At 69.3% G+C, this 55,299-nt stretch carries 52 protein-coding genes, 3 tRNA genes and 1 pseudogene; 25 read left to right on the forward strand and 31 right to left on the reverse strand.

Translation table 11 applies throughout. The annotated features are described in order from the left end of the window. A pseudogene (locus Q7F20_RS01445) lies at window positions 1-202 on the reverse strand (hypothetical protein); the annotation flags it as partial. Between the two features lie 325 nt (window positions 203-527). Between Q7F20_RS01445 and Q7F20_RS01450 the strand changes: the two are divergent. From Q7F20_RS01450 to Q7F20_RS01465, 4 genes are all read left to right on the forward strand, one after another. Then, window positions 528-1,940: an APC family permease gene (locus Q7F20_RS01450; protein ID WP_305738337.1), complete on the forward strand. Its 1,413-nt coding sequence runs from the start codon at window positions 528-530 to the stop codon at window positions 1,938-1,940. Window positions 1,941-1,974: 34 nt separating this feature from the next. After that, window positions 1,975-3,360, forward strand: a complete 1,386-nt coding sequence (locus tag Q7F20_RS01455; RefSeq protein ID WP_305738338.1) for an NAD-dependent succinate-semialdehyde dehydrogenase — start codon at window positions 1,975-1,977, stop codon at window positions 3,358-3,360. Between the two features lie 110 nt (window positions 3,361-3,470). Further along, window positions 3,471-3,701: a type II toxin-antitoxin system VapB family antitoxin gene (locus tag Q7F20_RS01460; RefSeq protein ID WP_305738339.1), complete on the forward strand. Its 231-nt coding sequence runs from the start codon at window positions 3,471-3,473 to the stop codon at window positions 3,699-3,701. Beyond that, window positions 3,698-4,102, forward strand: coding sequence for a PIN domain-containing protein (locus Q7F20_RS01465; RefSeq protein WP_305738340.1), 405 nt, complete (start codon window positions 3,698-3,700; stop codon window positions 4,100-4,102). The genes Q7F20_RS01460 and Q7F20_RS01465 overlap by 4 nt, the downstream gene beginning before the upstream one ends. Before the next feature lie 86 nt (window positions 4,103-4,188). On the opposite strand, the gene glgX is transcribed toward Q7F20_RS01465, so the two are convergent. The 3 genes from glgX to Q7F20_RS01480 form a co-directional block, all read right to left on the reverse strand. Further along, complete coding sequence (gene glgX, locus Q7F20_RS01470; protein WP_305738341.1) at window positions 4,189-6,207, reverse strand: glycogen debranching protein GlgX; 2,019 nt, start codon at window positions 6,205-6,207, stop codon at window positions 4,189-4,191. Window positions 6,208-6,275: 68 nt separating this feature from the next. After that, window positions 6,276-7,016: a potassium channel family protein gene (locus Q7F20_RS01475; protein ID WP_305738342.1), complete on the reverse strand. Its 741-nt coding sequence runs from the start codon at window positions 7,014-7,016 to the stop codon at window positions 6,276-6,278. A gap of 69 nt (window positions 7,017-7,085) precedes the next feature. After that, window positions 7,086-7,820: an SDR family NAD(P)-dependent oxidoreductase gene (locus Q7F20_RS01480; protein ID WP_305738343.1), complete on the reverse strand. Its 735-nt coding sequence runs from the start codon at window positions 7,818-7,820 to the stop codon at window positions 7,086-7,088. 76 nt (window positions 7,821-7,896) lie between these two features. Between Q7F20_RS01480 and Q7F20_RS01485 the strand changes: the two genes are divergently transcribed. Beyond that, window positions 7,897-8,475, forward strand: coding sequence for a TetR/AcrR family transcriptional regulator (locus Q7F20_RS01485; RefSeq protein ID WP_305738344.1), 579 nt, complete (start codon window positions 7,897-7,899; stop codon window positions 8,473-8,475). Window positions 8,476-8,505: 30 nt separating this feature from the next. Here the strand turns inward: Q7F20_RS01485 and Q7F20_RS01490 are convergent, their stop codons facing one another. From Q7F20_RS01490 to gabT, 6 genes are all read right to left on the reverse strand, one after another. Further along, on the reverse strand, window positions 8,506-9,360 hold the full coding sequence (locus Q7F20_RS01490; RefSeq protein ID WP_305738345.1) for a hypothetical protein: 855 nt from the start codon (window positions 9,358-9,360) through the stop codon (window positions 8,506-8,508). Window positions 9,361-9,411: 51 nt separating this feature from the next. After that, window positions 9,412-9,564: a hypothetical protein gene (locus Q7F20_RS01495; RefSeq protein WP_305738346.1), complete on the reverse strand. Its 153-nt coding sequence runs from the start codon at window positions 9,562-9,564 to the stop codon at window positions 9,412-9,414. Window positions 9,565-9,616: 52 nt separating this feature from the next. After that, window positions 9,617-10,111 carry a GNAT family N-acetyltransferase gene (locus Q7F20_RS01500; RefSeq protein ID WP_305738347.1) on the reverse strand — a complete coding sequence of 165 codons (495 nt, stop codon included), beginning with the start codon at window positions 10,109-10,111 and terminating at the stop codon, window positions 9,617-9,619. A gap of 91 nt (window positions 10,112-10,202) precedes the next feature. Further along, window positions 10,203-11,573, reverse strand: a complete 1,371-nt coding sequence (locus tag Q7F20_RS01505) for an NAD(P)/FAD-dependent oxidoreductase (RefSeq protein ID WP_305738348.1) — start codon at window positions 11,571-11,573, stop codon at window positions 10,203-10,205. After that, window positions 11,570-13,102 (reverse strand): NAD-dependent succinate-semialdehyde dehydrogenase, encoded by a 1,533-nt coding sequence (locus Q7F20_RS01510; protein ID WP_305738349.1) that lies wholly within the window; start codon window positions 13,100-13,102, stop codon window positions 11,570-11,572. The genes Q7F20_RS01505 and Q7F20_RS01510 overlap by 4 nt, the downstream gene beginning before the upstream one ends. Continuing rightward, window positions 13,099-14,463: a 4-aminobutyrate--2-oxoglutarate transaminase gene (gene gabT / locus Q7F20_RS01515; RefSeq protein ID WP_305738350.1), complete on the reverse strand. Its 1,365-nt coding sequence runs from the start codon at window positions 14,461-14,463 to the stop codon at window positions 13,099-13,101. Before gabT ends, Q7F20_RS01510 begins: the two co-directional genes overlap by 4 nt. 92 nt (window positions 14,464-14,555) lie before the next feature. Between gabT and Q7F20_RS01520 the strand changes: the two genes are divergently transcribed. Continuing rightward, complete coding sequence (locus Q7F20_RS01520; RefSeq protein ID WP_305738351.1) at window positions 14,556-16,088, forward strand: PucR family transcriptional regulator; 1,533 nt, start codon at window positions 14,556-14,558, stop codon at window positions 16,086-16,088. A gap of 20 nt (window positions 16,089-16,108) precedes the next feature. Further along, complete coding sequence (locus tag Q7F20_RS01525; RefSeq protein WP_305738352.1) at window positions 16,109-16,750, forward strand: TetR family transcriptional regulator C-terminal domain-containing protein; 642 nt, start codon at window positions 16,109-16,111, stop codon at window positions 16,748-16,750. On the opposite strand, the gene Q7F20_RS01530 is transcribed toward Q7F20_RS01525, so the two are convergent. Beyond that, the gene (locus tag Q7F20_RS01530) at window positions 16,716-17,384 is read right to left on the reverse strand and encodes an NUDIX domain-containing protein (RefSeq protein WP_305738353.1); all 669 of its coding nucleotides are present in this window, start codon (window positions 17,382-17,384) and stop codon (window positions 16,716-16,718) included. The two genes, Q7F20_RS01525 and Q7F20_RS01530, sit on opposite strands and share 35 nt — an antisense overlap. Window positions 17,385-17,471: 87 nt before the next feature. On the opposite strand from Q7F20_RS01530, the gene Q7F20_RS01535 reads away from it, so the two are divergent. Beyond that, window positions 17,472-17,912 carry a hypothetical protein gene (locus Q7F20_RS01535; protein WP_305738354.1) on the forward strand — a complete coding sequence of 147 codons (441 nt, stop codon included), beginning with the start codon at window positions 17,472-17,474 and terminating at the stop codon, window positions 17,910-17,912. Window positions 17,913-17,970: 58 nt separating this feature from the next. Here the strand turns inward: Q7F20_RS01535 and Q7F20_RS01540 are convergent. Further along, window positions 17,971-18,057 (reverse strand) — tRNA-Leu (locus Q7F20_RS01540). An 87-nt stretch (window positions 18,058-18,144) separates the two neighbouring features. Here Q7F20_RS01540 and Q7F20_RS01545 point away from each other — a divergent pair. The 7 genes from Q7F20_RS01545 to pknB all read left to right on the forward strand — a co-directional run bounded on the left by Q7F20_RS01545 (window position 18,145) and on the right by pknB (window position 27,300). Further along, window positions 18,145-18,825 carry a DUF3662 and FHA domain-containing protein gene (locus Q7F20_RS01545; RefSeq protein ID WP_305738355.1) on the forward strand — a complete coding sequence of 227 codons (681 nt, stop codon included), beginning with the start codon at window positions 18,145-18,147 and terminating at the stop codon, window positions 18,823-18,825. Further along, window positions 18,822-19,373 carry an FHA domain-containing protein gene (locus tag Q7F20_RS01550; RefSeq protein WP_305738356.1) on the forward strand — a complete coding sequence of 184 codons (552 nt, stop codon included), beginning with the start codon at window positions 18,822-18,824 and terminating at the stop codon, window positions 19,371-19,373. Before Q7F20_RS01545 ends, Q7F20_RS01550 begins: the two co-directional genes overlap by 4 nt. 6 nt (window positions 19,374-19,379) lie before the next feature. Further along, window positions 19,380-20,738, forward strand: coding sequence for a Stp1/IreP family PP2C-type Ser/Thr phosphatase (locus Q7F20_RS01555; protein ID WP_305738357.1), 1,359 nt, complete (start codon window positions 19,380-19,382; stop codon window positions 20,736-20,738). Continuing rightward, window positions 20,735-22,171, forward strand: a complete 1,437-nt coding sequence (locus Q7F20_RS01560; RefSeq protein ID WP_305738358.1) for an FtsW/RodA/SpoVE family cell cycle protein — start codon at window positions 20,735-20,737, stop codon at window positions 22,169-22,171. The genes Q7F20_RS01555 and Q7F20_RS01560 overlap by 4 nt, the downstream gene beginning before the upstream one ends. Beyond that, window positions 22,168-23,625: a penicillin-binding protein 2 gene (locus Q7F20_RS01565; protein ID WP_305738359.1), complete on the forward strand. Its 1,458-nt coding sequence runs from the start codon at window positions 22,168-22,170 to the stop codon at window positions 23,623-23,625. The genes Q7F20_RS01560 and Q7F20_RS01565 overlap by 4 nt, the downstream gene beginning before the upstream one ends. Beyond that, complete coding sequence (locus tag Q7F20_RS01570; protein WP_305738360.1) at window positions 23,622-25,367, forward strand: protein kinase; 1,746 nt, start codon at window positions 23,622-23,624, stop codon at window positions 25,365-25,367. Before Q7F20_RS01565 ends, Q7F20_RS01570 begins: the two co-directional genes overlap by 4 nt. 121 nt (window positions 25,368-25,488) lie before the next feature. Continuing rightward, entirely contained in the window at window positions 25,489-27,300 is a 1,812-nt protein-coding gene (pknB, locus tag Q7F20_RS01575) for a Stk1 family PASTA domain-containing Ser/Thr kinase (protein WP_305738361.1), read from the forward strand. Window positions 27,301-27,473: 173 nt separating this feature from the next. Here pknB and Q7F20_RS01580 read toward each other — a convergent pair whose 3' ends face one another. Next, the gene (locus tag Q7F20_RS01580) at window positions 27,474-28,118 is read right to left on the reverse strand and encodes an aminodeoxychorismate/anthranilate synthase component II (RefSeq protein WP_305738362.1); all 645 of its coding nucleotides are present in this window, start codon (window positions 28,116-28,118) and stop codon (window positions 27,474-27,476) included. A gap of 82 nt (window positions 28,119-28,200) precedes the next feature. On the opposite strand from Q7F20_RS01580, the gene Q7F20_RS01585 reads away from it, so the two are divergent. Continuing rightward, window positions 28,201-28,455: a cell division protein CrgA gene (locus Q7F20_RS01585; RefSeq protein ID WP_070417459.1), complete on the forward strand. Its 255-nt coding sequence runs from the start codon at window positions 28,201-28,203 to the stop codon at window positions 28,453-28,455. Between the two features lie 346 nt (window positions 28,456-28,801). Here the strand turns inward: Q7F20_RS01585 and Q7F20_RS01590 are convergent, their stop codons facing one another. Both Q7F20_RS01590 and Q7F20_RS01595 read right to left on the reverse strand, forming a co-directional pair. Continuing rightward, window positions 28,802-29,656 (reverse strand): rhomboid family intramembrane serine protease, encoded by an 855-nt coding sequence (locus tag Q7F20_RS01590; RefSeq protein ID WP_305738363.1) that lies wholly within the window; start codon window positions 29,654-29,656, stop codon window positions 28,802-28,804. A gap of 8 nt (window positions 29,657-29,664) precedes the next feature. Then, window positions 29,665-30,204 carry a peptidylprolyl isomerase gene (locus Q7F20_RS01595; protein WP_305738364.1) on the reverse strand — a complete coding sequence of 180 codons (540 nt, stop codon included), beginning with the start codon at window positions 30,202-30,204 and terminating at the stop codon, window positions 29,665-29,667. Window positions 30,205-30,320: 116 nt separating this feature from the next. On the opposite strand from Q7F20_RS01595, the gene Q7F20_RS01600 reads away from it, so the two are divergent. Beyond that, on the forward strand, window positions 30,321-30,893 hold the full coding sequence (locus Q7F20_RS01600) for a DNA helicase (protein WP_305738365.1): 573 nt from the start codon (window positions 30,321-30,323) through the stop codon (window positions 30,891-30,893). Between the two features lie 343 nt (window positions 30,894-31,236). Here the strand turns inward: Q7F20_RS01600 and Q7F20_RS01605 are convergent. From Q7F20_RS01605 to dnaA, 10 genes are all read right to left on the reverse strand, one after another. Beyond that, window positions 31,237-31,309: transfer RNA gene (locus tag Q7F20_RS01605), tRNA-Ala, on the reverse strand. 32 nt (window positions 31,310-31,341) lie between these two features. Continuing rightward, window positions 31,342-31,418 (reverse strand) — tRNA-Ile (locus Q7F20_RS01610). A gap of 76 nt (window positions 31,419-31,494) precedes the next feature. Next, window positions 31,495-31,902 carry a DUF3566 domain-containing protein gene (locus Q7F20_RS01615; RefSeq protein WP_070417462.1) on the reverse strand — a complete coding sequence of 136 codons (408 nt, stop codon included), beginning with the start codon at window positions 31,900-31,902 and terminating at the stop codon, window positions 31,495-31,497. Next, window positions 31,895-34,531 carry a DNA gyrase subunit A gene (gene gyrA / locus Q7F20_RS01620; protein ID WP_305738366.1) on the reverse strand — a complete coding sequence of 879 codons (2,637 nt, stop codon included), beginning with the start codon at window positions 34,529-34,531 and terminating at the stop codon, window positions 31,895-31,897. The genes Q7F20_RS01615 and gyrA overlap by 8 nt, the downstream gene beginning before the upstream one ends. 117 nt (window positions 34,532-34,648) lie before the next feature. Then, on the reverse strand, window positions 34,649-36,652 hold the full coding sequence (gene gyrB, locus Q7F20_RS01625; protein WP_305738367.1) for a DNA topoisomerase (ATP-hydrolyzing) subunit B: 2,004 nt from the start codon (window positions 36,650-36,652) through the stop codon (window positions 34,649-34,651). Between the two features lie 132 nt (window positions 36,653-36,784). Then, a complete protein-coding gene (locus Q7F20_RS01630) occupies window positions 36,785-37,285 on the reverse strand; it encodes a DUF721 domain-containing protein (protein ID WP_305738368.1) in 501 nt (166 codons plus the stop codon). Next, window positions 37,285-38,520 (reverse strand): DNA replication/repair protein RecF, encoded by a 1,236-nt coding sequence (gene recF / locus Q7F20_RS01635; RefSeq protein ID WP_305738369.1) that lies wholly within the window; start codon window positions 38,518-38,520, stop codon window positions 37,285-37,287. Before recF ends, Q7F20_RS01630 begins: the two co-directional genes overlap by 1 nt. 33 nt (window positions 38,521-38,553) lie before the next feature. Beyond that, window positions 38,554-39,441: a phosphogluconate dehydrogenase (NAD(+)-dependent, decarboxylating) gene (gene gnd, locus Q7F20_RS01640; protein ID WP_305738370.1), complete on the reverse strand. Its 888-nt coding sequence runs from the start codon at window positions 39,439-39,441 to the stop codon at window positions 38,554-38,556. Between the two features lie 72 nt (window positions 39,442-39,513). Next, a complete protein-coding gene (dnaN, locus tag Q7F20_RS01645; protein ID WP_305738371.1) occupies window positions 39,514-40,659 on the reverse strand; it encodes a DNA polymerase III subunit beta in 1,146 nt (381 codons plus the stop codon). Window positions 40,660-41,132: 473 nt separating this feature from the next. Further along, window positions 41,133-42,599: a chromosomal replication initiator protein DnaA gene (gene dnaA, locus Q7F20_RS01650; RefSeq protein ID WP_370871599.1), complete on the reverse strand. Its 1,467-nt coding sequence runs from the start codon at window positions 42,597-42,599 to the stop codon at window positions 41,133-41,135. A gap of 500 nt (window positions 42,600-43,099) precedes the next feature. Between dnaA and rpmH the strand changes: the two genes are divergently transcribed. The 8 genes from rpmH to Q7F20_RS01690 all read left to right on the forward strand — a co-directional run bounded on the left by rpmH (window position 43,100) and on the right by Q7F20_RS01690 (window position 48,096). Continuing rightward, window positions 43,100-43,237: a 50S ribosomal protein L34 gene (gene rpmH, locus Q7F20_RS01655; protein WP_058724833.1), complete on the forward strand. Its 138-nt coding sequence runs from the start codon at window positions 43,100-43,102 to the stop codon at window positions 43,235-43,237. Window positions 43,238-43,276: 39 nt separating this feature from the next. Further along, window positions 43,277-43,639, forward strand: a complete 363-nt coding sequence (rnpA, locus tag Q7F20_RS01660) for a ribonuclease P protein component (RefSeq protein WP_305738372.1) — start codon at window positions 43,277-43,279, stop codon at window positions 43,637-43,639. Further along, a complete protein-coding gene (yidD, locus tag Q7F20_RS01665) occupies window positions 43,636-44,010 on the forward strand; it encodes a membrane protein insertion efficiency factor YidD (RefSeq protein ID WP_305738373.1) in 375 nt (124 codons plus the stop codon). The genes rnpA and yidD overlap by 4 nt, the downstream gene beginning before the upstream one ends. Window positions 44,011-44,018: 8 nt before the next feature. Further along, a complete protein-coding gene (gene yidC / locus Q7F20_RS01670) occupies window positions 44,019-44,993 on the forward strand; it encodes a membrane protein insertase YidC (protein ID WP_305738374.1) in 975 nt (324 codons plus the stop codon). Further along, window positions 44,994-45,503: a protein jag gene (locus Q7F20_RS01675; RefSeq protein ID WP_370871600.1), complete on the forward strand. Its 510-nt coding sequence runs from the start codon at window positions 44,994-44,996 to the stop codon at window positions 45,501-45,503. It abuts the gene before it with no gap. Then, window positions 45,500-46,141, forward strand: a complete 642-nt coding sequence (gene rsmG / locus Q7F20_RS01680; protein ID WP_305738375.1) for a 16S rRNA (guanine(527)-N(7))-methyltransferase RsmG — start codon at window positions 45,500-45,502, stop codon at window positions 46,139-46,141. Before Q7F20_RS01675 ends, rsmG begins: the two co-directional genes overlap by 4 nt. 81 nt (window positions 46,142-46,222) lie before the next feature. Next, window positions 46,223-47,116 (forward strand): ParA family protein, encoded by an 894-nt coding sequence (locus Q7F20_RS01685; RefSeq protein ID WP_305738376.1) that lies wholly within the window; start codon window positions 46,223-46,225, stop codon window positions 47,114-47,116. Next, a complete protein-coding gene (locus tag Q7F20_RS01690) occupies window positions 47,116-48,096 on the forward strand; it encodes a ParB/RepB/Spo0J family partition protein (protein WP_305738377.1) in 981 nt (326 codons plus the stop codon). The genes Q7F20_RS01685 and Q7F20_RS01690 overlap by 1 nt, the downstream gene beginning before the upstream one ends. Before the next feature lie 677 nt (window positions 48,097-48,773). Here Q7F20_RS01690 and Q7F20_RS01695 read toward each other — a convergent pair. The 6 genes from Q7F20_RS01695 to murJ all read right to left on the reverse strand — a co-directional run bounded on the left by Q7F20_RS01695 (window position 48,774) and on the right by murJ (window position 55,112). Further along, window positions 48,774-49,376 (reverse strand): ElyC/SanA/YdcF family protein, encoded by a 603-nt coding sequence (locus tag Q7F20_RS01695; RefSeq protein WP_305738378.1) that lies wholly within the window; start codon window positions 49,374-49,376, stop codon window positions 48,774-48,776. A 43-nt stretch (window positions 49,377-49,419) separates the two neighbouring features. Then, complete coding sequence (locus tag Q7F20_RS01700) at window positions 49,420-50,382, reverse strand: D-alanine--D-alanine ligase (RefSeq protein WP_305738379.1); 963 nt, start codon at window positions 50,380-50,382, stop codon at window positions 49,420-49,422. 45 nt (window positions 50,383-50,427) lie between these two features. After that, complete coding sequence (locus Q7F20_RS01705) at window positions 50,428-51,732, reverse strand: PLP-dependent aminotransferase family protein (protein WP_305738380.1); 1,305 nt, start codon at window positions 51,730-51,732, stop codon at window positions 50,428-50,430. Window positions 51,733-51,930: 198 nt separating this feature from the next. Next, the gene (gene trxA, locus Q7F20_RS01710) at window positions 51,931-52,257 is read right to left on the reverse strand and encodes a thioredoxin (protein ID WP_017887828.1); all 327 of its coding nucleotides are present in this window, start codon (window positions 52,255-52,257) and stop codon (window positions 51,931-51,933) included. A 63-nt stretch (window positions 52,258-52,320) separates the two neighbouring features. After that, window positions 52,321-53,319 carry a thioredoxin-disulfide reductase gene (gene trxB / locus Q7F20_RS01715; RefSeq protein WP_305738381.1) on the reverse strand — a complete coding sequence of 333 codons (999 nt, stop codon included), beginning with the start codon at window positions 53,317-53,319 and terminating at the stop codon, window positions 52,321-52,323. Between the two features lie 80 nt (window positions 53,320-53,399). Beyond that, window positions 53,400-55,112, reverse strand: a complete 1,713-nt coding sequence (gene murJ, locus Q7F20_RS01720) for a murein biosynthesis integral membrane protein MurJ (RefSeq protein ID WP_305738382.1) — start codon at window positions 55,110-55,112, stop codon at window positions 53,400-53,402. Window positions 55,113-55,299 lie beyond the last annotated feature (187 nt).

A 55,299-nucleotide genomic window follows, 5' to 3' on the forward strand; every position in this document is an offset into this window, starting at 1 on the left:
TCGGCGTCGTCGTCGCGCGGGCCGTGGAGGCGCGGCTCGGCTCCGCAGCGACAGCCCGCCCGGCAGCGGCGGAGCCCGTTGCGGCTGTTCCGGTCGCGTGGGCGACGCCCCACCCACCGGCCGCGCCGAGCGCGAGGCCGACCACCAGGCCGGCGGCGAGCAATCCCGTCGAGCGGGAGCGGGCCCCTCGTGTCCGTGTCATCGGTCGTCCTCGTCCGTCGGGCGTCCGGCTCGGTGCCGGACGTGCCGAGCCGATCGTAGGGAACCGCGCCGGGAGCGCACCCGCTGTTCCGGACCCGTGGCTGAGCATCCTCCCGGCTCGTCCCAGGCTTCCGCGGACACGACCGCGGCGACGTCACGGCAAGCGACGTCGCGTACATCCGTGCCGCACGGTGTGTACTCCATGGCGGGTCCGACGCGGCTCGCCACGTCGGTATCGTCAGCGGATCGGTCCACCCGATCAGGCCCGCGCACCGCCGCGCGGACCCCGACCCCCGCGGCCCCGGTCGCGAGCAGGAGGCAAGCACATGGCGTCACCGACCACCGTCACCGCCCCGCCCGGAACCGCGCGTGGTGGATCGCTGAAGCGGAGTCTCGGGCTGTGGGCGATCGTCGGGCTGGGCCTCGGGTACATGACGCCGACCGTGGTGTTCGACACCTTCGGGATCGTCTCGGGCGAGACGAACGGCGCCGTGCCGAGTGCGTACCTCATCGCCCTGGTGATCATGCTGCTCACGGCCGTCAGCTACGGGAAGATGGTCCGCGTCTACCCGGCGGCCGGGTCCGCCTACACGTACGTGCGCGAGTCGATCCACCCGAACGCCGGCTTCATGGTCGGCTGGGCGTCCCTCCTCGACTACCTGCTGCTCCCGATGGTGAACGCGCTCATCATCCGGCTGTACCTCGAGCAGGTCTTCCCGGCGCTGCCGGCGTGGGTGACGGTCGTCGTCTACACGCTCTTCGTCACGACCGTGATCTGCCTGTCGATGCGCGGCACCTCGAACCTCAACATGGTCCTGCTGATCGGCGCGATCCTGGCGATGATCGCGTTCGTCGTGTTCACCGTGATCGAGCTCGTCCAGGGCGCGGGTGCCGGCACCGTCGTCAGTGCCGGACCGTTCGTGCACGACGGTGTCACGATGTCCGCCCTGCTCACCGGCGCGACCGTGGTGTGCTTCTCGTTCATCGGGTTCGACGCGGTGACGATGTACACGGAAGAGGCGAAGAGCATCCGCATCATGCCGAAGGCGATCCTCCTGACCGTCCTGATCGGCGGGCTCATCTTCCTCGTCTCGGCGTACTTCGCGCAGCTCCGATTCCCGACGAACGCGCCGTTCGGCGAGTTCACCGACGACCCGCTCCCCCAGATCGGACTGCTCGTCGGCGGTCGGGTGTTCCAGGCGATCCTCGTCGCCGCCGGGTTCGTCGCCGCACTCGCCTCCGGCCTGGCCTCGCACGCCAGCGTCGCCCGCATGCTGCTCGTGATGGGACGCAACAACGTCCTGCCGAAGCGGGTGTTCGGGTACGTGAGCCCGCGCACCCGCACCCCGATCCCGAACGTCGTCATCGTCGGCGCGGTCACGCTCCTCGCGATGACGTTCTCGCTCGACACCATCTCGGCGTACATCAACTTCGGCGCCCTCATCGCCTTCACGTTCGTCAACCTGACGGTCATCGTGCACTTCGCCTGGCGTGGGGGCCGTCGGCACACCGCCCGTGACCGGTTCGCCTACATCGTGCTCCCCGGGGTCGCGATGCTGCTGACGGGTGTTCTCTGGTCGCAGCTGCACGCCGACGCCCTGATCGCCGGCGGTGTCTGGGCCGCGATCGGCTTCGTGTACCTGCTGGTGATCACGAAGGGGTTCCGGATCCAGCCGAAGGGCTTCGACGAGAACCAGCCCGTCACCGGCGTCAACAAGCAGCTGACCGACCAGGTCTGACCGACCACCCGGCCCGAACCACACAGGAGACACGATGAACGACACGGCAACCGTCTACGCGGTCACCGACCCGGCCACCGGGGACACCCTCGCCACGTTCCCGACGATCACCGACGAGGACCTCCGCACGGCGATCGACACCGCCGACCGGACGCACGCCGAGTGGTCGCGCACGAGCACCGTCACCGATCGCGCCGCGCTGCTGCACCGCGTCGCGGACCTCTACCGGGAGCGCCGGGACGACCTCGCGACGACGATCGTCCGTGAGATGGCGAAGCCGATCGACCAGGCCTTCGGCGAGGTCGACTTCTGCGCCGACATCTACGACTACTACGCCGACCACGCCGCCGAGTTCCTGGCCGACCAGCCCATCACCCTGGCGGACGGCAGCGCGGGCAGCGCCTTCATCCGGAAGTCGTCGATCGGCGTGCTGCTCGGCATCATGCCGTGGAACTTCCCGGCGTACCAGATCGCCCGGTTCGCCGGTCCAAACCTCGTCATCGGCAACACCGTCCTGCTCAAGCACGCCCCGCAGTGCCCCGAGTCCGCACTCGCCATCGAGCGGATCTTCCACGACGCGGGCTTCCCCGAGGGCGCCTACACGAACGTCTTCGCCACGAACGACCAGGTCGCCGACGTGATCGCCGACCCGCGCGTGCAGGGTGTCTCGCTCACCGGCTCGGCGCGCGCCGGTGCCGCCGTCGCCGAGATCGCCGGCCGCAACCTCACCAAGGTCGTCCTCGAACTCGGCGGCTCGGACCCGTTCATCCTGCTGTCGACCGACGACCTCGACGCGGTCGTCGAGTCGGCCGTCGCCACCCGCCTCGAGGGCAACGGCCAGGTCTGCAACGCCGCGAAGCGCTTCCTGGTCGCCGACCACCTGTACGACGACTTCCTGGCGAAGTTCACCGACGCGATGGCTGCGGTCTCCCCCGCCGATCCGACACAGCCCGGCGCCGAGCTCGGTCCGCTGTCCTCCCCCGCCGCCGCGGACCGGCTGCAGGAGCAGCTCACCGCCGCCACCGCCCAGGGTGCCACCGTCGTCACCGGCGGGCAGCGCCAGGGCAACGCCTTCACCCCGACGATCCTGACCGGGGTCACGCCCGACAACGACGCCTACCGCGAGGAGTTCTTCGGCCCGGTCGCCGCCGTGTACCGCGTCGAGGACGAGGACGCCGCGGTCACGATCGCCAACGACACCCCCTACGGCCTCGGTTCGTACCTCTTCACGACCGACGCCGAGCAGGCCCTGCGCGTCGCCGATCGGATCGACGCGGGGATGGTCTACGTGAACATCGTCGGGGCGGACAGCCCGGAGCTCCCCTTCGGCGGCGTCAAGGCGAGCGGCTTCGGCCGCGAGCTCGGCCCGCTCGGGGCCGACGAGTTCGTCAACAAGAAGCTGATCCGCATCGGCGGCTGACGCCCTGGACCCGGAACGCGGCGGACGGGAGGCGCGGTGTCGGCTGGCACCGCGCCTCCCGTCCTTGTATAAGCAGATGTATAGTTTCCACGGGTACGGAGGAGGACATCATGACCGTCACGACCATCGATCTCGACCAGGCCGTCCTCGACACTGCCAAGGAGCTCACGGGCGCGCGCACGAACCGCGACGTCGTGAACCGCGCACTGCAGACGCTCATCGCGGTCCGACGCCAGCCGGCCGCCGTCGAGCGGATCATCGCACGGACCTTCACGGACGAGCAGACAGAAGCGGCCGTCGAACACTACGACGCACCGGGATCCTCCTCGGACGAGGCGTGAGCGCGTACATCGTCGACAACTCCGTTTGGTGGAAGGCCGGACGCCATGCCGGTATCGCTACGCGACTCCGTGCGGTGTCGACGCAGGACCTCATCATCACGTGCCCCCCGCAGGTGCTCGAGTACTGCTTCTCCGCGCGGGACGCCGCCGAGCACGCGGATCTCCGACGAGACATGGAGGTGTTCTTCCCCGCCGAAGAGCACCCGAGCGCGACCGACGTCCTCACGCTGCAGAGTGCGCTGTGGAACGGCGGGTACGTCCGCGGTGCCGGCACCGTCGACTCACTGATCGCCGCCTACGCGATCGCGAACGAGGCGATCGTGCTCACGGCGGATCGTGACTACGACCACATCGCCGCCGTCGTTCCGGACTTCCGGCACGAGTACCTGCCGGAGCGGTAGGCGGCGCGACACCACGGCTCTGCACGACGGGAGGCGCGGTGCCGGCTGGCACCGCGCCTCCCGTCCGTCCATGGTGCGGCCCGGGACTAGACCAACGCGGTGAAGGACGCGTCCCGCACCAGCACGGTCGCGGCGTCGCCGCCGACGGCCTGGTCCTGGTCGCTCGACAGCCCGAGCGACCAGCTCCCACCGCCCGGCTTCTCCGGCAGCGTGAACTCGACCGTGGTGTCCGAGGCGTTGAGCAGCACCGCCACGGTGTCGTCGCCCTGCGTCAGCACGAGGGTGACGGCACGGTTCCCACCATCGGCCCAGTCGCCGTCCTCGAACCCCTGCGCATCGGCCCGGAGCACCTGCACGGTCGACTCCGAGTCGCCGGGCGCCGTGCGGTACCACTCGGGGCGGAGCGCCGGGTGCTCCTGACGGAACGCGATCGCTGCCGTCGTGAAGGCGAGCAGGTCGTGGTCGGCGGCGGCCCAGTCGAACCACGAGATCTCGTCGTCCTGGCAGTAGGCGTTGTTGTTGCCGCCCTGCGACCGCGCGATCTCGTCGCCGCCGAGGATCATCGGCACACCGGCGGAGAGCAGCAGCGTGCCGAGGAAGTTCCGACGCTGCCGATCGCGGTAGTCGTTCACCGCACCGTCGTCCGTCGGCCCCTCGACGCCGCCGTTGAACGAGGTGTTGTTGCTCTCGCCGTCGTTGTTGTCCTCGCCGTTGGCCTCGTTGTGCTTCTCGGCGTACATCGTCAGGTCGGCCAGCGTGAAGCCGTCGTGCGCGGTGACGAAGTCGACCGAGCACAGCGGCGAGCGCCGCGACCCCTCGTAGACGTCCGGGCTGCCGAGGACGCGCTGCACGGCGTCGCCGAGGGTGCCCTCGTCGCCACGCCAGAACGCCCGGAGGTCGTCGCGGTACTTGCCGTTCCACTCCGACCAGTCCGCGGGGAAGCCACCCACCTGGTAGCCGGCGGTGTCCCACGGCTCGGCGATCATCTTGACCTCCCGCAGGATCGGGTCCTGGTGGATGATGTCGAGGAACGCGGAGTGCTTCTCGGCCTCGCCGTCCTGCCGGGTCAGCGTTGTGGCGAGGTCGAACCGGAAGCCGTCGACGTGCATCTCCTCGACCCAGTAGCGGAGCGAGTCGGTGATGAGCCCGAGCGCGGACGGGTGCGACACGTTGAGGCTGTTGCCCGTGCCGGTGGTGTCGAAGTAGTTCGCCTCGTCGCCCTCGACCAAGCGGTAGTACGCCTGGTTGTCGATGCCCTTGAACGACAGCGTCGGGCCCATGTGGTTGCCCTCGGCGGTGTGGTTGTAGACGACGTCCATGATGACCTCGAGGCCCGCGGCGTGCAGGGCCTTGACCATCTCCTTGAACTCGGTCACCTGCTGCCCGGCGGTGCCCGAGGACGAGTACTCGTCGTGCGGCGCGAAGAAGCCGATCGAGTTGTAGCCCCAGTAGTTCCGCAGGCCCTTGTCGGCGAGCGTCGAGTCCTGCACGAACTGGTGCGTCGGCAGCAGCTCGACGGCGGTGACGCCGAGGTCGGTGAGGTGCTTGATCGCTGCCGGGTGCGCCAGCCCCGCGTACGTGCCGCGGATCTCCTCGGGCACGTCGGGGTGCTGCTTCGTGAAGCCCTTGACGTGCACCTCGTACACGACGGTGTCCCGGAGGGACGTGCCGGGGCGACTGTCACCGTCCCAGTCGAACTCGCGGTCGGCGACGACGGACTTCGGCATGGCACCTGCGGAGTCCGTGTCGTCGCGCTGGTCCGGGTGCTCCATGTCGTGGCCGAAGAGCGCCTGCCCCCACTCGTACGTGCCGTCGACGGCGGTCGCGTAGGGGTCGAGCAGGAGCTTGGCGGCGTTGTGGCGGAGGCCGTTCGCCGGGTCCCACGCACCGTGCACGCGGAAGCCGTAGCGGGTGCCCACGGTGACGTCCGGGACGACGTCGTGGAAGGTGTAGCCGGTGCGGTTCCGGAGTTCGGTGCGGTGTTCGGTGCCGTCCTCGTCGAAACGGCAGAACTCGACGCGCTCGGCGGTGCTGGAGAAGAGGGCGACGTTCGCGCCGCCGTCGACGAGCGTCACGCCGAGCGGGGTGCGGGAGGAAGTGGTCATGTCGTCCTTGTACCGGTCGGCCGCTGTGACCACGGCTGGCTGGCGTACCCCGGCCCGTCACACCGCGGTCACTCGGGGATCCCCGAGGCGCCGTCCGGACGGCGCTGCCCGAGCTCTTCGCGGAGTGCGCGGACCTCGGCTGTCAGCTCCCGGATCTCGCGACGCGTCGCACTCTGGGCGGCCTCGTCCCGCTGCCCGACCTGCTCGATGATCCAGCTGGCGAGGGTGGCGGTGACGACACCGAGCAGGGCGATCCCACCGATCATCACCCCGGTCGCGATCAGCCGGCCCGCATCGGTCACCGGCGTCAGGTCGCCGTAGCCGACGGTGGTGATCGTCACGACGGCCCACCAGAGGGCGTCGCCGAAGGACACGATGGTCGCCCCGGGCGCGTGCCGCTCGACGTCGAACACCGCGAGCGCCGACACGAAGACCAGCAGCGCGGTCGTCACGACGACGTACAGCGTGACGCGGCCCCGGACCGCGGCGCCGGTGGTGTGCTGCAGCACCCGGAACAGCTGGACGAGTCGGAGCAGCCGGAGTGGACGCAGGAACGGCAGTGCCACCGCGGCCAGGTCCAGCAGGTGTCGCAGGAACCACCGGAACCGCCGCTCCGCGAGCACGAGCATCACCACGTAGTCCACGACGAACAGGACCCACGTGACGTTGACCACGAGTTCGCACGCGAGACGCGCTCCGCCCCGTGGCTCGGCGAGGATCTCGACCGCGTACGCCGCGAGGAACGCGAGCGCCGCCGCTGCGAGTGGCCACTGGGTCACGCGCACCCACTGCGCCTGCGTCCACCTCATGGACGAACGCTAACGTGCGCGCGGCCGGACGGGAGGTGTGCCCCGCCTCCCGTCCGTCGGCCGATCGCGTCAGACCGCGATCCGCCCACCGTCCACGGGCAGGACGGCGCCGTGCACGAAGGAGGCAGCGTCCGTGGCGAGGAAGACGATCGCCTCGGCGACCTCGTCGGCCGTGCCCGGTCGTCCGGCGGGGCCGGCGGCGGCGAGCTGGTCGAGGCTCTCGCCCATGGCGGCCGTGCCCTCGGTCCGGGTCGGGCCGGGGCTCACGGCGTTGACGCGGACGCCGGCGGGGCCGAACTCGGCCGCCCACGACTTCGTCAGCAGGACGAGTGCAGCCTTCGTCGAGCCGTACAGACCCATGCCGGCCGCACCGAACTCGGCAACCATCGTCGTGACGTTCACGATCGCACCCGATCCCCGCTCCGCCATGCCGGGAGCCAGCTCGGAGACGAGGAAGTACGGCGCCTTGACGTTGATGTCGAAGACCTCGTCGAAACCCTCAGAGGTGGTGTCTGCCGTGGCACCGAAGGGGAAGATGCCCGCGCTGTTGACGAGGACGTCGACCCTGCCGTCTCCGATCTCGAGTGCTGCTGCAGCGAGCTCCTTCGCGCTCGAGGCGTCGCGCAGGTCGGCTCGGACGAAGTCGGCGGAGCCGCCGGCAGCCCGGATGCGCTGCACCACCTGATCGCCGCGCTCGGTGTTGCGACCGGAGACGACGACGTGCATCCCCGCCGCGGCGAGCCGCTCGGCGGTGGCGCGGCCGATGCCGCTGGTGGATCCGGTGACGAGAGCGATTGAGGCCATGGTCGTGTCCTAACTGAACAGATCGGTTCGATTGAAGTACTGGTAACTGTACAGATCAGTGCAGTAAAGTCAAACCGTGTCCGACACCACCGCTCCTCGCACCCGCCGCCGCCCCGCGTACGAGCGCGCCGTCGCCACCGCCGACCGGCTCTTCTACGAGCAGGGCATCCACGCAGTGGGCGTCGACCAGGTCGCGGCCGAGGCGGACATCTCGAAGGCGAGCCTCTACACGCACTTCCGGACTAAGGACGACCTCGTGCTCGGCTACCTGCGTGGCCGGAGCCGGGCGTGGCAGGAGCACGTCGCGGCCGAGCTGCCCGGGCGCGGGAGCACGCCACGCGAACAGGTGCTGGTGGTGTTCGACCTGCTCGGAGAGTGGTTCCATGAGCCGGGGTACCGCGGCTGTCCGTTCATCAACGTCGAGGCGGAGTACGGCCCCGGACACCCGACGCACGAGGTGACGCTCGAACACCGTGCGTGGGTCCGGGAACTCTTCACGTCGCTCCTCGCCGAGGCCGGCGCAGCCGATCCGGACGGCACGGCGCTGCAGCTGTGCCTGCTCTACGACGGAGCGATGGCGAGCGCGCAGGCCGACCCGTCGCGGCCCTGGGCGGCGGCGGCGCGTACGGCGGCCGAGCGGGTCATCGAGGCCTGACGATGCCGGACCCGCTGGAGCGTGCCGGGGTCAGAGTCGACCCGGCACGAGACGCAGCCGCGGCGGCCGGAGCTGCGCCAGCGTGCTGTCGGCAGCGCACCGGTACCGGATGACGTCGTCGTCGATCGGAGCCGAGGCGGACTCGGCCGGAGCCCACAGCAGCTGGTCCCGGTCGTCCCGACCACACGGCCGGACCGCCGGACGCTCGAGGATGGCCGTCCAGACCTCGGAGACGCGCTCGGCGGCCCGACTGTCCAGCACGACGCAGAACCCTCCGGACTGCGGCGACCGGGCCCGGTCACGACGCCGGAGCCGGATCGGTACGTCGAAGGCCGCCCACCGGTCCGCGACCGCGAGGTGCCGCAACCAGTCGTCCACCGGGAGGCGGTCGATCCACCGGAAGGCGACGGTGGAGTTCGCCGCGATCACGGCCTGGTGGCGGTCGACCCCGTCCACCAGGAACACCCCCTGGTTCCGCAACGGGTAGCGCACCTGCCGACGCCGGAGTGCGTGGGCGGTCGCCAGCATCTCGCGCGGTGAGTGGTTGACGAGGCGTCCTGACACCACCACTTCGACGTGCAGCCGCTCGTCCCGCGCACGGTCCGGCGAGACGCCCTCTCCCGCTGCGAGGCCGGGGTCGGTCTGCTGGCCGGCCTCCCAGACCTGCGCGTCGGTCGCCCACCGGTACGTGACGGCGTCGAGCACCATGTCCACGGTGGGTTGCCAGGATCCGAGCCACGCGGCGTGCCCGAGCTGGTTCTGCTGGTCGGCCGCGCGCGTGGCTGCCCGACCCGCCCGCCACGCGACGACGGCCGACGCGACCGCCACCGGGAGGCTCACCGTCGCGGCGACCGCGCTGATCGTTGCTGCGGTCGTCTCGTCCATGCCCCGATCATCGCAGGGACCGCCGACGGCGCGGGTGACGTCCGGAAGGGACTACTGCGGGTCCGCCGGCTCGCCGCCCGAGTCGTGGTCGCTGTCCTGCTCCGGGTCCTGGGTGGCGTTCCCCGAGGGCGAGCCGTCCGGCAGGTCCTCGGTGTACTGCCGCTCGGTGTCGGTCGGGTCGCTGGTTCCGCTGGTGTCACTCATGTCCGGGACCGTACGCGCGGTGCGTCCGGTGTCCGTTCAGGACCGGCATCGATCAGCGGAGGAGCCGCACCGTCGCGCCGATCGGCCCGAAGCTCGACGTGGCGCCGTCCGGCTCGAAGCCGTTCCGCTGGTAGAAGGCGCGTGCCCGCGGGTTGTCCTCGGCCACCCACAGCGAGGCCGGTCTGGCTCCGAGGACGGCGTCGAGCAGCGCCTGGCCGGTGCCGTCGCCGTGGGCGCGCGCGAGCACGTAGAGCATCGTGAGCTCCTCGGGCCGGACGGCGTCGGGCCCGGTCGTCGCGTCGACCGCGGCGAAACCGACGATGCCCTCCGGGCCGTCGGCGACGACCGCCTCGAACGTGCCGTGGGCGAGGTTCGTCCGCCACATCTCGAGCCGCCGTCCGAGGTCGAACCACGGATCGGTGTCCGGGTCGGCGACGAACCGGCCGTACGTCTCGCGCCAGGACGTGGTGTGCACCCGGGCGATGCCCTCGGCGTCGGCGGTGGTCGCCGGGCGGATCGTCACGGCATCGGTCGACGGATTCCCCATGGGACGACCGTACCGGCCCGACCCGCACCGATGACGGACGGGAGGCACGGTGCCGGCCCGCACCGCGCCTCCCGTCCACCTCGGCGTGGGTCTACCGCACCGCCGGCTGCGGCAACGAGGCGAGGATCTCGGCGGCCGCTTCGCGGCCCATCCGCACCGCCCCGTCGACGTGCTGGTAGCCGTGCCCGGCGAGGTCGCTCGACGCGAACCGGATCGGACCGACGGCGGCCCGCTGGTCGGCCCCGTACCGGACGAGCCCGCCCAGGTCGAAGCTCGCCGCGTAGGCGCCTCGGGTCCACTCCTCGGTCCCCCAGTCGCTCTCGTAGTAGACGACGGGTCGGCGCGCCTCGTCGCCGTAGTAGTGCGCGAGCGAGTCGAGCACCCGGGCCTTGCGCTCGTCGGCGGACAGCGCGAAGACGTCGTCTGCGTGCTGGTCGGAGACGAACCCGACGAGGGTGCCCTGCTCGGAACCGTGCATCGAGTTGTCGTAGGCCTCGTGCACGAGCTCGTACGGGCTGAACGCCGTGCCGGACAGCCCGGCGCCGCGCCAGAACGGCCGGTCGTAGACGGCGTGCACCTTGATGACGAAGCCCATCGACAGGTGCTGGTGCAGCTGGTGCTGGCGGCGCGGGAGCGGCGGCTCGTACGAGATGCGGGAGTACAGGGGCGGCGGGACGGCCACGAGCGCCTGGCGGGCTCGGACCTCGATGCCGCCGTCGGCGATGGCCACCACGCCCTCGTCGTCCCACCGCAGGGTGCGCACCGGAGCACCCAGGTGGACGTCCGCACCGAGACGTGCGGCCAGCCGCTCGGACACCTGCTGCATGCCGCCGACGACGCGCTTGTCGAGGATGAAGTCGGCGTCGACGAGGTTCGAGAAGCTCCCGGCCGACGCCGCCATGAGCAGGGCCTGCAGCGCCGAGAAGGTGTGCGCCGGCTTGGTCAGCATGGCGCCGGCGATGAAGAGCTCGACGTTCTCGGTCGCGACCCGGTCGTCGCTCAGCCGCCGGAGCCACTCCCGGAAGGACACCTCGTCGAGGGCCGCCGCGTCCGGGGTCTCCCACGGCCTCGACGGGTCGACCTTCGCGACGTACTCGTCCACGACCGCGACGAGTCGTTCGATCTCGGCGGCGGTCGTCTCGGGCAGCGGGAAGATGTCGCCCGTGTACTCGGTGCGGGTGCCGTGCTCGTCGATGTAGACGCTGGAGCCCTCGCGGTAGCGGTCGTACGTCTCGAGGCCGAGTTCGTCCAGGGTCTCGAGCAGGGCGGTCTGGTCGGGCGAGACCCACTGGCCGCCGATCTCGAGCGTCACGCCCTCGATGTCGTTCGTCCACGTCCGTCCACCGACGCGGTCGCGGGCCTCGAGCACGGCCACGCGCTTCCCCTCGGCGACGAGGCGGTTCGCGGCGACGAGCCCGGTGACCCCGGCGCCGATGACGACGACGTCCTTCTCGATGGTCATCGCTGCGTTCCCTTCGTGCGCCCGAACGGGTCGGGCGTGAGTGTGTACATGGTCTCGAGGTACTCGGCGATGCCCTCGCCGCCGCCCTCGCGCCCGAGTCCGGACTGCTTGACCCCGCCGAACGGTGCCGATGCGTTCGAGACGACCCCGGTGTTCAACCCCAGCATCCCGGTCTCGAGCTGCTCCATGAGTCGCTGCCCGCGAGCAGGGTCCTCGGTGAACGCGTACCCGACGAGCCCGTACTCGGTGTCGTTCGCCGCAGCGATCGCCTCGTCCTCGGTCGAGAACGTCCGGATCGCCAGGACGGGACCGAAGATCTCGTCGCGGAGCAGGTCGCTGCCGGGCTGCACGTCGGTGATGACGGTCGGCGCGTAGAACGTGCCGGGGCCGTCGACGGGGTGGCCGCCGGTCCGGAAGGTCGCACCGCGGTCGAGGGCGTCGGAGACGAGCCGGTGCGCCTTGTCGATCGCGCGCTGGTCGATGAGCGGCCCGATGGCGACGCCGTCCTGGGTCCCCCGCCCGACGGTCATCCCTTCAACGCGCGACGTGAGCCGTCGGGCGAACTCCTCGGCGACGTCCTCGTGCACGAGGAACCGGTTCGCGGCGGTGCAGGCCTGTCCGGTGTTCCGGAACTTCGCGGCGAGCGCCCCCTCGACGGCGAGGTCGAGGTCCGCGTCGGCGAACACGAGGAACGGGGCGTTCCCGCCGAGCTCCATGCTCGTCCGCAGCACGTTCTGCGCTGCCTGGGCGAGCAGCGTCCGACCGACGGGGGTCGACCCCGTGAACGACAGCTTCCGGAGTCGCGGGTCGGCGATGATCGGCTCGGACAGTGCACCGGCGTGCGTGGTGGGCACGACGTTGACGACACCGGCCGGCACGCCCGCGTCGCGCAGCAGCTCGGCGAACAGCAGCGTGGTGAGCGGCGTGAGCTCGGCGGGCTTCACGACGACCGTGCACCCGGCGGCGAGCGCGGGGGCGATCTTGCGGGTGGCCATCGCGAGCGGGAAGTTCCACGGTGTGATGAGGAACGCCGGGCCGACCGGCTTGTGGCTGACGATCGCGCGACCGGAGCCCTCGGGGTTGGTGCCGTAGGAGCCGCCGATGCGCACGGCTTCCTCGGAGAACCAGCGGAGGAACTCGCCCCCGTACGTGACCTCGCCGTTCGCCTCGGCGAGTGGCTTGCCCATCTCCAGCGTCATGAGCAGGGCGAAGTCGGCGCGGCGCTCCTGGAGCAGGTCGAACGCCCGGCGCAGGATCTCGGCGCGCTCGCGCGGCGGGGTGGTCGCCCAGCTGCGCTTCGCCGCGTCGGCCGCGTCCAGGGCGGCGACACCGTCATCGGGGGTTGCGTCGGCGATCTCCAGGAGCGTCTCGCCGGTGGCGGGGTCGACGACGGGGAACGTTGCTCCGTCGGCTGCCGGCCGCCAGGCGCCGTCGACCAGGAGGCCCGTGGGGACCTTCGCGAGCAGCTCGCGCTCGGCCGCGGTCCGGTCTACCGCGGGGGCGGTGTGGGTCTGCTGGGTGTCGGTCATGCGGTTGCGAGTCCTTCCAGGACGACGTCGAGCCCGTCGTGGAGCAGGTCGTCGCCGATCGCGAGCGGGGGGAGGAAGCGGAGGACGTTGCCGTACGTCCCCGCGGTGAGGGCGATCACGCCGTGCTCGTACGCGTACCGTACGACCCTTCCGGTGAGCGCGGCGTCGGCTTCCCCGGTCGCCGGGTCGACGAGCTCGACGGCGACCATCGCTCCGCGGCCACGGACGTCGCCGATGCGGGGGTCCGTCGCCTGTGCGGTGCGGAGTCGTCCGAGCAGCACGTCGCCGATCTCGGCCGCGCGCTCGACCAGGCCGTCGTGCTCGAAGGCGTGGATCGCCGCGAGCGCTGCGGCGCACGCGACGGGGTTGCCGCCGTACGTGCCGCCGAGTCCGCCGACGTGGGCCGAGTCCATGATCTCCGCACGCCCGGTGACGGCGGAGAGCGGCATGCCGCCGGCCATGCCCTTGGCCGTGGTGACGACGTCCGGGACGACGCCCTCGTGCTCGCTGGCGAACATGGCACCGGTGCGGGCGAACCCGGTCTGGACCTCGTCCGCGATGAAGACGACGCCGTTCGCGGTCGCCCACTCGGACAACGCGGAGAGGAAACCGGGCGCCGGGACCACGAAGCCGCCCTCGCCCTGGATCGGTTCGATGAGCACGGCCGCCGTGTTCTCGGCACCGACCTGCTTCTCGATCTGGGAGATCGCGCGCTTCGCCGCCTCGGCGCCGGACAGCCCGCCGTCGCGGAACGGGTACGACATCGGGACGCGGTACACCTCGGGTGCGAAGGGACCGAAGCCGTTCTTGTAGGGCTGGTTCTTCGCGGTCAGCGCCATCGTGAGGTTCGTCCGGCCGTGGTAGGCGTGGTCGAACACCACGATCGCCTGCCGACCGGTGTGCTTGCGCGCGATCTTCACCGCGTTCTCGACCGCCTCGGCGCCCGAGTTGAACAGCGCGGTCCGCTTCTCGTGGTCGCCGGGGGTGAGTCGGTTGAGGGCCTCGGCGACCTCGACGTACCCGTCGTAGGCGGCGATGGTGAAGCACGTGTGCGTGAACGCCTGGACCTGCTGCTGCACGGCGTCCACCACGCCGGGGTGGGCGTTGCCGACGCTGGTGACGGCGATCCCGGAACCGAGGTCGATCAAGGAGTTGCCGTCGGCGTCGACGACCACGCCGCCTCCGGCCGCGACGACCGCGATCGGCACCGCGACCCCGACGCCGGACGCCACCGCTCGGGACTTCCGTTCGAGGAGCGCGCGGGAGCGCGGGCCCGGCACCTCCGTGACGAGCCGCCGTTCCTGGGGCAGCGATGGGCCGCCCGCGGCGGCGCTGGTCGAGGGTGCGACGGTGGAGGACATGCGCCGATCGTAGGAGCCGGTCCTCACCCCTGGCGCTGTCCACCGTGTACACCGGTGGCCCTCTCGATCGACGCAGCGGATAGGGTGCCCCCATGCCCGCGACCCTGCGCTCCCTGCTGCACCGCGCCGACCTGCGACTCCGGCTCCTGACGGCCACGGACTCGGCCCTCGATGCTCCGCTGTCGTGGCTGCACAGCTCCGACCTCGAGGACCCGACGCCGTTCCTCGCCGACGGTCAGGGCCTGCTGACGACCGGCACGCAGTTCGGCGCCGACACCGAGGTCACGGCCGCCGTCGCCGACGCCTACGTCGCCCGGCTCGTGCGCCGGGGTGTCGTCGCACTCGGGTTCGGTGACGAGGTCGTTCGCACGGGCACGCCGCCGCAGCTCGTCGACGCCTGCACGGAGCAGGGGCTCGCACTCTTCGAGGTCCCGTACGAGACCTCCTTCATCGCCGTCGCGCAGGCGAACGCGGACGCCGTCGCCCGGGACGCGAACGCCCGCAACGCCTGGGCCCTCGCCGCACAGCGCGCCATCTCGCTCGCGGCCATGCGACCGGACGGCCTCGGGGCGACCATCGCCGAGCTGTCCCGACAGCTCGGCGGGTGGGTCGGCCTGTTCGACGTCTCCGGGCGGCTCGACCGCGGCCACCCCGCCGAGGGCGTCCCCGCCGACGACCTCGAGGTGCTCCGGGGCGAGGCGCTCCGGCTCCTCCGCGCCGGACAGCGGGCGAGCCTCCCGGTGACGACCGAGCACCGCACCGGGTTCTCGCTGCAGACCCTCGGCAGTGGCGGCCACCTCAGCGGTGTCCTCGCCATCGCCAACGGTGGTGCGCTCGACCGGGCCGGCCGCGAGGTCGTCACCGCGGTCATCGCGCTGGCCGGCCTCGCACTGCAGCAGAACCGCGAGCTCGCCCGGGCGCGTGGCCTCCTCCGCACCGGCCTCCTCACCATGCTGTCGGTGGGCGACCCCGCCGTCGTGGACACCACCTCGCGCGAGGTGTGGGGACCGCTGCCCGCCGAACCTGTCCGGATCGCCGCGGTCGACGTCCCCGAGCAGGACCTCGACACCGTGGTCGACCTGCTCGAGCTGTGGGTGCAGGACCGCCCCGGGCGGCTCTTCTTCGCCGCGGACGACGAGCTCTTCCTCTGCGTCGGCGCCGAGGACACCCTGATCGTCGAGGAGCTCGTCGACCGCTTCGACCTGCACGCCGGGCTCTCCGACGGCGCCACGTACCGGTACTTCGGCCGCGCCCGGACCGAGGCCGTCCAGGCGCTCGACCGACGGCGGGAGGGTCGACCCGGCACCACCGAGTTCGGCGACCTCGCCCGCGAGGGTGTACTCGCCCACCTCGCCCACGTGGACGTCGACGCCGGAGCCGTCGCCCGCTCCTTCCTCGCGCCCCTGCTCGACCACGATCGCACAGCGGGGACCGAGCTCACCCGCACGGTGCGGACCTGGCTCGAGCAGAACTGCGAGTACGACCGCACCGCCCAGGCACTCGGCATCCACCGGCACACCGCCCGCGCCCGGGTCGAGCACGCCGGACGGCTGCTCGAACGGGACCTGACGGTGTTCGCCACCCGCGCCGACCTCTGGGCGGCGTTCGTCGTCGAGGGCGCCTGAGGCGCGCCTAGGCTGGCGTCGTGCCGACCACTCCGACCCGCCGGCGTCTGAGCCCTGCCGAGCGGGAGGCCCAGATCGCCGAGGCGGCCGTCGCCGTCGCCCGCGCCGAGGGCCTCGCCGCCGTGACCCTGCGTGGTGTGGCCGCTGCGATCGGAGTCGCGCCGTCCCTCGTCGCGCACTACCGCCCGGTGATGGAGGACCTCGTCGGCGACACCTTCCGCAGCGTGGCGAGCACCGAGGTGGCCGAGGTCCGTCGGATCGTGCACGAGCAGACCGGACCGGTCCGCCGCCTGGCGACCCTGCTCGCGTGCATCGCCGACCCCGCCCGGGACGACGTCGCCGCGCTCTGGGCCGACGCCTGGAGCCTGGGCCGAACGAACACCGCGCTCGCCGGCGCCGCGCGCGACGTCATGGACGGCTGGCAGGCGCTCGCGACCGAGGTGGTCCGCGACGGCGTCGACACCGGGGTCATGCGGACCGACGACCCGGACGCGGTCGGACGGCTGCTGTTCGCGCTCGTGGACGCGACGAACGGGTACGCCCTCGTGGACTACCTCGACCGACGGACGCGCGAGGACCTCGTCCGCACGACGATCGCGCACGCCGTCGGTGTCGACCCCGTCGCCCTCAGCGCTGCAGGGCCACCCACTGCAGGAGCATGATCGTCTTGCCGTCCGCGATCCGCCCGTCCGTCACCATCGCGAGCGCGTCGTCCAGCGGGAGCTCGAGCACCTCGATGTCCTCGCCCTCGTCCTCCAGCCCGCCACCCGCGTGCACGAGGTCGGCGGGCGAGTACGCACCGACGTACCCGTGGACCCGCTCGGTCACCGAGCCGGGGCTCATGAACGCGTCGAACACCTTCGTGAGGGTGCCGAGCCGGATGCCGAGCTCCTCCGCCGCCTCGCGCCGGACCGCCGTCTCCGGGTCGTCCTCGTCCAGCAGTCCCGCGGCGGCCTCGACGAGCATCCCGTCCGGGTGTCCGTTGACGTACGCCGGCCAGCGGAACTGCCGGGTGAGCAGCACGGTGTCGCGCCCGGGGTCGTGGGGCAGGACCGCCGCACCGTTGCCCCGGTCGTAGGTCTCGCGCTGCTGCCGGTCCCAGCGACCGTCACGGCGTCGGACGTCGAGGGTCGTCCGACGGAGCACGTGCCAGCCGTCCGAGACGACCTCGACGTCGCGCACGACCACGTCGGGGTTGCGGTCGAGGTCGCGGCCGACGGCGTCGAGACCGGTGCGTCCACGGCCGTCCGGGACGGTGGTGCCGGGTCGGGGGTCGGTCGTGCGCACGTCGTCCACGCCGCCACGCTAGCGTCCCGCCCCGGAGCCGATGCCGCCGGTACGATCGTCACGCCGCACCAGGGAGCGGCGGGGACGGGGAACACGGTGACGACGACGGACGACCTCAGGCGCTCACGCCCGACCCCACCGCCCGTCGTCCGGACGTCCGTCGTGCTCTGGGGCGTCTGGCTCGTCGTCGGCGTGGTCTCGACCGTGGTCGTCTCGGTGTCCGACCCGGCGACGACCGGGGCCGGTGTCGTCCTCGCCCTCGTGCTCGCGTTCGTGGTCTGGGCCGCGGTGGCCGCCGCGACCGTCCTGGTGTTGCGTGGGTCCGCGGTGGCACGGATCGTCCTCGTGGCGATCGCCCTGCTCCGTGCCGTCCTGAGCGTCACCGACGGCGGCCTGTCCCCGGCGCTCGTCCTGCTCTCCGTCGTCGCCGCGGTGCTGCTCTTCCTGCCCAGCGCGCGCCCGTTCTTCCGGCGAGCCGACACGACGGAGCCGAGCCGCGCCTCCAGGTCGACGGATCCCGACCGACCGCGCGACTGACGCCTGCCCTGAACGCGGAGAAGGCCCCCGGATCACTCCGGGGGCCTTCTCCGTTGCGTGGTGCGCGAGGGGGGACTTGAACCCCCACGCCGTTTCCAGCACACGGACCTGAACCGTGCGCGTCTACCAATTCCGCCACTCGCGCCAGCCCGAGAACACTACCACGCACAGACGCTGCCAGACGCCAACCACTACCATGCGTAAGGTCGACGACCGAGAACACTGGAGACCCATGGGCCTGTTGGACAGCTTCGAGCGAGGGCTGGAGCGCGCCGTGAACGGCGCGTTCGCGAAGACCTTCCGCTCCGGCGTGCAGCCCGTCGAGATCTCGAGCGCACTCCGCCGCGAGCTCGACACGAAGGCAGCCGTCGTCTCCCGCGAACGCATCCTCGTGCCGAACGAGTTCACGGTGCGCCTCGCGCCACCGGACTACACGCGCATGAACGACATCGGGCGGCCGCTCATCGACGAGCTGTCGCAGATGGTGCAACAGCACGCGGTCGCACAGAACTACTCCTTCTCCGGCCCGGTCACCATCCGGCTGCAGCAGGACGGCACGCTCTCCACCGGGATCCTGCAGATCGACTCCACCACGGTGCAGCGGGACGTCGCCTGGGTCGCCGTGCTCGACATCGGCTCGCAGCGCCACAAGCTGCAGCGCGGTCGCACCGTCATCGGCCGCGGGACCGACGCCGACATCACCGTCGCCGACACCGGGACGAGCCGCAAGCACGTCGAGGTCATCTGGGACGGCAAGCACGCCCAGGCCAACGACCTCGGGTCGACGAACGGCTCGAAACTGAACGGTGAGCGCTTCCAGCAGGCCATCGTGGAGCCGGATTCGACGATCGAGATCGGTCGTACCCGTATGGTGTTCCGGGTGATCCCCGAGAACGACGGAGGTACCAGGTGACCACAGGGCTGACCCTGCTCGTCCTGCGCTTCGCGTTCCTCGCGGTGCTCTGGCTGTTCGTCTTCGTGATCGTCTTCGCCCTGCGGAGCGACCTGTTCGGCCAGCGCGTGCGCACGATCCCGACGGACCCGAAGGCCGGTGCGTCCGGTCCGACGACCCCGGTGGTGCCGGCGGCAGCAGCCCCCGCCGCTGCGTCGGCGGGGGCCTTCACGGACCTCATCGGCCAACCGACGGGCGCGCAGCAGTCCGGCACGCCGGCTGCGACCCGCCTGGTGATCACCGAGGGCTCGCGCGAGGGCATGGAGATGCCGCTCGGGGGCGGCCCGATCACGATCGGCCGGTCGAGCGAGTCCAACGTGGTCATCCGCGACGACTACACGTCCACCAACCACGCCCGCCTCGAGCTCCGTGCCGACGGCTGGCTGCTCACCGACCTCGAGTCCACGAACGGCACGTTCGTCAACGGTCAGAAGGTGACCGCTCCCGTGATCGTCGCGGAGCGGACGCCGATCACGATCGGGACGACGACGTTCGAGCTGCGGCGGTAACCCGGGATGACCGCTCGCACGCTGAGCGCCGCTGTGTCCCACGTCGGGCGCATCCGCGCGAACAACCAGGACTCCGGCTACGCCGGTCAGCACCTGTTCGCGGTGGCCGACGGCATGGGCGGACACGCGGGCGGCGACGTCGCGTCGGCGATCGCGATCCGTCGCATCCGAGAGGTCGACCGCGAGTTCCCGTCGGCGCACGACGCCGAGTTCGCCCTGCAGTCGGCACTCATCGCGGCCAACCAGCTCATCACCGAGACGGTGTTCGAGCACCAGGAACTCACCGGCATGGGCACCACCGTGTCCGCGATGATCCGCGTCGGTGACCAGGTCGCGATCGCGCACATCGGCGACTCCCGCATCTACCGGCACCGCGACGGCGAACTGCAGCAGATCACGTCCGACCACACCTTCGTGCAGCGGCTCGTCGACAGCGGTCGGATCACCCCCGAAGAGGCAGCCGTGCACCCGCGGCGGTCCGTGCTCATGCGGGTGCTCGGCGACGTCGACGCCGCACCCGAGGTCGACACGGCGATCATGGACATCCAGCCGGGCGACCGCTGGCTGCTCTGCTCCGACGGCCTGTCGTCGTACCTGGCCGAAGAGCGGATCCGCCACGCACTCGCGTCGAACATGGACGCGAACCAGGTCACCCAGCGCCTCGTGAAGGAGACGCTCGACCACGGTGCGCCCGACAACGTCACCGTCGTCGTGATGGACGTCACCGACACCGAACCCGACGACGAGGACGACGCTGCCACGACGGTCGGGTCCGCGGCGGCACCGCTCACGTTCGAGGCGTCGACCGGCCGCAAGCCGATCCGCCTCCCCACGATCCTGCTCCACCCGCTCAAGGTCACGACCGCGCCCGAGGACTCGCACTTCGAACCCGAGTCCGACCAGTTCTTCGCCGAGCTCATCGCCGAGGACCGCCGTCGCCGCATCCGCCGACGGGTCTCGTGGACCGTCGCACTCGTCGTGGCCGTCGCCGCACTCGTCGGCGCGGTCTTCCTCGGCTGGCGGATCACCCAGGATCACTACTACGTCGGGACCGACCGCGGCACCGTCGCGATCTACAAGGGCGTGCAGCAGTCGATCGGGCCGATCGCCCTGTCCGACGTGTACGAGGACACCGACATCGCGGTGTCCGGGCTGCCGGAGTACACCCGCGAGAACGTCCGCTCGACGATCAACGCGCAGTCGCTCTCCGACGCCCGCGACATCGTCGACCGGCTCCGGAAGGCCGCCGAGACCGGTCAGGACCAGGCGGGGACCGGCGGCGACGGCGGATCACCGTCCCCGACGCCCTCGTCGTCGCCCTCCTCCACCCCGACGAAGTCGGCGTCGCCCGGGACGAAGCGATGAGCGGCGCGACCGCCCAGTCGTTCACGCAGGCGATCACGATCAAGCTGCGGGAGCCCGCGCGCGCCCGCAACCTCGAGCTCGTCCTGCTCGTCATCGCCTGCGGGATCTGCGCCGGCGCCATGGTCCTCGTGCAGCTCGGGACGAAGGGCAGGCTGTTCGACACCTCGGTGCTCTGGACGGGTGCCGGCATCCTCGGCCTCGCCCTCGTGATGCACGTCGTGCTGCGGATCGTCGCGAAGAACGCGGACCCGTTCATCCTGCCGGTCGCCCTGGTGCTGAACGGCATCGGCATCGCCGAGATCTACCGCATCGACGTCCACAACGGCCTCACCGGGTGGAGCGCGATCGGCGTGAAGCAGATCGTCTGGACGATGCTCGCGATGGTCCTGGCGATCATCACGGTCTCGGTCGTCCGGAACCACCGCTTCCTGCAGCGGTACCGCTACATCTTCATGTTCCTCACGATCGCGTTGCTGCTGCTGCCGATGCTGCCGGGCATCGGACTCAACGTGAACGGTGCCCGGGTCTGGATCCAGGTGGGGTCCTTCACCTTCCAGCCGGGCGAGCTCGCCAAGATCACGATGGCGCTGTTCTTCGCCGGGTACCTCGTCACCGCACGGGACTCCCTGTCGATCGTCGGCCGGAAGTTCCTCGGGATGACCTTCCCGCGGGCGCGCGACCTCGGTCCGATCCTGGTGATGTGGGCCGCGGCGATGGGTGTCCTGGTCTTCCAGCGGGACCTCGGTACCGCGCTGCTCTACTTCGGCCTCTTCCTGGTGATGATCTACGTCGCGACGGCGCGGCTGAGCTGGGTCCTCATCGGGCTCGTGCTGTTCGTCGGCGGTGCGCTCGTGGCGCAGTCCGTCCTGGTCTACGTGCACGGCCGGTTCGAGCAGTGGCTCGACCCGTTCAACCAGGAGATCTTCACCCGGCAGACCCAGGGCAGCTACCAGCTCGTGCAGGGTCTGTTCGGCTTCGCGAACGGTGGGATCACGGGGACCGGCCTCGGCCAGGGACGCCCGTACATCACGCCCGTCGCCAACGCGGACTACATCATCGCCTCGCTCGGTGAGGAGCTTGGGCTGATCGGCGTCTTCGCCATCCTGTCCCTGTTCATCATCCTGGCGTCGCGGGGCCTCCGCGTCGGGTTCATGGCGCAGGACGACTTCGGCAAGCTGCTCGGCGTGGGCTTCGGCTTCATCATCGCCCTGCAGGTGTTCGTCGTCGTCGGCGGCATCACCCGGGTCATCCCGGTGACCGGCCTCACGACGCCGTTCATGGCGGCCGGTGGTTCGTCCCTCGTCGCCAACTGGATCATCGCCGCGATGCTGCTGCGCCTGACCGATGCAATCCCCGCCGAACAGCGCGTGCAGCAGGGTGCGATCCCCGCTGCCCGTGGTCGCGGGACGACCAGGAAGGAGCGCAGCCGGTGAACCGACAGCTCCGCGGTGTCTCGACCGTCATCGTGCTCATGTTCGTCGCCCTCTTCGTGTCGACGACCTCGATCCAGTTCTTCTCGGCCGACTCGCTCCGTGCCGACTCGCGGAACTCGCGGACGATCCTCGCCAGCTACTCCACGAAGCGCGGGGCGATCCTCGTCAACGGCAGTCCCATCGCCGAGTCGACCCCGGTGGACGACCAGTACCAGTACCAGCGGAAGTACACGAACGGCGACCTGTACTCGGCCGTCACGGGGTACTTCACGATCGGGCAGGGCAACTCCGGCATCGAGAGCGCCGAGAACACCGTGTTGTCCGGCAACTCGGACGCCTCGTTCTTCCAAAACCTCAACGCGATCCTGACCGGCCAGGACGTCCAGGGCGACAACGTCAACCTGACGATCGACCCCGACGTCCAGAAGACCGCCTACGACGCGCTCGGCGACAACACCGGTGCCGTGGTCGCGATCCAGCCGAAGACCGGCAAGATCCTCGCCATGGTGTCGAAGCAGAGCTACGACCCGAACACCCTGACGTCGCACGACACCGACAACGTCATCGAGCAGTACAAGGCACTCGAGTCGAACCCGGCGAAGCCCCTGCAGAACCGGGCCATCGGCGGCGACCTGTACACGCCCGGGTCGGTCTTCAAGCTCATCGTGGCGTCCGCGGCGCTCGAGGGCGGCAAGTACGACCTCGACTCCGAGTTCCCGAACCCGTCCCGACTGCAGCTCCCCGGCACGAGCACGTACATCAACAACGCCGAGGGCGGCTCGTGCGGCGGCGGCGACAAGGTCAAGCTGCGCACGGCGATCCAGTACTCGTGCAACATCCCCTTCGCGGAGCTCGGTCAGAAGCTCGGCTACGACGCGATCAAGAGCATGGCCGACAAGTACGGCTTCGGCGACGCGATCGAGGTCCCGATGCGAGCCACAGCCAGCCAGTACCCCGACGTCAGCGACGACACCGCGCAGCTCATGCTGAGCTCGTTCGGCCAGGCCAGCGTCCGGGTGTCCCCGCTGCAGATGGCGATGGTGTCCGCCGGCATCGCGAACGGGGGCAAGGTCATGCAGCCGTCCCTCGTCGACTCGATCACCACGAGCGACCTGAAGACCGTCGAGTCCTTCTCCCCGAAGCAGTACAGCGACCCGCTCTCGTCGTCCGAGGCGAGCGACCTCACCGAGGCCATGCAGAGCGTCGTCAGCTCGGGGACCGGCACCAATGCCAAGATCGACGGTGTCGACGTCGCAGGGAAGACGGGCACGGCCGAAGGCGGCACGGGCGATCCCTACACACTCTGGTTCACGGGCTTCGCCCCGGCGAAGGACCCCGAGGTGGCCGTCGCGGTCGTCGTCGGGAACGGCGGCGGACTCGGGCAGTCCGGGGTCGGCAACACGGTCGCGGCTCCGGTCGCGAAGAAAGTCATGGAGGCGGTGCTGAACAAATGAGACCCACCAGCGGACTCACCTTCGGTGGGCGGTACCAGCTCTCGTCCCGCGTCGCGATCGGCGGCATGGGAGAGGTGTGGCAGGCCACCGACCTCGTCATCGGCCGGACCGTCGCACTCAAGATCCTCAAGGACGAGTACCTCGGCGACCCGGGCTTCCTCGAGCGCTTCCGCGCCGAGGCACGCCACGCTGCGCTCGTCAACCACGAGGGCATCGCGAACGTCTTCGACTACGGCGAGGAGGACGGCAGCGCCTACCTCGTGATGGAGCTCGTTCCGGGCGAAGCGCTCTCGACCATGATCGAGCGGGAGCACACGCTGCCGGTCGACAAGGTCCTCGACATCGTCGCGCAGACCGCGAACGCCCTGCAGGCCGCGCACGCCGTCGGGCTCGTGCACCGCGACATCAAGCCGGGCAACCTCCTCATCACGCCGGACGGCCGCGTCAAGATCACCGACTTCGGCATCGCCCGCATCGCCGACCAGGTGCCGCTCACCGCGACCGGCCAGGTCATGGGCACCGTGCAGTACCTCTCGCCGGAGCAGGCGAGCGGGCACCCGGCGTCGCCGTCGACCGACATCTACTCACTCGGCATCGTCGCGTACGAGTGCCTCGCGGGCCGTCGACCCTTCACGGGCGAGTCCCAGGTCGCGATCGCGATGGCGCACATCAACGAGCAGCCGCCGGCGCTCCCCGGGGACATCCCGGAGCCGGTGTCCGCCCTCGTGATGTCGTGCATCGCGAAGAAGCCCGCCGACCGCCCCGCCACCGCGGCGAACCTGGCCCGTGCGGCACAGGCACTCCGGCGGGGGGACGTGGCGGCCGCCACCGTCGCCGTGCCGGCCATCGCTGCCGGCGGCACCGTGGCGTTCAACCCGCCGCCCGCACAGGGGAACGACGCGGCGACGGCACTCATCGGGACGCAGGCCGGTGCCGTCACGGGCGGTCCCGGGACTCCGGGCTCGCCGGTCGACGGTGAGGACGAGGAGCCGAAGAAGAAGCGCGCGTGGATCTGGTGGGTCGTGGGCATCGTCGCGGCGCTGATCATCGCGGGTGTGATCGGCGCACTCGCCCTCACCAACAACGATCAGCCGGAACCGACCAAGACCGCGACGACACGCAGTTCGACGCCGAAGCCGTCGAACACGCCGACGCCGTCGCCGACCGAGACCCGCGTGATCGTGAACTCGGCCGACTTCGTCGGACTGTCGGTCGCCGACGCCCAGGCGAAGCTCGAGGCGCTGAACCTCACCTCGCGCGTCGAGGACGGCGACCCCGCTCCGAAGCCCGAGCAGGCGAACACCGTCCAGTCGATCAGCCCGACCGGCAGCCTGGCGCCCGGTTCGCTCGTCGTCCTGCAGCAGTACACGGCGCAGCCGACGGTCAACCAGCCGAATTCGGCCTCGCCGGGTGCGGTGTCCGCCGACGGCGTGGTGACCTTCAGCTGGGCGGCGGCGACCTGCCCGACCGGGTACACGGTGTCGTCGTACGCGTACACGATCACCGGCGGCAAGGACGCCTCGAGCCAGACCTCGGGGACGCTCGACGCCGACCACCGATCGGTCACCGTGCAGATCGACAAGATCGACACCTCGGCCTCGCTCAGCTACACCGTGACGTGCGGCAACCTCGCGGCGTCGGCGGCGTCCGAGGCCGCGTCGAGCGACGCGTGGCAGCCCACCGACGAGCCGACGACCGACCCCACCGAAGGCAACAACCCGAGCGCCGGCCCGCAGGACTGACCGACCCCCGGACGGGGGCTCGCGACACCGTTGCGTAACGGTTCGGTCGAGCTCCCCGTCACCAGCGTCTCACCAGCGAAGCCTGCCGTACACTTGCCCGGACGGACATTCGGAGGAGTACGTGCCAGAAGGTGTGACCGCGGGGATCACCCTCCTCGCCAACCGCTACGAGATCGGTGACGTCATCGGTCGTGGCGGCATGGCCACTGTGCATCTGGGCACCGACACCCGGCTCGGACGCAAGGTGGCGGTGAAGCTGCTGAAGCCCAGCCTCGCCAACGACCCGGCGTTCCGCACGCGCTTCCGGCAGGAAGCCCAGGCGGCCGCCCGCATGGCACACCCCACCATCGTCCGCGTCTACGACGCCGGCGAAGAGACCGTGACCGAGACCTCGGGCGCCGAGATGCAGGTGCCCTTCATCGTCATGGAGTACGTCGAGGGCCGTCCGCTCTCCGACATCATCGGCGAGGGCCCGGTCGCCCCGGACGAGGCCGTCCGCATCACCGAAGGCATCCTCACCGCGCTCGAGTACTCGCACCGTGCGGGCGTCGTGCACCGTGACATCAAGCCCGCGAACGTCATGGTGACGCACGCAGGGCAGGTCAAGGTCATGGACTTCGGCATCGCCCGAGCGATCACCGACACCTCGGCGACGGTCGCCCAGACGACCTCGATCCTCGGCACCGCGTCGTACTTCTCCCCGGAGCAGGCCCGCGGCGAGACCGTCGACGCCCGGACCGACGTCTACTCGACGGGCGTCGTGCTCTTCGAGCTGCTCACCGGTCGCCCGCCGTTCCTCGGTGACACCCCCGTCGCCGTCGCCTACCAGCACGTCAGCGAGCAGCCCGTCGCGCCGTCCTCCATCACGCCCGAGGTCTCTCCGGCGCTCGACGCCGTCACGCTGCACGCCCTCGTGAAGGACCGCACGCGCCGGTACCAGAACGCGGCCGAGTTCCGGACCGAACTCCAGCAGGCCGCAGCCGGCAAGGTCCCGGCATCGACGCGCAAGCTGCAGCAGCAGGCCGCCCACGACGCCTCGACGGTGCTGTTCGGTGTAAACCCCCGGACCACCTCGAACCCCGCGGTCGCCTTCCGCGAACTCGACGACGACACCGCCGAACACCGTCCGCAGCGCACCCAGAACCGCCCACCCGTGGCGTGGATCTGGGTCGGGATCATCCTGACGGCTGCGGTCATCGTCGCGGTCGTGTTCTTCGTCGCGAACCTCGGTCCGGGAAAGCCGCCGGTCACGTCCTCGGTGAGTGTGCCGAACGTCGTCGGCGCCACCTACGACTCGGCAGCCTCCGCGCTCGGCAAGAAGGACCTCGTGCCGGTCAAGGTCGAGGAGAACTCCGACGACGTCGACCGCGGATCGGTCATCCGCACCGAGCCCGGCTCCGGCACGAACGTCGCCCGCAAGCAGAACATCCGGGTGATCGTGTCGCTCGGTCCGGAACAGGTGGCCGTGCCGGACCTCGCCGGGCAGACGCAGGACGCTGCCCAGAAGGCCCTCGAGCAGGCGGGCTTCGCGGTCGGCGCGATCAACTCCGACTACTCACCCGACGTTCCCGAGGGGACGGTCATGAGCACCGACCCCGCGGCGACCTCGCAGCACACCAAGGGCACGGTCGTGAACCTGACCGTGTCGAACGGCAAGGTCGAGCTGCCGAACGTGACGCAGCAGCCGTTCTCCACGGCAAACGCGACCCTCGCCCAGCTCGGGCTCACGGTGACGCCCGCGCCGTCCTACTCGTGCATCGGCGGCACCGTGACGCAGCAGAGCGCCCCCGCCGGAGACATCGCGCAGGGCAGCACCGTGACGCTCACGTACTGCGCCGGTTCGGCGCAGCCGCCAGCGACCGACGCGCCGACGGACGGCGACAAGGGCGGCGACAGTGGCGGCGGCAACGACGATGGCGGCGACGGTCGCTGACCGGACCGCGTCCTGACGGATGCTCCCCGGCGGGCTCGCGCCACGCCTCCAGCGCGTCGTCGCACGGACCCGTCTGCCCGGAGGCGCGGCTCGGCCCCGCAGGTCCCGACCGGCCCGTAGGGCGGCCGCGCCACTGCCGCGACGTCACGCCCTGACAGCGCGGCAGTGCGCTGTCAGGCCCGGTGTGCTGCGATCAGCGGGTTCAGGGCAGCGGCACGCTCTGCCGCACCCACCAGGCCGGTGGTCTCGAGCCAGTTGCCCACCATCCGGTAGCCGCCCTCGGTGAGGACCGACTCCGGGTGGAACTGCACGCCGTACACGGGGTGCTCGCGGTGCTGCACGCCCATGATGACGCCGCCACCGGTCCGGGCCGTCACGGTGAGCTCGTCCGGCACCGTGCCGTCCACGATCGCGAGCGAGTGGTACCGCGTCGCGGTGAACGGGTGCGGGACGCCGGCGAAGAGGGGGCTGTCGTCGTGGTCGACCTGCGAGGTCTTGCCGTGCATGAGCTCTTCGGCGTGCGTGACGGTCGCACCGAGGGCCTCGGCGATGGCCTGGTGCCCGAGGCACACTCCGAGCAGGGGCGTGTCCGCCGCGATGGCCGCGTGGACGGTCTCGATGGAGACTCCGGCGTCCGCAGGGGTACCGGGTCCGGGAGACAGCAGCACTCCGTCGTACTCGGCGATGCGGTCGGCGATCTCGGATGCGGGGAAGGCGTCGTTCCGGACCACGTCGGTCTCCGCACCGAGCTGCTGGACGTAGCCGTTCAGCGTGTAGACGAAGCTGTCGTAGTTGTCGACGACGAGGATCTTGGTCATGGTCGGTTCACCGTACTCGTGGGGGATGTGTGCGGCGGGCTGAGAGGCTTCCCACACCCGCGGTCACGGTAGGATACCGGCCATGGCCAAGGACAAGGACCGCACCAAGCCCGCCCGGACGACCCGAGCCGACTCGGTCGACACCGCGGGGGACCAGCCGAACCCCGTGTGGTTCAAGCCGGTCATGTTCGGGTTCATGCTCATCGGCCTCGCCTGGGTGATCGTCTTCTACATCTCGAACACGACGCTGCCGGTCCCGTCCCTCGGCTCCTGGAACATCCTGATCGGCTTCGGCATCATGTTCGTCGGCTTCCTGATGACCACGCGCTGGCGGTAGTACCCCGGCCAGACCCTTCCGACGCCCGTCGCACCTGCATGGTGCGGCGGGCGTCGTCGTTTACCCCGGTTGTCCACAGCGATCCTGCTCATCGAGGCGCTCATCCCCAGCCCTCGCGCGCATTGTCCACAGTTCTCCACACTCTCCACACGCTCATCCACACCGCAGCCCCCGAGTTATCCACAGCCGCGTCCACAGTGGGGATAATCACACTCGTGTAACTCACGGATTTGTCCACAGCTGTGGACAACTCGGTCGTGCACATGTGGAAAGAGGGCAGGTCGTACGAATGCACGAACGCCCCGCCGCTGAGCGACGGGGCGTTCGGTGGAGTGCTGCCCGGGTGTCAGCCGATCGTCACCGCGTACCCGATGGCGGTCAGGGCGATGCCCACCACCGCAGCACCGACCAACAGAGCGATCTGCAGCGGACGCTGCCGGATGTTGCGGGTGCGGGCGAACACGAAGCCGACCACGAAGCCACCGATGATCCCGCCGACGTGCGCCTGCCACGAGATGTTCGTCCCGGGCAGGAAGCCGACGATGAGGTTGAGGCCCATGATGACGAGCAGCTGCACCGCGTTGTTGCCGAGACTGCGCTGGAGGACGAAGAACGCCGCGAACAGCCCGAAGATCGCACCGGACGCCCCGACGACCCAGGTACCGGGGGCGAGGAACGTCACGAGCATCGAACCGAAGATCCCGGTGATGAAGTAGAGCGCCAGGAACCGCCAGGCGCCGAGCATGTTCTCGAGCATGCGACCGAAGATCCACAGCGCCCACATGTTGAACAGGATGTGGAAGAGGCCGGAGTGCACGAAGAGCACCGTCACCACTCGCCACGGCTGCGAGGGCAGGAGCAACGAGTTGTAGGCGAACAGGTTCGTGAAGAACCGGCCCGAGATCTGGTCGAGCAACCAGATCACGACCGAGAGCGCGACGATCACGACCGTCGCCTTCTGGTCGAGCATGGCGAAGCGCCGCCGAGCGACCGTGAACCCGCTGGGGCCTCCGGACGCCCGACGGTTCGCCTGGAACTGCGCGCGCTGCTCGCGCACGCACTCAGGGCAGTGCACCCCGACCGCGGCCGGCGTCTGGCACTCCGGGCAGATGGTCCGCCCGCAGCGCTGGCAGAGCACGAAGCTCTGCCGGTCCGGATGCCGGTAGCAGGTGTTGTTCGGGTTGTACGCCTGATCGGTCACGTGGTGGCTCAGACGTCCTCGACGTCGATGCTCTGGATGACGACGTCCTCGAGCGGCTTGTCGCGGCCGTCGGTCGCCACACCCTCGATCGCGTCGACGACCGCGCGGGACTCGTCGTCCGCGACCTCGCCGAAGATGGTGTGCTTGCCCTGCAGCCAGGGGGTCGCCACCGTGGTGATGAAGAACTGCGAGCCGTTGGTTCCGCGGCCGCCCTGGATGCCGGCGTTGGCCATGGCGAAGATGTACGGGTTCTGGAAGGTGAGCTCCGGGTGGATCTCGTCGTCGAAGCGGTAGCCCGGACCACCGATGCCCTGACCGAGCGGGTCGCCGCCCTGGATCATGAAGTCCTTGATGATGCGGTGGAAGATGACACCGTCGTACAGCTTGTCGGTCGAGACCTTGCCGGTACCGGGGTGGGTCCACTCCTGCTTGCCCGTCGCGAGGTCGACGAAGTTCTTGACGGTCTTGGGAGCGTGGTTGCCGAACAGGTTGACGCGGATGTCGCCCTTGTTCGTGTGGATCGTTGCGACAGCGGTGTGCAGAGACATGTTCCGATTCTCGCATGTACTGCTGACGGTCAGACGGATCACACAGGTGAGGCTCCGTGACCTGTCAGGCGCTCCGGTGGCAGGATGGGGTCACGCCGTTCCGATGGAGGTACCAGATGACGACGATCGAGATCCCGCGCAAGCGCCGGAAGCAGATCAAGAAGCTCAAGGGCCAGACCGCCTCGCTCCTCGGCGAGCAGCGCAAGGTCCTCGAGCACGCGAACGCGATCCTTGCAGAGGCACGGTCCAACGCCGTGGACACCGCTCGCAAGGACATCGCCCCGCGAGTGCAGAACGCGATCGACAACGGCATCCGTCCGGCTGTCGCCACGGGTGTGCACGCTGCCACGAGCGCAGCGCAGAGTGCTTCGCACCGCTTCCAGTCCGAGGTCGTCCCCGGGCTCGTCGCGACGGCGGGCTCGGTCCTCAGCGTGGGTGACCTCGCGAAGGACCCCCGCGTCAAGAAGATCGTGAAGAACGCCCAGAAGAAGGGCAAGAAGGCCAAGAAGGCTGCGGAGAAGTACGTGCCGCACCAGAAGAAGGGCATCGGCTTCGGCGGTGTCGCGCTGATCATCGTCGGTGTCGTCGCGGTGGCAGGTGCCGCCTACGCCGCGTACCAGACGCTCCGCGCGGACGACGACCTCTGGGTCGCCGACGACGCTGACACGGCGGAGAAGCCTGCCGCCTGACCTCCCGGTTCGCACGAAGGGCCCCGGCACGCGCCGGGGCCCTTCGTCGTCCGCGGGCCAGGCGGTCCGGTGTGCCGCGAACGGGCAGAACACGTCCCGCTCGGTGCGCCGAACCGGCTGGTTGCACCCGCTCGATGGCCGCGGCCTACGGGAGGCACGGGTCAGGCCCGCCCCGCGCCTCCCGTCCGCACCGATGTGGCCGAGATCGCGACGCGCAAGGTCAGCAACCCAGGAGGACCGCGACGCAGAGGATCGCGGAGCGGCAAGCCGAAGGCGCCGACGAACACGACGACCGAGCCGGGCGGAGCGAGGAACGAGCGGAGCAGGACTCACGCCGAGGGAGTGGAGCCTAGGAGAATCGAACTCCTGACATCCTGCTTGCAAAGCAGGCGCTCTACCAACTGAGCTAAGGCCCCGAGACGTCCAGCGTACTGGAGTCAGCAGGAGATGGTGGGGCTACAAGGACTTGAACCTTGGACCTCTTCGTTATCAGCGAAGCGCTCTAACCGCCTGAGCTATAGCCCCTCAGACCAGATGAGAGCCTACCGTACCGATCCCGGAGAACGAAATCGAGCGGTCGGACCCATCCGGTCCGGGTGTGTCAGTTGTTCGTGAAGCCGACGAGCAAGCCGCCGGTGATCCGCACACTGAGGTTGTAGAGGACGCTCACGATCGCGCCGAGCACGGTGCCGACGACCACGTTGAGGATGCCCACGACGATGGAGAACCCGAGCACCTGACCCAGCGAGAACTGGTCCATGATCGAGTAGTTGTTCTGCCCGGTGACGTCCTTGAGCAGGGCGTCGATCTGGGTGAAGACACCGGTCTGGTTCAGGATGACCCACACCAGCGCGGTGGCCACGACGATCACGATCGAGCCGGCCAGGGCGATGAGGAAGCTCAACTTCACCATCGACCAGAAGTCGACGTACACCAGGCGCAGGCGCACCTGCCTGGTTCCGACGGGCCGTTTCGCCTTCTTCTGGAGCTTCTCGGCGACACTACTCATTGCTTGACTGGTCCTCTCCGGCCTCGCGGTCGGCGGGCTGGTCGTCGGCTGCTTCGGTCGGGCTGACCGTCTCCACCGGGCCCGCAGGCTCGATCTCGGCGTCGTCCTGGTCGTCCAGGTTCCGCTCGGTGTTCCGGGCCACTGCGATGATCCGGTCGTTCTCCGCGAACCTCGCGAAGACCACACCCATCGTGTCGCGACCCTTGGCGGGCACCTCGGCCACGGCAGACCTTACCACCTTGCCCGATTGCAGCACGACGAGCACCTCGTCGTCCTCGCCGACGATGAGAGCACCCACAAGGTCGCCCCGGTCGGCGGCCAGCTTGGCCACCTTGATGCCGAGACCACCACGGCCCTGCACGCGGTACTGGTCGACCGAGGTGCGCTTGGCGTAGCCGCCTTCGGTCATGACCCACACGTAGCCGTCGTCGGCGACGACCCGGGCTGCGAGCAGCGAGTCGTCGTCGCGGAAGGACATGCCCTTCACGCCGGAGGTCGATCGACCCATCGGGCGCAGCGTCTCGTTCGTCGCGGTGAAGCGCAGCGACATGCCGTGCTTCGACACGAGCAGCAGGTCATCGTGCTCGTCGACGAGGAGCGCTTGCACCAGGGTGTCGCCGTCGCGCAGGTTGATCGCGATGATGCCGCCCGTCCGGTTCGTGTCGTACTCGGTGAGCGGGGTCTTCTTCACGAGACCGTGTGCGGTGGCGAGCACGAGGTACTGGGCGGCCTCGTAGTCACGGATGTCGAGCACCTGCTGGATCTGCTCGTCCGGCTGCATGGCGAGCAGGTTCGCGACGTGCTGACCCTTGGCATCGCGGCTGGCTTCCTGCAGCTCGTAGGCCTTGGCGCGGTAGACGCGCCCCTTGTCCGTGAGGAACAGGAGCCAGTGGTGCGTCGTCGTCACGAAGAAGTGCTCGACGATGTCGTCGGCGCGCAGCTGCGCACCCTTGACCCCGCGACCGCCGCGGTGCTGCGAGCGGTAGTTGTCACTGCGGGTGCGCTTGACGTACCCGCCGCGGGTGATGGTGACGACCATCTCCTCTTCGGGGATGAGGTCCTCGATGGACATGTCGCCGTCGAAGCCGAGCAGGATCTCGCTGCGGCGGTCGTCGCCGAACCGCTCGACGATCTCCTCGAGCTCGTCGCCGATGATCGCGCGCTGGCGGGTCTCGGACCCCAGGATGTCCTGGAAGTCGGCGATCTTGCGCTCGAGTTCGTCGGCCTCGTCGTGGATCTTCTGGCGCTCGAGGGCGGCGAGACGACGGAGCTGGAGCTCGAGGATCGCGCGCGCCTGGATCTCGTCGACGGACAGCAGGTCCATCAGGCCGGTGCGGGCTTCTTCGACGTCGGGCGAACGGCGGATGAGCGCGATGACCTCGTCGAGGGCGTCCAGCGCGGCGAGGTAGCCGCGGAGGATGTGGGCGCGCTTCTCGGCCTCGCGCAGCCGGAACTGCGTCCGGCGGACGATGACGTCGATCTGGTGGTCGACCCATGCCGAGATGAACCCGTCGAGCGCGAGGGTGCGGGGCACGCCGTCCACGATCGCGAGCATGTTCGCGCCGAAGTTCTCCTGCAGCTGCGTGTGCTTGTACAGGTTGTTGAGCACGACCTTGGCGACCGCGTCACGCTTGAGCACGATGACGAGGCGCTGACCGGTACGACCCGAGGTCTCGTCGCGGATGTCGGCGATGCCCGCGAGCTTGCCGTCCTTGACGCCCTCGGCGATGCGGATCGCGAGGTTGTCGGGGTTCACCTGGTACGGCAGTTCGGTGACGACGAGGCAGGTGCGTCCCTGGATCTCCTCGACGTTGACGACCGCGCGCATCGTGATCGAGCCACGACCGGTGCGGTAGGCATCCTGGATGCCCTTCGTACCGAGGATCTGCGCGCCGGTCGGGAAGTCCGGGCCCTTGATCCGCTGCATGAGCGCACCGAGCAGCTCTTCTCGCGTGGCGTCGGGGTGTTCGAGCGCCCACTTCGCGCCGGCGGCGACCTCGCGCAGGTTGTGCGGCGGGATGTTCGTCGCCATGCCGACCGCGATGCCGACGGACCCGTTGACCAGCAGGTTCGGGAACCGCGCCGGCAGGATCGCGGGCTCCTGCGTCCGGCCGTCGTAGTTGTCCTGGAAGTCGACGGTGTCCTCGTCGATGTCCCGGACCATCTCCATGGCGAGCGGCGCCATCTTGGTCTCGGTGTACCGCGGGGCGGCGGCGCCGTCGTTGCCCGGGGAGCCGAAGTTGCCCTGACCGAGCGCGAGCGGGTACCGGAGCGACCACGGCTGCACGAGGCGGACGAGGGCGTCGTAGATCGCGCTGTCACCGTGCGGGTGGAACTGCCCCATGACGTCGCCGACGACGCGCGAGCACTTCGAGAACGCCCGGTCGGGACGGTAGCCGCCGTCGAACATCGCGTAGATCACGCGGCGGTGCACGGGCTTCAGTCCGTCACGGACCTCGGGCAGGGCGCGACCGACGATGACGCTCATCGCGTAGTCGAGGTACGAGCGCTGCATCTCGAGCTGCAGGTCGACCTGCGAGATGCGGTCACCGGAGACGACGATGTCGCCGCTGTCGCCGTGGACGATCTCGGGCTGCTCGTCGGCGCCGTTCTCGTTGTCGTCAGCCATGTGGCTTCGTTCCCTTTCTGGACAGCCTGGAGGCTGTGGTTCCGTCAGTCGCGCCGGGCGCGACCACAGGTGGTCAGGACTGGTGCGCGCGACTCACGCCGCGCCTCCAGGCCAGGATCAGATGTCCAAGAACCGGACGTCCTTCGCGTTCTGCTGGATGAACTGGCGACGGGACTCGACGTCCTCACCCATCAACGTCGCGAAGACGCTGTCCACCGCGGCGGCGTCCTCGAGCGTGACCTGCAGGAGCGTCCGGGTGTCCGGGTTCATGGTGGTGTCCCACAGCTCCTTGTAGTCCATCTCGCCGAGACCCTTGTAGCGCTGGATCCCGTTGTCCTTCGGGATCCGCTTGCCGGCGGCGAGGCCGGACTGCATCAGGGCGTCGCGTTCCCGGTCGCTGAACACATACTCGTGCGCCGAGTTCGACCACTTCAGGCGGTACAGCGGCGGCTGCGCGAGGTACACGTAGCCGCGTTCGATGAGCGGTCGCATGTAGCGGAACAGCAGGGTCAGCAGCAGGGTGGTGATGTGCTGGCCGTCGACGTCGGCATCGGCCATCAGCACGATCTTGTGGTACCGCGCCTTGTCCGGGTCGAAGTCCTCGCCGATGCCGGCACCGAACGCCGTGATCATCGACTGGATCTCCTGGTTGGCCAGGGCACGGTCGAGACGGGCCTTCTCGACGTTGAGGATCTTGCCGCGCAGCGGCAGGATCGCCTGCGTCATCGGGTTGCGGCCCTGCACGGCGGAACCGCCGGCGGAGTCACCCTCGACCATGAAGATCTCGGAGACCGTCGGGTCCTTCGACTGGCAGTCCTTGAGCTTGCCGGGCATGCCGCCCGACTCGAGCAGGCCCTTGCGACGGGTGGTCTCGCGCGCCTTGCGTGCGGCGAGGCGTGCCTGCGAGGCCTGGATCGCCTTGCGCACGACGTCGCGTGCCTGCGTCGGGTTGCTCTCGAACCAGTGGGTGAGCTCGGTCCCGACGACGCGCTGGACGAAGCCCTTCGCCTCGGTGTTGCCGAGCTTGGTCTTCGTCTGCCCTTCGAACTGCGGCTCGCCGAGCTTCACGGAGATGACGGCCGTCAACCCTTCGCGGATGTCGTCACCCGTGAGGTTGTCGTCCTTCTCCTTGAGGATCTTGGTCTCCTTCGCGTACTTGTTCACCAGGTAGGTGAGCGCCGCGCGGAAGCCCTCTTCGTGGGTGCCGCCCTCGTGGGTGTTGATGGTGTTCGCGAAAGTGTGGACGCTCTCCTGGTAGGAGGTGTTCCACTGCATCGCGACCTCGAGCGCGATCTTGCGCTCCGGGTCCTCTGCCTCGAAGCCGATGACGTCCGGGTGCACCAGGTCGGCCTTCTTCTGGGCGTTGAGGTACTCGACGTAGTCGGCGAGCCCGCGCTCGTAGAGGAAGGAGTCGTGACGCGCCTCTTCACCCTCGGCCGGGGTGCGCTCGTCCGTCAGGGTGATCCGCAGGCCCTTGTTGAGGAAGGCCATCTGCTGGAACCGCGTGCGGAGGGTCTCGTAGTCGAAGACGACCGTCTCGAAGATGTCGGCGTTCGGCCAGAAGGTGATCGTGGTGCCGTGCCCGTCGTCTTCCTCGTCCTTCGACAGGGGCGCGACCGGGACGCCGTCGGTGTAGCTCTGGCGCCACACGTGGCCCTGCTGCCGGACCTCGACGTCGAGCTCGGAGCTCAGGGCGTTGACGACCGACGAACCGACGCCGTGCAGACCACCGGACACCGCGTAGGCGCCGCCGCCGAACTTGCCGCCGGCGTGCAGGACGGTGAGGACGACCTGGACGGTCGAGACGCCCTCGGCAGCGTGGATCCCGACGGGGATGCCACGGCCGTTGTCGACCACGCGGACGCCGCCGTCTTCGCGGATGGTGACGTCGATCGTGTCGCAGTAACCCGCGAGTGCTTCGTCGACCGAGTTGTCGACGATCTCCTGCACGAGGTGGTGCAGCCCGCGGGGACCCGTCGACCCGATGTACATGCCCGGACGCTTCCGGACGGCTTCGAGTCCCTCGAGCACCTGGATCTGGTCTGCGCCGTACTGGGGTTCGCTCTGCGGGGTCGCCTCGCCGGACGAGTTCTGTCGGTCGTCGTCAGATCCGGATGTCATTCGAAGGTGCTCCTGCCTGCGCGCGGAACACCCGCGCACTGCACCTCCCAGTCTACCGCAGGACCCCCTCGTCCGAGGGCGGATTCCGCCCGTGGACGGCCTTATTTCGTCCTCCCGGACGATTTCGTTGGCTCACCCGTAAGTGTCGCGAGGACCACGCCCCTGAACCGTCCTGGGACCGCGTTTCCAGGTGGGGGCGTCGGGGCCGGAAACCCGGATCGACTGCACCCCGGCCTCGGGGTGCCGCTCGGCGATGGTCGTCGTCACGGTGCTGCGCATGAGTCGGAGCTGTGTGGCCCAGGCCGTCGAGTCGCACCGGATGACGAGCGCGCCGTCGTCGATGGTCATGGGTCGCGAGTGCTTCGCCAGCTCCTCGCCGACGACGGCCGGCCAGTCCACGAACAGCTCCGACCGGGCGAGCGGCTCGGTCCAGCCGAGTTCCTGCGCGAGCGAGCCGACGATGTCGCCCAGTCCGGCCGGCTCCCGACCGCGGCCGTACGGCACCGAATCCGGGTCGAGTCCCTTCATCCGGCGTCGACGCGCGTCGACGCCGCGTTTCGAGGGGTCGCCGAAGACGGCGCGGAGGTGGCGGTAGACCCGCGAGGGCTCGGTGGGTCTCGACGGCCTCGGCATCAGACGCCTGCCTCGGCCGGGCGGTCTTCCGTGTCCTCGGCCGGACTGGAGGCGCGGCTCGACTCCGCCTCGTCGGTCACGATCGTGCCCGCCTCGATCCGGACCGTGTGCGCGGCCAGCTGGGCGGGCACGTCGCCGAACACCGCCGCGGTGATGAGTACCTGCTCGTAGTCGGCGACCGCCGCGGCGAGCCGCTCGCGCCGGGACTCGTCGAGTTCGGCGAACACGTCGTCGAGGATGATGATCGGGTCCCCGAGACTCGACTCCGCTCGGAGGATCGACGCACTGGCCAGCTGCACGGCGAGCGCGAACGACCACGATTCCCCGTGGCTCGCGTAGCCGCGGGCTGGTAACCCGTTCAGCTGGAAGAGTACGTCGTCACGGTGGGGCCCGACGAGGGTCAGTCCCCGGTCGAGCTCGTCGCGCCGACGGCGTTCCAGAGCGGCCCGGAACGCGTCGGCGGCTGCCGCGACGGTGACCGGCTCGTCCGGGGTCCCGAGGACGGGGTCGGTCGCGGCCGCGTCCTCCGGATCGCCGCCGCGGACGCTCAGGACACCGGCGATCGACGCTTCGTGCCGCTCGCCGGCGACGGTCGCGTACGCCTCCGCCACGAACGGCGCGAGTCGCCGGGTCAGGTGGTCGCGCGCGGCGATGATCTCGGAGCCGAACTGCACGAGCCGGTCGTCCCAGACGTCGAGCGTCGCGAGCGAACCGGCCTTCGCACCGGTCGCCCGTGCCGACTTCAACAGGGTGTTGCGCTGCCGGAGCGTCCGGTCGTAGTCGGCGAGGACCCCCTGCATGCGCGGAGCGATCTGGCCGAGGAGCTCGTCGAGCATCCGGCGTCGGCCGGCGGGCTCGCCGCGGACGAGCGCGAGGTCCTCCGGGGCGAACAGGACGCTCGTGCAGTAGCGCGGGAGTTCCCGGGGCTTGATCGCCGCTCGGTTCACCTGGGCCCGGTTCGATCCGGTGCGGTTGATCTGCACCTCGGCGAGGATGCTGCGGTCCTCGTGCGCGAGCCTGGCGCGGACGATCGCGGCGTCGCAACCCTGTCGGACGAGCGCCGCGTCGGTCGGGACACGGTGCGAGCCGAGGGTCGACAGGTACCCGATGGCCTCGACGAGGTTCGTCTTGCCCTGGCCGTTCCGGCCGACGAACAGGTTCGGCCCGCGTGCGAGGTCGACCTCCGCCTCCCGGTAGTTCCGGAAGTCGGTGAGTTGCAGGTGGTCGACGTGCACGCGGGCCGAGACGAGCTCAGGTGGTTACCTGAGTCACGCCTTCTTGACGGCGTGGCCGCCGAACTGGTTGCGGAGCGCCGCGACGGCCTTCATCGTCGGGGACTCGCTGCCCTGACGCGAGACGAAGCGGGCGAACATCGCGGCCGAGAGCGCGGGCATCGGCACCGCGAGCTCGATCGCCTCTTCGAGGGTCCAACGGCCCTCGCCCGAGTCGTCGACGTAGCCCTCGAGCTCGTCGAGCTTCGGGTCCTCGTTGATCGCGAGCACGAGCAGGTCGAGCAGCCAGGAGCGCACGACGGTTCCACGCTGCCAGCCGGCGAACACGGCCGGGACGTCGTGGATGATGTCCTTCGCCTCGAGGAGCTCGTAGCCCTCGCCGTAGGCCTGCATGATCGCGTACTCGATGCCGTTGTGGACCATCTTGGCGTAGTGGCCAGCGCCGACGCCGCCGGCGTGCGAGAAGCCCTCTTCGCGCGGGCCCTCGGGACGGAGCGCGTCGAAGACGGGCATGGCGAACTCGACGTCCTCGGGGGCGCCGCCGACCATGAGGCCGTAGCCGTTGTCCTTGCCCCAGACGCCACCGGAGACGCCGGCGTCCATGTAGCGGATGCCCTTGGCGTCGAGCTGCTTGGCGTGCACCTCGTCGTCGAGCCACTTCGAGTTGCCGCCGTCGATGACGAGGTCGCCGGGGCTGAGCACCTCTGCGAGGTCCGTGATGACGTCGTCGGTGATCTTGCCGTGCGGGACCATGACCCACACGAGCTTCTTGCCCTCGGGGAGCGCCGCGGCGAGGGCGCCGAGGTCGGCGACGTCCGAGACGGCGGGGTTCGCGTCGTAGCCGGTGACCTCGATGCCTGCGTTGCGGAGACGGGCACGCATGTTGTTGCCCATGCGACCGAGGCCGACAAGACCGATGTGCATGATTTCCTCTTCTTGTTCGTCGTCGCGCTGATGCAGGTGTGGCGCGTCAGCGCAGTGGTACGGCTGTTGCGCTTACCGCAGCAGGAGATTGGGCTGCAGCAGGTACCGGTATCCGTCCGCCGCCGGGGCCTCTTGCGAGGTCTGGCCGGTGATGAGCACCGGACCCGGCTTGTTGGGGTTCTCCGTCTTGGTGAAGGAGATCCGGACGAACTCGGAGTGCACCGCGTTCAACCCGTCCAGGAGGAAGGCGGGCTTCAACGAGACCACCGTTTCCTCACCGGTCAGCAACGCACTGATCGACTCTGACGCCTGCGCTTGTTCGGAACCGATCGCTTCGAGCGTGAGCCCGTCGACCGTGAAGGAGAACCGGAGGGCGGCTTCGCGCTCCAGGACGAGGGAGACCCGTCGGACCGCCTCGACCAGTTCCGCGGTGTTGATCACCGCGTGGTCCTGGACGGTCTCGGGGAAGAGCCGGCGCACCGGCGGGTAGTTGCCCTTGATGAGCAGCGACGTGACGGTCTTGTCGTCGGCGTGGAACGCGATGAGCTCGCGATCGGACGAACCGCTGATCGACACCGAGACCGTGGACGCCGAGCCGAACGTGCGGCCGACCTCCTGCAGGGTGCGGGCCGGCACGAGCGCGTGCATCGGTTCCGAACCCACGCGGCCGGAGTCCCACGCGATCGTGCGGACGGCGACGCGGTAGCGGTCGGTCGCGATGAGCGAGAGGTCGTTGTCGCCGACCTCGAGCTGGACGCCGGTGATCACCGGGGTGACGTCGTCACGGCTGGCGGCGACGGCGACCTGGGACACGGCTTCGGAGAAGGAGTCCCCGGGGATGACACCGGTCTGCTCGCCGATCTCGGGGAGGGTCGGGTACTCCTCGACCGGCATGGACAGCAGCGTGAAGTGCGCCGAACCGCAGGTGACCGAGATCTTCGTGTCCTCGGTGGTGAACGTGACGGGAGCGTTCGGCAGTCGGCTCGCGATGTCGTTGAGGAGTCGCCCGGAGACCAGCACCGTGCCGGGATCGTCGATCTGCGCGGCGATGGACGTCTGTGCCGAGACCTCGTAGTCGAACGACGAGAGCGTGAGCCGATCGCCGTCGGCGTGGATCAGGACGCCCGAGAGGATCGGGAGGGTCGTGCGCTGTGGGAGGAGCTTCACCGCGAAGGAGACGGCTTCGGAGAAGACGTCCCGGTTGACCTCGAACTTCACAGCTGGAACCCCTGTCGATCGGTTGGACTGTCCGGCCGCCCCATTGTGGCACAGCCCGGCGAGGCCCGGATTTCTTGTCATCCCGCCGTCCACAAGGTTGGCCCGCGGAGATCAATCGTTGACAAGGAGTAATCGTGTTAACGCCTGTGCACACTGTGGATAACCCTGTTGATGCCGCTTGTCCACAGGGAACTACACACGTGTGAGTTGTGAGTGGTGTGTGGGCGGCGTCTGGATGAATGAATCTCATCTATCCACTTCCATCCCCAGTGTCCACAGGTGCCCCTGTCGCTGTGAACAACCGACCGGCGTGTCCTCCACAGTTATCCACAGGCTTTCCACACTGTGTGAAGTCCGGCGCATGGAACCGTCTCAGATGGTGGATGCGCGCGGAAGCAGGCCGATCCGGCGGTCGTCAGTCGCGCCTCCAGGCCCGTACCAGAAGTGCGCAGCGCGACGCGACGCGGCGTGCGTCAGCGGTAGCGGCGGTCCTGCTTGATGCGGCTGGTCAGCTCGGTGACCTGGTTGTAGATCGAGCGTCGCTCCTTCATGAGCTCCGCGATCTTCTTGTTGGCGTACATGACCGTGGTGTGGTCGCGGTTGCCGAAGAGCTGTCCGATCTTCGGCAACGACAGGCTCGTCATCTCGCGGCAGAGGTACATCGCGATCTGGCGGGCGGTGGCGATCGCCTGCGAGCGGGAGGACCCGTAGAGGTCGTCGACGGAGAGCTTGAAGTACTCCGCGGTGTGGTTGATGATGTCCGTCGGCGCGATCACGTTGTCGTCGTCGAGCGTGATGAGGTCCTTGAGGACCGTCTGCACCAGGGCCATGTCGACGGCCGTCCGGTTGAGGCTCGCGAACGCCGTGACGCGGATGAGGGTGCCCTCGAGCTCGCGGATGTTGCTCGACACCTTCGAGGCGATGAACTCGAGGATGTCGTCCGGCACCTGCAGGTGGTCCGACTGCGCCTTCTTGCGGAGGATCGCGATGCGGGTCTCGAGGTCCGGTGCCTGGACGTCGGTGATGAGGCCCCACTCGAAGCGGGAGCGCATCCGGTCCTCGAACCCGGTGAGGTGCTTCGGTGCGACGTCCGACGTGATGACGACCTGCTTGTTGTGGTCGTGCAGCGTGTTGAACGTGTGGAAGAACGCCTCTTGCGTGGAGTCCTTGCCCTGCAGGAACTGGATGTCGTCGATCAGCAGGATGTCGATGTCGCGGTAGCGCTGCTGGAACTGGTTCGACCGGTTGTTCGCGATCGAGTTGATGAAGTCGTTCGTGAACTCCTCGCTGGACACGTACCGCACCCGGATCCCCGGGTAGAGGCTCTCGGCGTAGTGGCCGATCGCGTGCAGGAGGTGGGTCTTGCCGAGACCGGAGTCGCCGTAGATGAAGAGCGGGTTGTAGGCCTTGGCCGGGGCCTCGGCCACCGCGACCGCGGCTGCGTGGGCGAAGCGGTTCGACGATCCGATGACGAAGTTGTCGAAGTTGTACTTGGGGTTGAGCCGGGACTCGGGTCGACCGCTGGTCCCCGGGGAGTCGATCTGGGCCGGGACGAATGGTGCCTCGATGTACTGGCGGGGGGCCGCGCTCTGCTCGACGGCTCCCTGCACCGGCTCGGCGTACTCGGGGACGTTGCTCGTGACCTGCGCGTCGACCCGCGGCTCCGACGCCATGTCCGGGTTCACCGTGATGGCGAAGTTCGCGACCGTGTCGTCGCCGATGCGGGAGACGGCCTCGGTGATCGGGATGCGGATGCGTTGCTCGAGCATGCCGCGGGTGAGGTCGTTCGGGACCTCGAGGTAGAGGGTGCCCGCGAGCACGCCCTTCGGCTCGACGAGGTTGAGGAAGCCGTGCAGCTGCGGGGTGATGCGGTCGTCCTCCGAGAGGAGTCCGAGGACGGATGACCAGAGGTCCTCGACGGGGTCGGCCGGCATCGTCATGTCGCGCTCGTCTCCTCGTGTCGTGTCGTGCTCGTCGCCCGTGCTCGTCTGCGCCGGGTCCGCCGTCGCCGGTGGTGCCGGCGCAGCGTCGACCGCCGGAAGGTCCTGGCGGGTCGTCGTGTGTCCGGGGGCATCCTCGACGGCCCGGGCGCGTGTCGCCCCGCATGGTGGTCCACAGGGTTGTCCACAGTCTTGTCCACGACGGCCGCGAGCCGCACGATGAGGAGAGTCCCCCGTCGTACCGGGCCGCTGGCCGGTCGATCACCCCACTGTAAGGGAATCGAGCGCGTCGTACCGAACGCACGTTTTCCCCAATGTGGATAATGAACGTGCGCAGGGCCCCGACGCTCGGGTCGACGACGGCGTTTGACCTGCTCGCCGCTGTCACGTACCGTTAACCAGTTGACTGCGGCCGTTCGGTCGCGCCCATCTGCGTCGTTCGGCACCGAGCGACGACACATACGTGACGGCTCGCCGCGAGCAGCCGTGTGGAGAACATCATGAGCAAGCGCACCTTCCAGCCGAACAACCGTCGCCGCGCCAAGAAGCACGGCTTCCGCGCCCGCATGCGCACCCGTGCCGGCCGCGCCATCCTGGCCGCGCGTCGCGCCAAGGGCCGCACCGAGCTCAGCGCCTGATCAGGCTCCCCGCCTGATCTCGTCCTCCGGTACCGACTCGTGTTGGCACGCGCCAACCGGATCGTCCGTGGTGACGACTACCGGTCCGTCGTGCGTCGTGGTCGCAGAAGCGCCACGGCGCACGCCGTCGTATCGGTGGTCCGTCGCACGTCGGACGACCCCACGAGCGGCACCGGTCCGACGCGGTTCGGGTTCATCGTCGCGAAGACGGTCGGCAACGCCGTGACCCGGAACCTGGTGAGGCGTCGTCTCAAGGCCATCGCGCACGGGCTGCTCGAGGACATCCCCGTCGGCTACGACGTGGTGGTCCGCGCACTGCCAGCCGCCGCGCAGGCCGGATGGCCTACCCTGCTCGAAGACGTCTCGCGCTCCTGTGCGCGTGGTGTGGAGAAGGCAGCATGAACCGCAACCTGTGGACCCGGCTCGCCTGGGCCGTCGCGTTGCTCCCGCGCAACGTGTGCGTCGTCGTGCTGCGCGCGTACCGTGCCGTGATCTCACCGCTCTACGGCAACGTCTGCCGCTACCACCCCTCGTGTTCCCGGTACGCGCTCGAGGCGATCCAGCAGTACGGCGTCGTCCGCGGATCGGCCATGGGCGCGTGGCGCATCGCACGGTGCAACCCCTGGGCCGCCGGGGGCATCGACGACGTCCGTGCTCGGCGTCGCCCCTACGACGTCAACCGGTTCGGGTTCGTGCTCGCACCGACCCAGCCGCAGCCCACGGGTGGCCCCACCCTGCCGGTCCTGCTCCCCCAGCGCACTCGAAAGGCGTGACAGTCCCCATGGACCTCGGATTCATCGGAACGATCCTCTGGCCGCTCAAGTGGGTGGTCTCGGCCATCCTCGTGGGCTTCCACTGGATCTTCGAGAGCATCGGCATGGACCCCGGAGCGGGCATCACCTGGGTGCTCTCCATCATCTTCCTGACCTTCGTGGTGCGCGCCGCGCTCATCCCGATCTTCGTGCGGCAGATCAAGTCGCAGCGCCGCATGCTCGAGGTGGCGCCGCAGCTCAAGAAGATCCAAGAGAAGTACAAGGGCAAGAAGGACCAGTTCTCGCGTGAGGCCATGAGCCGCGAGACCATGGCGCTCTACAAGGAGACCGGGACGAACCCGCTGAGCTCCTGCCTGCCGCTGCTGATCCAGATGCCGATCTTCTTCTCGCTGTACTCGGTGCTGCACGAGGCGCAGATCAACAAGACCGGCATCGGCCTGCTCACGAACGACCTCGCCGCGTCGTTCGGCAACGCGTCGCTCTTCGGCGCTCCCCTGCACGAGACCTTCACGAACGCCTCCGGGTGGGAGGTCCGCGTCATCGCCGGCGTGATGATCGTCGTGATGACCGCGTCGCAGTTCATCACTCAGCTGCAGCTCGTGGCGAAGAACATGTCGCCGGAGACCAAGGAGTCTCCGATGTACCGCCAGCAGAAGATGATGCTGTACATCCTCCCGCTGGTCTTCGTCATCTCCGGTCTCTCGTTCCCCCTCGGCGTCATGTTCTACTGGCTCGCCTCGAACGTGTGGACGATGGCGCAGCAGTACTTCGTCATCCGCAGCATGCCGACCCCCGGTTCCGAGGCCGCGCTCGCTCGTGAGGCACGCCTCGCGAAGAAGGCGCAGCGCCGTGGAACCGCGACCCCGGTCCTCGCCGAGGCGGGCGCCGGTGCCGGTGCCGCCGAGATCGAGGCCGTCCGCGTGACGACCCAGCGGCAGCAGCCGGTCGGCAAGAACCGTGCCAAGAAGAACGGGAAGAAGTAAGTGACCGAGCAGGACACCGCGGCCGCCGTGGACACCACCGTCGACACCGCGACCTTGGACGACGACGCCCGCGACGAAGCCGACATCGCGGCGGACTACATCGAGGAACTCCTCGACATCTGCGACCTCGACGGGGACATCGAGATCGAGGAGCGCGCCGGTCGCGTGTACCTGTCGGTCACCGACGAGGGTGACGCGTTGCGGGTGCTGTCGAAGCCCGACACCGTCTCGGCCCTGCAGGAGCTCACCCGCATCGCCGTGCAGGCGGAGACCGGCGAGTTCAGCCGGCTGATCCTCGACGTCGGCGGCTCGCGCGATGCTCGTGCCTCCGAGCTGCAGCGGCTCGTCGACACGGCCGTCGAGCGCATCGAGGCGGGTTCGGCGTCTGCCGCCCTTCCCCCGATGTCCTCGTACGAGCGCAAGCTGGTCCACGATCTGGTCGCCGAGAAGGGCTTCCACTCGGAGTCCGAGGGCGAGGGTCGAGACCGTCACACGGTCGTCACCCGATGACCGAGACGGCGCCCGTCCTCGAGACGGAGCCGGCGGCTGCCGCGACGCTCTTCGGTGATCGCCTGGACCTTGCGCGCTCGTTCACGAACGAGTTGGCTCGGCGCGGCGAGGAGCTGGGCCTGATCGGGCCGCTCGAGCTGCCGCGCCTGTGGACTCGACACATCCTCAACTCTGCGGTCGTCGCTCCACTCCTGGAGGAACGGGGCCGGGTCGCCGACGTCGGTTCCGGTGCCGGACTCCCCGGTCTGGTTCTGGCCATCGCCCGCCCGGACGCGCACCTCACGCTCATCGAACCGATGGAGCGGCGGGTGGATTGGCTCACGTCAGAGGCTGCACGCCTCGGGCTCGACAACGTCGAAGTCGTCCGCGCGCGAGCTGAGGACGTCGCCGACGACATCGTGGTCGACCAGGTGACTGCTCGGGCCGTGAGCGCGTTGACGAAGCTCATCCCGCTCACCGTGCCGCTGGTCCGATCCGGCGGGCAGCTCATCCTCATGAAAGGCGCTCGCGTCGAGGACGAGATGGAGAAGGCCCGGAAGGTCATCCTCCGCAAGCGCCTCACCGATGTCGAGGTGCTCGAGCTCGGAGTCGGTGTGGTCGAGGAGACCACGCGCGTCTTCCGGGCTACAGTTGACTGACGCTGCGGCTCGGGCCGGTTCGACCGGCCGCCAGTGGCTCCGCGTTCCACGTGAAACACCGAACCGGGGAAGAGGCACTCGTTGAGTTCATCGACCGATTACGACGCGTCTACACCGCTCGCCCGTGAGATCGCTGATCTGAACCGCCGCCGTCGTGCGATCGCGACGCAGCAGTTCCCGTTGCCGCCGAAGACACGCGTCTTCACGGTGTCGAACCAGAAGGGTGGCGTCGGCAAGACGACCACGACGGTGAACCTCGCCGCAGCGTTGGCGCACGGTGGCGCTCGCGTGCTGGTGATCGACCTCGATCCGCAGGGCAATGCTTCCACCGCGCTCGGGGTCGACCACCAGGCCGAGGTCCCGAGCATCTACGACGTGATCGTCGACGAGGCACCGATCGCTGACACCGTGCAGCGCTCCCCCGAGTCGGACACGCTCTGGTGTGTGCCGGCAACGATCCACCTCGCCGGCGCCGAGATCGAGCTGGTCTCGCTCGTGGCTCGCGAGCAGCGGCTGCGGACGGCCCTCGACCAGTACCTCGAGTCCCTGGACGAGCCGTACCACTACGTGTTCATCGACTGCCCGCCGTCGCTCGGGCTGCTCACGATCAACGCCTTCGTTGCGGCGCGCGAGGTGCTCATCCCGATCCAGTGCGAGTACTACGCGCTCGAGGGATTGAGCCAGTTGCTCCGCAACATCGAGTTGATCGAACGGCACCTCAACCCGAGCCTCGCCGTGTCGACCATCCTCTTGACGATGTACGACGGCCGGACGAACCTGTCGAACCAGGTCGCCGCGGACGTCCGAGAGCACTTCGGTGACCAGGTGCTCCAGGCCGTGATCCCCCGATCCGTCCGCGTGAGCGAAGCCCCGAGCTACGGGCAGAGCGTCGTCGCGTACGACGTCAACTCAACCGGGTCGCTCTCCTACCTGGAGGCGGCAGCCGAGATCGCAGCACGAGGAGCGCAGCACTGATGGCACCGAAGCGAACTGGACTCGGACGGGGCATCGGAGCCCTCATCCCCACGGTATCTGAGCAGCAGGACCGGCCCGTCGACGTGTTCTTCCCGACCGGCGGCTCTCCGGCGTCTGCGCCGCTCGCGGACGGCGCGACCGCTGAGGAGCTCGTTGCCGTTCCCGGCGCCCGCTTGGCGAACCTGAACCCGCTCGACGTGGTGCCCAATGCGCACCAGCCGCGGAAGGAGTTCCGGGAAGAGGAGCTCCAGGAACTCGTGCACTCCATCCGCGAGATCGGGGTCCTGCAGCCAATCGTCGTCCGTCCGATCGCTGGTGCGAGCGGGACCGACCCGCAGTACGAGTTGATCATGGGCGAGCGTCGTCTCCGTGCGACGAAGGAGCTCGGACTCAGCACGATCCCGGCCATCGTGAAGGACACTCCGGACGATGCGATGCTGCGCGACGCGTTGCTGGAGAACCTCCACCGCGCCAATCTCAACCCGCTCGAAGAGGCCTCCGCCTACCAGCAGTTGTTGGCGGACTTCGGCATCACCCAGGAGCAGCTCGCCCAGCGGATCGGCCGCTCACGCCCGCAGATCACGAACACGATCCGGCTCCTGCGGCTCCCCTCCCCCGTGCAGCGGCGTGTGGCGGCGGGGGTGTTGTCGGCGGGGCACGCGCGTGCAATCCTCGCGGCGCCTGACGCCGAAGCCATGGAGTACCTCGCCGAGAAGATCGTCAACGAGGATCTCTCTGTGCGGGCGGCGGAGTCGATCGCCCAGCAGCTGGCGTCGAAGGCGCCGGCGAAGCCCAAGGCTGAGCCCTCCAAGCGGCAGGTGCACTTCAACGACCTCGCAGAGCGCCTCGGGGATCGGTTGAACACGCGGGTGAAGATCGCGGTGGGAGCGCGGAAGAGTTCGGTGACGATCGACTTCGCGAACGGTGATGACCTCAATCGAATCCTCCGCGAGCTCGGCATCGAGGATGTCGCGGGCTGAACCCTGTCAGACCTCGGGGTGCTTGTGGCTCCGTGGCGCTGTGCGGCCGTCTGCGGACCGAAGACCAAGAACGCCTCCCGCGGGTCCGATCGAGCCCGCCTGGGCCGCGAGTCGGCCGTCAGCGGTGCTCCAGGCGATGATCCCGCGCACGGGCCCAGTCACGAGCGCGTTTCACGTGGAACATCTTCGCTGGCGGTTCCTGCCGGGCCCTGACTGTACTGCTTGACGCTAAGGGGCACGACGCTCACGCCTTGCTCATTGCCAGGGAAGGTCGACCACGGGGACCGGCGCGCACAGTGCGATCTCGACCAGGCTCCGACCACGGCCCGGTCATTGACGCGCATCGGCAGCCAAGGCCGATTGCGCTTTCCCTCGCCCGCCGCGAGTGGGCACCCCACTTCAACTGAGCGTGACTCTCCCTTCGCCGATGCGATCGCTACCTCGCCCTTGGAGCCCGATGGAGGGTGGATTGATCGGCCGGCTGGAGCCGCAGCCGGACGATGGACAGCAGGCGGTGCGGTACCCCAACTGACCGCCCCCGACGAATCGCACCTGTGGGCAGATAGGGCCTGGTGACGATCAGCGCGCCGATCCGTCCGAGCTCGGTGACGGTGTCTCGGCAACATCACCGCGGTCCGGCGAACGGTGATCGCGAGCACGAGCGATCTCGAAGAGAGCTACGGGGAGTGTTCCACGTGGAACAGTGTGCGGAGCTTCCACAATCCGACCGCACCGAACAGCGGCTTCAAGACGATCATCTCTCCGAATCGGTAGTCCTTCGCTGCGACAATGCGCGAGCAGAGGTCCGGTCGTTGACGGGCGAGGTACACCCGTGCCTTCGCGGCGTGTAGCCCGTTCGACGCAAAGGCCACCCAGTCGGTCGAGGCGACCCAGGGCAGGGAGTTCCGCACGTTCTCCCACGTCGATCGACTCCGTGACTCGACCGACACCGGGCCGTCCCAGTGGAGGACTTGCGTGATGTAGTCCCGCAGGATGACCGCCTCAGCAGTACTGCCCCGTACCGCTCCCCCGCTGCACAGGATTGCGGCGGACGCGCCGGCTGTACGAGCCGCACGCGCCGTGCGGATGGCGATCCGAGCCCGCCAACGATTCACGGTGTTGATACGTCGACCACGATTGCCGAATCCGAGCACCACGACGAGTACCGTCGAGCCCGGTGTCGGCCGAGGGAGCCCTACCGCCTGACGAGCGGTCAGGGAGTGCACGAGCTCGCCGGCGAGCAGAACCGCGAGTCCCGTGGCCGAGAGGATGGCGGCCACGGATGTTCCACGTGGAACGTGCCTCGTCGCCGCCATCGAGGGCTCAGGCGCGGTGGTCGCGGATTGCCTGCTCCGCCAGCTCGGCGTACGTCCACCCCAGGTCGAAGCCGGACGCCGACAGAGCCTGCGGCACGAGGGAGGTCTCGGTGAGCCCGGGCAGGACGTTCGCCTCGAGGAACCACGGGGTGCCCGCAGCATCGACGATGAGGTCCACGCGCGAGATGTGGCGGAGACCGAGAGCCTGGTGCGCCGACACGGCAGCGGTGGACGCTGCACCCGCGTAGTCCTCGGAGAGGCGCGCCGGCGTGTAGAAGGTGGTCTCGCCCGCGTTGTACCGCGCCTCGAACCCGTAGATGCCGTTCCGCGGGACGATCTCGACGGCGGAGAGCGCTACCGGACCGTCTCCGGTGTCGATGATCCCGACGGCGACCTCGGTTCCGCGGATGAGTTGCTCGACCACGACGTCGTCGCAGTACGTGTAGGCGGTGACCATCGCACGCGGGAGGTCGTTCACGTCGTCCACGAGCGTGACACCCTGGGCGCTCCCTCCCCGGGCGGGCTTGACGGCGAGCGGGACCGGGTGCTCGGCTGCGATGCTCTCGAGGACACCGACCGCGCCGAGCTCTCGGAAGACATCGTGCGACAGCGTGACCGAGCGGGGCGTCCGGACCCCTGCTCGCGCGACCAGCGCTGAAGCGGTGGGCTTGTCCCATGCCAGCCGAGCCGACGTCGAACGTGAGCCGACGAACGGGATGTCGAGCGCCTCCAGGATGCCCCGCAGGGCGCCGTCTTCACCGGAGGCGCCGTGCAGTGCTGGCCACACGACGTCCGGGCGGCTCTCCCGCAGTGTCGGGAGCAGGGATGCGTCAGCGTCCCGCAGGTCCACCTGCCAGCCGTACCCGGTCAGCGAGTCGGCCACCCGGCGGCCCGACCGCAAGGAGACGTCACGCTCGTGCGAGATCCCTCCCGCGACGACGACGACGTGACGGCGGGTGAGCTCGGCCATGCGGATGGACCTCCGGTACTGCTGATGGAACGAGAAAAGTGCTGGTCAGGAGACGTTCGGGGGCGGAGCGCTGACCGAGGATGCCGGTCGGACGACGGCGTTCGGCCGCGTCGCGGAGCCGAAGGTCTCCACGAGTTCGAGCTCGTCGTTCACGACGTTGGCGAGTCGCTTGACCCCCACGCGGATCTGCTCCGGGGTGGGGTAGCAGAACGACAGACGGATGTGGCCGCCGCCCCTGCCGTCGGCGTAGAAGGCCGTTCCCGGCGTGTACGCGACGAGTTCCTTGACCGCGCGCGGCAGCATCCCCTTCGAGTCGAGCGACTCGGGCAGGGTCAGCCAGACGAAGAACCCGCCGTTCGGCTTGGTCCACGAGAGGTCCGGTAGGAACTCCCCCAGCGCGGAGAGCATGGCGTCGCGACGCTCGGCGTAGAGACCGCGGAAGGTGTCGACCTGACCCTTCCAGTCCGCGGCGTCGAGGTAGGCGTTGACGACGTACTGGCCGAACGAGTTCGGCGCGAGGACGGCCGACTCGTTGGCGAGGACGAGCTTCTCGCGGATGGCATGCGGCGCGAGGGCCCAGCCGACGCGGAAGCCCGGCGCCAGCGTCTTGGAGAAGGACCCCAGGTAGACGACGCCCTCCTCGTCGATGGATCGGATCGCCTGCGGTGCGGGCTCGTCGAACCAGAGGAGGCCGTAGGGGTTGTCCTCGAGGACGAGGATGTTGTTCGAGCGGCAGATGTCGAGGATCTCGATGCGACGCTCGCGGCTGAGGGTCACACCGGCGGGGTTGTGGAAGTTGGGGATCGTGTAGAGGAACTTGATCCGCTTGCCCTGCGTGCGGAGGTTCGCGATCGCTTCGCGCAGCGCCTCGGGGACGAGACCGTTCTCGTCGGTGGTGACGTGCACGGTCTCGGCCTGGTACGAGCGGAAGACTCCGATCGCGCCGACGTAGGACGGCGACTCGGCGAGCACGACGTCGCCCGGGTCGATGAAGAGGCGGGTGACGAGGTCCAGCGCGTGCTGCGAACCCGTGGTCACGACGACGTCCTCGGCGCTGGCGCGGATGCCCTCGAGGCTCATCACGTCGACGATGTGCTCGCGCAGGGACCGCAGACCCTGTCCTCCGCCGTACTGGAGTGCCATGGCGGCGTCCTCGGCCATCACACGATCCAGGGAGCCCGTGACGAGCTCACGCGGCAGCGCCGAGACGTACGGCATGCCGCCGGCGAGCGAGACCACCTCGGGCCGCGACGCGACGGCGAACAGGGCTCGGACCTCGGAGGCGCTCAGCCCGGCGGTGCGCTGGGCGTACGAGTCGTACCAGGGGTCGAGGCTGTTGCCGTTCGTCATCGTGGCTCCGTTCCGCGGGTCCTGCCCGCCACTCACATTCCCGCCACACTACGACATCGACCCCGGAAACCCGGGGTTCGCGTCAGGGCCGATCCTGAAGCTGTGGCCCGGAACGATGAACCGCCCCGCACCCGGTGTGGGTGCCGGAACGAGGAACGGCCCCGCACCCGGTGTGGGTGTGGGGCCGTTCGATGGGTCCTACGCGAGGAACTCTGCGAGGTCGGCCTCGAGCGCCGGCTTCGGCTTCGCGCCGATGACGGTCTTGACGACCTCGCCGCCCTTGAAGACCTTCATGGCCGGGATCGAGGTGATCTGGTAGTTCATCGCGGACTGCGGGTTGTCGTCCACGTTGAGCTTCACGATCTCGATCTTGCCGGCGTGCTCCTCGGCGATCTGGTCGAGGATCGGCGAGACCGCGCGACACGGGCCACACCACTCGGCCCAGAAGTCGACGAGGATCGTCTTGTCGGACTTGAGGACCTCGTCCGAGAAGGTGGCGTCGGTGACTGCCTTGGCGTTGGACATGTGTGCTCCTTCGAGAAGTCGATCAGTGGGTGCAACGCTCCGGGCGCTGCGGTATTCCGTGGTTCAGGCTCGAGCGGCCTCGACGTCGACCGTGACGGGCGGTTCCGGCGTGACGCCCTCTGCCGGGACGGTCAGGGCGTCGTCGAGCTCGGCGAGGTACTTCTCGGCGTCGAGCGCTGCGACGGTGCCGGAGCCGGCTGCTGTGATCGCCTGACGGTAGGTCGGGTCGATGACGTCGCCGGCCGCGAACACGCCGGGGAGGTTCGTCTTCGAGGAGCGACCCTGGACCGCGATCGTGCCCTCGGGGGCGATGTCGATCTGGCCGTGGATCAGGTGCGTGCGCGGGTCGTTGCCGATCGCGATGAAGAGGCCGTCGAGGGCCAGTTCGCTCTCGGTGCCGTCCACCGTGTCGCGCAGCGTGACGCCGGTCACCGCGGAGTCACCCGTGATGCCGGTGACCTCCTTGTTCCACGCGAACTCGATCTTCGGGTCGTTCATGGCCCGGTCCTGCATGATCTTCGACGCGCGCAGGGTGTCCTTGCGGTGGATGACCGTCACCTTGTCGGCGAAGCGCGTGAGGAACGTCGCCTCTTCCATGGCGGAGTCGCCACCGCCGACGACGGCGATGTTCTTCTGGCGGAAGAAGAAGCCGTCGCAGGTCGCGCACCAGCTGACGCCGTGACCGGACAGCCGCTCTTCGTCGGCGAGGCCGAGGTGGCGGTAGGCCGAACCGGTCGCGTAGATGACCGCGAGGGCCTCGTACGTCTCGCCGGAGCCGACCGTGACCTTCTTGACGTCACCGGTGAGGTCGACCGACACAGCGTCGTCGTAGAGGACCTCGGCACCGAACTTCTCGGCCTGTTCCTGCATCTTGATCATGAGGTCCGGGCCCTGGATCCCCTCGGGGAAGCCCGGGAAGTTCTCGACCTCGGTCGTCTTCGTGAGCTCGCCGCCGGTCTCGACGCTCGAGGCGACGATCAGGGGCTTGAGCTCCGCGCGTGCCGCGTAGATGCCGGCGGTGAACCCGGCCGGGCCGGAACCGATGATGATGAGCTGGCGCATGCCTCGCTGCCCCTTCCGTAGATGGCTGACCGGGTCAACACATGGTACCGGCGTGGCATTCCGCGCCAGCCGGGAGCGCGTCAGCGGCCGAGCCGCTTGCGCAGGATGTCGACGGCGCCCGTGATCTCACCGTTCTTCGCGACGACGAGCGCCCCGAAGTAGACGAGCACCATCACGGCGCCGGTGAGGACGATGGTGATCAGCGCGCCGGAGACGTCGGACATCGCGAAGCCGTCGGCCGAGAAGCCGCCGAAGAAGTTGACGACGACGAGACCCACGACGCCGGAGATGAGCGCGGCGATGATGAACTGCACGTGCGACCGGGTGACGACCGGCCCCTCGATGCCGTGCAGACGCCGGCGGACCAGCACGAGCGCGATGATCGTCTGCACCGACCCCGCGACGGTCGTGCACACCGCGATCGAGACGCCGATGACGTCGCCGGGGAAGGTCGCGACGGCGAGGGCTCCGATCACGAAGAGCACGGACTGGACGCACTGCATCAAGAAGGGCGTGCGGTGGTCGTGCAGCGCCCAGAACACCCGCTGGATGATGAAGAGCATGCTGAACAGGACGAGCCCGGGCATGTAGGCCCACAGGACCTCGGCCATCGCCTGCGTGTGGTCGAACCGGTTCTCCCAGATCCGCGCGAACGGCATCGCGAGCACGATGAGCGCGACGCTCGCGAACACGGTGAACAGGCCGACGATGCGGAGCGAGAGCGACAGGTTCCGGCGCACCGCCCCGAGGTCGCCACGCTCGGCGTCGTGGCTCATCCGCGTGAAGTACGCGGTCGCGATCGAGACCGCGATGATCGAGTGCGGGAGCATGAACAGCAGCCACGTCGTGCCGAGGGTGGCGATGCCGGCGCCACCGGCGAGCGAGGCGACGCGGGACTGCACGAGGCCGGCGAGCTGCGTCACGAGGATCATCGCGAAGAGCCACCCGGCGGCCGTCCCGGTCGAACGCAGACCGACCCCGCGCCAGCGGAAGTCCGGTCGGAAGGTCAGGCCGGCGCGCCGCCAGAAGAACGGCAGGAAGGCTGCCTGCGCGAACACGCCCAGCGACGCGCTGCCGGCGAGGACGGCGATCTTGAGCGCTGTCCACCCCTCGGTGCTGGCGTTCACGTCGCGACCACCGAACAGGGCGATGAAGACGATCAGGCCGGCGATCGCGATGACGTTGTTGAGCAGCGGCGCCCAGGTGAAGGGGCCGAACACCTGCTTCGCGTTGAGGACCTCACCGAGGAGCGAGTACATCGCGTAGAAGAGGATCTGCGGCAGGCACCAGAACGCGAACGCGACCGCCAGGTCCGTCTGGGCCGGCGTGAAGCCCTTGCTGTCGCCGGACGCCTGCTGGCTGTACGCCCACACGAGGAACGGCGCCGCGAGCGTCGCGACGATCGTGATGACGATGAACACCGACCCGCCGAGCGTCACGATCTTGTTGACGTACGCCACACCGCCGTCGGTGTGCTGCTTCATCGAGCGCACGATCTGCGGGATCAGCACGGCGGACAGCAGGCCGCCCGCGATGAGCGCGTAGATGTTGTTCGGCAGCTGGTTCGAGATGCCGAAGGCGTTCGCGGCGTCGGAGCCGGTGTTGCCGATCGCGAAGGCGAGGACGAAGGTCTTCGCGAACCCGAGGACGCGCGACAGCATGGTGCCGGCGGCGAGCATCGCGCTGGCACGGCCGAGGCTGCGCTCCGCGGCCGGCTCTGCGTCGACGGACGGCTGGGGCTGGGTGGCGCTGATGGTCGGCTCCTCGGGGGCGGCTGTCGGTGCGTCGCGCACCGCGGTGTCTGACTGGAGGAACGGTGCCTGCCCGCCCCGCGGCGCTGCGGCCGGCACCGGGTCGCCCCCGACCGCCGGCTGGATCTCGAGCAGCCGGTTCGGGTCCTCGTCGTCCTCGTCGTGGGGGGGGGGGGGGGGCCGGCGGGGGGTGAGGGGTGGGCCGAGGATTGCGGACCCGGAGAATGCG

Origin of the sequence: Curtobacterium sp. A7_M15 (assembly GCF_030705415.1) — a bacterium.
GTDB lineage: Bacteria > Actinomycetota > Actinomycetes > Actinomycetales > Microbacteriaceae > Curtobacterium.

Coding starts and splice junctions, on each gene's coding strand:
- Q7F20_RS01450 (WP_305738337.1), top strand. CDS start 528: ATGGCGTCACCGACCACCGTCACCGCCCCGCCCGGAACCGCGCGTGGT.
- Q7F20_RS01455 (WP_305738338.1), top strand. CDS start 1,975: ATGAACGACACGGCAACCGTCTACGCGGTCACCGACCCGGCCACCGGG.
- Q7F20_RS01460 (WP_305738339.1), top strand. CDS start 3,471: ATGACCGTCACGACCATCGATCTCGACCAGGCCGTCCTCGACACTGCC.
- glgX (WP_305738341.1), bottom strand. CDS start 6,207: ATGACCACTTCCTCCCGCACCCCGCTCGGCGTGACGCTCGTCGACGGC.
- Q7F20_RS01475 (WP_305738342.1), bottom strand. CDS start 7,016: ATGAGGTGGACGCAGGCGCAGTGGGTGCGCGTGACCCAGTGGCCACTC.
- Q7F20_RS01480 (WP_305738343.1), bottom strand. CDS start 7,820: ATGGCCTCAATCGCTCTCGTCACCGGATCCACCAGCGGCATCGGCCGC.
- Q7F20_RS01490 (WP_305738345.1), bottom strand. CDS start 9,360: ATGGACGAGACGACCGCAGCAACGATCAGCGCGGTCGCCGCGACGGTG.
- Q7F20_RS01495 (WP_305738346.1), bottom strand. CDS start 9,564: ATGAGTGACACCAGCGGAACCAGCGACCCGACCGACACCGAGCGGCAG.
- Q7F20_RS01500 (WP_305738347.1), bottom strand. CDS start 10,111: ATGGGGAATCCGTCGACCGATGCCGTGACGATCCGCCCGGCGACCACC.
- Q7F20_RS01505 (WP_305738348.1), bottom strand. CDS start 11,573: ATGACCATCGAGAAGGACGTCGTCGTCATCGGCGCCGGGGTCACCGGG.
- Q7F20_RS01510 (WP_305738349.1), bottom strand. CDS start 13,102: ATGACCGACACCCAGCAGACCCACACCGCCCCCGCGGTAGACCGGACC.
- gabT (WP_305738350.1), bottom strand. CDS start 14,463: ATGTCCTCCACCGTCGCACCCTCGACCAGCGCCGCCGCGGGCGGCCCA.
- Q7F20_RS01520 (WP_305738351.1), top strand. CDS start 14,556: ATGCCCGCGACCCTGCGCTCCCTGCTGCACCGCGCCGACCTGCGACTC.
- Q7F20_RS01545 (WP_305738355.1), top strand. CDS start 18,145: ATGGGCCTGTTGGACAGCTTCGAGCGAGGGCTGGAGCGCGCCGTGAAC.
- Q7F20_RS01555 (WP_305738357.1), top strand. CDS start 19,380: ATGACCGCTCGCACGCTGAGCGCCGCTGTGTCCCACGTCGGGCGCATC.
- Q7F20_RS01560 (WP_305738358.1), top strand. CDS start 20,735: ATGAGCGGCGCGACCGCCCAGTCGTTCACGCAGGCGATCACGATCAAG.
- Q7F20_RS01570 (WP_305738360.1), top strand. CDS start 23,622: ATGAGACCCACCAGCGGACTCACCTTCGGTGGGCGGTACCAGCTCTCG.
- Q7F20_RS01580 (WP_305738362.1), bottom strand. CDS start 28,118: ATGACCAAGATCCTCGTCGTCGACAACTACGACAGCTTCGTCTACACG.
- Q7F20_RS01585 (WP_070417459.1), top strand. CDS start 28,201: ATGGCCAAGGACAAGGACCGCACCAAGCCCGCCCGGACGACCCGAGCC.
- Q7F20_RS01595 (WP_305738364.1), bottom strand. CDS start 30,204: ATGTCTCTGCACACCGCTGTCGCAACGATCCACACGAACAAGGGCGAC.
- Q7F20_RS01600 (WP_305738365.1), top strand. CDS start 30,321: ATGACGACGATCGAGATCCCGCGCAAGCGCCGGAAGCAGATCAAGAAG.
- Q7F20_RS01615 (WP_070417462.1), bottom strand. CDS start 31,902: ATGAGTAGTGTCGCCGAGAAGCTCCAGAAGAAGGCGAAACGGCCCGTC.
- gyrA (WP_305738366.1), bottom strand. CDS start 34,531: ATGGCTGACGACAACGAGAACGGCGCCGACGAGCAGCCCGAGATCGTC.
- gyrB (WP_305738367.1), bottom strand. CDS start 36,652: ATGACATCCGGATCTGACGACGACCGACAGAACTCGTCCGGCGAGGCG.
- Q7F20_RS01630 (WP_305738368.1), bottom strand. CDS start 37,285: ATGCCGAGGCCGTCGAGACCCACCGAGCCCTCGCGGGTCTACCGCCAC.
- gnd (WP_305738370.1), bottom strand. CDS start 39,441: ATGCACATCGGTCTTGTCGGCCTCGGTCGCATGGGCAACAACATGCGT.
- dnaA (WP_370871599.1), bottom strand. CDS start 42,599: ATGACGATGCCGGCCGACCCCGTCGAGGACCTCTGGTCATCCGTCCTC.
- rpmH (WP_058724833.1), top strand. CDS start 43,100: ATGAGCAAGCGCACCTTCCAGCCGAACAACCGTCGCCGCGCCAAGAAG.
- yidD (WP_305738373.1), top strand. CDS start 43,636: ATGAACCGCAACCTGTGGACCCGGCTCGCCTGGGCCGTCGCGTTGCTC.
- yidC (WP_305738374.1), top strand. CDS start 44,019: ATGGACCTCGGATTCATCGGAACGATCCTCTGGCCGCTCAAGTGGGTG.
- rsmG (WP_305738375.1), top strand. CDS start 45,500: ATGACCGAGACGGCGCCCGTCCTCGAGACGGAGCCGGCGGCTGCCGCG.
- Q7F20_RS01690 (WP_305738377.1), top strand. CDS start 47,116: ATGGCACCGAAGCGAACTGGACTCGGACGGGGCATCGGAGCCCTCATC.
- Q7F20_RS01700 (WP_305738379.1), bottom strand. CDS start 50,382: ATGGCCGAGCTCACCCGCCGTCACGTCGTCGTCGTCGCGGGAGGGATC.
- Q7F20_RS01705 (WP_305738380.1), bottom strand. CDS start 51,732: ATGACGAACGGCAACAGCCTCGACCCCTGGTACGACTCGTACGCCCAG.
- trxA (WP_017887828.1), bottom strand. CDS start 52,257: ATGTCCAACGCCAAGGCAGTCACCGACGCCACCTTCTCGGACGAGGTC.
- trxB (WP_305738381.1), bottom strand. CDS start 53,319: ATGCGCCAGCTCATCATCATCGGTTCCGGCCCGGCCGGGTTCACCGCC.